Raw genomic sequence first — 48,018 nt, 5'->3', positions numbered from 1 at the left:
CCCCACCACCGGGCGCATCGGCCCCGAGCAACCTCCGCACACCTAGCAGGAACCGGGCCCCACCCACCCCGCCAACCAATACAGTCACGTTCACGTTCCAGACCTCCGCCTACGACACGGGCTCATACCTCAGCCGGGGTGCTCGACGGTGTTGTGGTGTGGTCCTTCTCGGCCTTGATCGCCGCCAGCGCAAAGCAGCACAGCAGAGCGGCGAAGATCCCTATTCCCGAGAGCACCGAGAACATGACGATCGACGGTCGGCCGGCAATCAACCCGCCCAGGATCGGTCCGCAGACGCCTCCGATCCGGCCCACTCCTGCAACGAATCCGATAACGCTGGCACGGATGTCGGAGGGGAAGTAGGTGGCCACGTAGCCGAAGACGATCGGTTGCGTTCCGCCCGTCCCCGCCCCGGCGAGGAACAGAAAGACGTAGAGAACGGGCGACGGCAGGTGTACCGCAAGGGTCATGACGGCGATCGCGCCGACTGTGAAGGCGGCAAGAACTGCGCGACGTTCTCCGAACTTGTCCGCAATCCAGGAACCTCCGGACGCACCGGTGGCGGCTCCGAGGCTGAAGATCACCAGAAAGACCAATGCCGATCCGAGGGAGTAACCGCTGGCCTTCATGATCTGCGGCAACCAGGTGAGCAGTCCGTACCACTGGATCTGGCCACAGAAGGTCAGCGCGGTGAACACTGCCAGCGCTCCCCATCCGGTGGGTCCGAGATTCTTGAAGACGACGCGCAAGGTGGGGCGGTCGGCCGCGCCGTCCGAACGCAGAGCGTTCGGCGTGGGTACCCACCGCGCGAGCTTCACCGCGGCGATCGGTACCACGGTCAGCAGGGGAAAAGCGCCCCCGACGAAGAAGACGCCGCGCCAGCCCAGCACGTCGAGGAAGGCGAGGGCGGTGAGAGCGGCCAGGACGCCACCAATGGGTATGCCGGCCAGGATCACGCCGTTGAGGAAGTTCTTCCGGTCTGCCGGTGCGACGCTCATCGTCACCGCGACAGCGGTGGGCACGACCCCGCCGAGGCCGAACCCTGCGAAGAACCGGGCGGCACCCAGCAGTTCGGCGGTGGGTGCCACGGCGCACAGCATCATGCCGACGGAGAACCAGCTGACGCAGACCAGGAACAACCGCCGCACACCGTATCGGTCGGCGAGCACTCCGGCGGCGATGGATCCGATGCCCATCCCCAGGATCGCCGCACTGGCGATCACTCCGACCTGCGCGGTCGTCAGACCCCAATCTGCGTAGTGGAGTAGGTTCGGCGTCGCGGCACCGAAGATGGCGAGGTCGTAGCCGTCAGCGGCTATCGCGAGAAATGCCAGGGCGGCGACGCCCACATATGCAGGAAAGCTGAGCCGATTGTTCATGTGTCTCCTCGAAGAAAGTAAGGGAGCCGCTCTGAATACTGTTGGAGATGAAGAGAATCGACCATCGAGCACATTCCCACTCAGGCCGACCGAGAACACAGCGAGACACGCGATCGATGCTCGCGAGGTCACCGACAGGTCACCTCATCGAGCCGATCACCGCTGAATATGGATGAAAATCAGTGCGCCGAACCGAAAGTCAGGGCGCCACCGAGGACGAGTCGAACCGCTGTCGCGCCGACATCCGATCGAACGGGTGACCCAGACTGCGCAGCACGGCGCCCAGCGCAGCACCGGGATGTCCCAGTGCGGCGTCCAGTAGGTCGTCGAGATCGTCGACGTCCCGCCGCAGGGACTCGATGTTCGGGTCGAGCGTCTCCACCGCTCCGGAGCCCAGGTGCGCCAGGCGTGAGCGCTCCCCGAATTTCGGATCGAGGTGCACGCCCTCGGCGGCCGTCAGAAGACTTGTTCCCTCGCGTCTTCGGTCCGCCACGAATGTGCGCTCGTGCCGCCCGGCTACCTTCAGCGCGACGTCCAGGTCCTCGCTGCGAAGGCTCGGAAGATCGGCGGGCAGTCCCGCCAGCCGGCAGCGCGGCCACCACTCGCGGGCCCGGCGCCCACCTTCGCGCAGGGCGGCGTTCATGCCCGGCGTGCCCGGTAATACGAGTGGGACGACACCCGGCGACCGCACGTGGGCCGCGTCCTGAATCCGGTCGACGACAACGAGCACCGCCTCCACCTGCGAGGCAGCCCGAACCTCAGAGACGGTGTCTCGGAACATTGCGCGAACCACCGCCTGCCGGGCTTCCGGCCGGAGCAGAAGTCGCGACTTCGCCGACGTGATGTCCCGCTGGGGAATCACGGCCACCCACGGCCCGCGGGGACCTCGACTGCGGGTTCCATCACTCTCGGGAGCTGGATGTGCGTTCACTGGCCGACCATCCCCACGGCGAGCGGCAGCACGGACCGCGCCCGGTCGTCGAATCGTCCTGCTGCAGCTGAGCGTTCGGCATCAACGTCTTCGTACGTGGTAGTGCGCTGCCGGACAGGTCGACCTGCCGCGCCGGCCATGTGGGTGATGTCGGCGATGGTCTTCATCGACCCGTTGGTCGAACCGGCCATCCTGCTGATGGTCTCCTCCATCAGGGTGCCTCCGAGGTCGTTGACCCCGCCGCGAAGTAGCTCCACACATTCGTCCGGACCGAGCTTGACCCATGAGCACTGGATGTTGTCGACCTGACCGTGCAACATCAGCCGGGCCAACGCGTGAACTGCGCGGTTGTCCCGTCGGGTCGGGCCCGGCCTTGCCAGACCTGCGAGGTAGATGGGTGAACTCTGGTGCACGAACGGCAATGGAACGAACTCCGTGAAGCCGCCCGTCTCCCTCTGGATGTCGAGCAGGACGCGAAGGTGACCGACCCAGTGCCGAGGCTCGTCCACGTGCCCGTACATCATCGTCGCGGTGGTGCGGATCCCGAGTTCGTGCGCGGTCTTGACCACCCGAATCCACTCGGCTGCAGGAAGTTTGCCCTTGGTCAGTACCCACCGAACCTCGTCGTCCAGGATCTCGGCGGCGGTGCCTGGCACGGAGTCGAGCCCAGCTCTGCGTGCCTCGGTCAGCCACTCGGCCACCGAAATGCCCATGCGCGAGGCCCCGCTCACGATCTCCATCGGCGAGAACGCATGTAGGTGGATCTGCGGGCTCCGGCGTTTCGTCTCGGCCGCCAGGTCGAGATGGATGGTGCTGGGGAGGCCGGGGTCGATCCCGCCCTGCATGCAGATCTCGGTGGCGCCGACATCCCAGGCCTGAGCGACCCGCTCCCCCACCTCGGAGACGGAGAGCCGGTACGAATCGGCATCGCTGGCGCGTTGCGCGAACGCACAGAAACGACAGCCGGTGTAGCAGACGTTGCTGAAGTTCAGGTTCCGGTTGACGACATAGGTCACCGCGTCGCCCACTGTCGACTGCCGGACCTGATCTGCCAAAGCGCACAAGGCATCCAGATCCGCGCCGTCGCAGTGAATGAGTGCCAGAGCCTCGGCGTCGCTGAGACCGGCGGGGTCCCGCTCGGCCGCGCGCAAGGCGGCGAGTACCTCACTGCCCAGACGAGGATGGATGCCTGCCCCCGCACGTGCGGTCATCTCCTCGCCGAGCACGGTCCAGTCACCGAAGGCGTTGGCGAAGTCACTGCGGGTATCCGTACGCCGCCCTTCTGTGTCGATCTCGAGGTGCAGATCGGTTCTGCCACTGGACTCGCCCGGCGCAGCGTCCTGCCACGGTCGGCCCTCCGGGAGCACGTCGGCGGCCAGCCCGGTCTCCAGGTCGGCGAGCGCGAGCAGGTGGGGCCGGACTCGGGCGTCGATCCACCGCTCTCCCGCGAGAACGTACTGCGGCTGGACGGCGAGGCGCTCACGTAGCTCGAAACCGGCTGCAGCACTCAGTTCACTCAGTCGCTCGATCTCCGGCCAAGGCCGCTCGGGGTTCACGTGGTCGGGGGTCAGAGGCGATACCCCGCCCCAGTCGTCGACCCCCGCGGCCAGCAGCCGTCGCAGTTCACCTGGCTCCGACAGGTTGGGCGGGGCCTGAAGACGCATCGAGGGTCCGAGCAGGATACGGGCCACTGCGATCGTAGCGAGGTACTCGTCGAGGTCTGCGTCGTCGGCCGACCGCATCGCGGTATCAGGCTTGGCACGGAAGTTCTGGACGATCACTTCTTGGACGGCGCCGTACTGCCGTGCGATCCGGCGGATCTGGAGGATGGACTCCACGCGGTCGGCGTAGGACTCGCCGATCCCGACCAGGATTCCGGTCGTGAAGGGAATGTTGGTGCGGGACGCATCCTCGATGCAGGCCAGACGAACAGCGGGATCTTTGTCAGGGGAACCGTAGTGGCACCCCCCGGGTTCCGCCCACAGCGAGCGCGCGGTGGTCTCGAGCATCAGACCCATCGAGCCTGCCACCGGCTTGAGGCGCTGGAGTTCAGCCCAGGACATTATCCCCGGGTTCAGGTGCGGCACCAGACCGGTCTCCTCGAGCACCAGCACCGCCATGGCCCGCACGTAGGACAGTGTGTCGGCGTAGCCCCGCGACTCGAGCCAGTCGCGGGCGGCGTCCCACCTGTCCTCGGGCCGGTCGCCCAGCGTGAAAAGCGCTTCCTTGCAGCCCATCCGGGCGCCCGCACGTGCGATCTCGAGCACTTGGTCGGGAGAGAGGAACGGGTCGTCGACCCGCCCGGGGGTCGTCGCGAAGGTGCAGTAGTGGCAGCGATCGCGACACAGACGGGTGAGCGGGATGAACACCTTCCGGCTGTAGGTCACCACTCCTGGCCGACCGGCATCGAACAGGCCGGCCGACCGAACGCCCGCGGCGACCTCGCAGAGTCGGTCGAGATCGGCGCCGCGGGCACCGAGGAGGGCCTCGGCTTCCCCGGCGTCGATGGTCTTGCCGGCGCTCGCCCGCGCGAGCGCGCGTCTCAGACCCGTCACCTGCTCGCTCCTGTCCCCAAGCCCATGGACCGGGCGATGAAGTCGAGCTGGACCGAGGGAGGCCCAGCCACGACGCGCGCGATGATCCCGTCGGAGTGGTGCATCGGCAGGGCATGGTCGCGCACATAGCCGTAGGCGCCCTGGATCTGCATCGCCAGCGCAGAGGCCTCTGCGTAGAGCTGACCGGAGAGGAACTTCGCCATGGTGCTCTCCACCTCGCACGGGAGGCCCGCGTCGAAGAGGTCGGCCGAACGGCGTACGGCGCACCGGGCCGCGTCGAGCCTGACGAACATTTCGGCGAGGGGCAAAGTCACGCCCTGGTAGCCCGAGAGTGCCTTGCCGAACTGCTCGCGGTCGTTGGCGTAGTGGACCGTCAGGTCGAGCACCGCGGCCACGCTGCCGAGGAAACCGGAGCTGATCATGATCCGCTCGAGCACCAGACGTTCCTTGAGGATCTGCCATCCTTCACCGGGCTCACCCAGCACCGCCGTCGACGGGAGGGCGACGTCCCGCAGGAAGACCTCGTAGATACCGCTGATGTTCCGGCCGAGTGCAGGCATCCGGCGGACCTCGACACCCGGATGGTCGACCGGCACGAGGAATACTGCGAGTTGGTCGCGCTTGCGGCCACCCCCGCCCACTCTGGCGACGAGTTCCATCACTGCGCCGGGCAGTCCCGCGCCCTCGCAATAAGTCTTCTGGCCGTTGAGGACCCACCCGTCCCCGACCTTCTCGGCGCGCGTCGCCACGCTTGCAGCGTCCGAGCCCACGTCGGGTTCACTGACGGCAATCGACAGGCGCGCGTCGCCGGCCAGCACCGGTGCACCGTACGTTTCCTGCTGTTCGGGCGTGCCCCAGCGGTGGATGTCGCGCAGCCCGCTGAGGTTCAGGTTGAACAGGGCCACGAGGTCGGAGCTTGCCTTGCCGATCTCCTCGCAGAGCGTGATCAGCAGGCCGGCCGTCCCCTCGACGATCTCGGCGCCGGCGACCACGTCGTACCATCCGAGGCGGGCGATCTCGCGGTACAGGTGCTCGGGATACTTCCCCTCCTCGTCCCAGATTCGCACGTCGTGTGCGGGAGCGTGTCTGGCCAGGAACGCCCGGGCGGTGGTGCGGAGGTGCTCCTGCTCGTCGGTCTGGATGTGGATGCTAGTGCTCATGGCTGCCTTTCGAGGGTGGTCGGTCGATGGAGTGGGGCCGCTTCCAGGCGGAGAGGCCTGTTTTGAGATCGCGCAACAGCTCGGGAGGAAGGGCCGCGAGTCGGGCGGCCATCTCGCGTGCCTTCCCGTCGAGCGAAGCCTCGGGAACTACGTCCACCAGGCCGAGCCTGGCGAGATCGTCGGCGACAAAGCGCTCGTCCAGCGCAAGGAGCCGCAGCGCCCGCGCCGGGCCGACGGCGGCTTCGAGTCTGCGCACCGTGCTGTCGGGTGGCAGGAACCCGAGTGGGAGCTCGGGAAATCGGAACGAAGCGGCAGGCGAGGCCAGGGTGATGTCCGCTGCCGTGGCGATGGCCCACCCGGCGCCGACCGCGGCGCCCTGGACCGCGACCACTGCGGCCGGGTAGTCGCCCATGAGGTCGAGGCTCTCCTCGATCAGGCGACGCCGGAGGCCCGGCCGGCCGGTCGCCGTGCCGTCGTCCGAACGCACGTCTGCTCCTGCGCAGAACGCCGACCCTTCCGCGCGCACAAGAACGACACCGGCGCCCGCGCGTCGCCCCTCGGCAAGTCCGGCGACGAACGCCTGTAGCAGGGGGACGTCGAGGGCGTTGCGTGCCTCGGGACGATTGAGCGTCAGGACGACCAGACCGTCGAGTTGTTCGGCCGGGCACAGGTCCCGGGTTGCCTGCGTGCTGGCGCTCATGCGAGCTCCGGCAGGACCTGGGAGGTGAGGAGCTCGACCGCCTCGCGGGGGTCGGGGCCGACCGGGGCGCCGATGTAGGCCTCGGTGAATCCGGCGTCCTCCGCATACTCGAGCAACTCGGCCAGCGCCTCGATGCAGTCGCCGGGTGTGCCCGAGACGACGAGCTGGTCGGCGACTTCCTGCGGGAGGAGGTCGGCAGCTGCGTCTACGCCGTCACCGGCTTTGAGAGCCGCTCGGGTGGCGGCGTAGTCGGAGGGCTCGAAGCCGACCTGGTGCAGGTTCTCTGGAGGCTGTTGGCTCACAATGAGTGTCGCCTGTCGCCGTGCGGCCGCGCAGGCTTGGTCCCGGTCGGCCGACACGGACAGGTTCACGCCGTAGATCCGGGTGAATTCCCCCCGCCGACTGCGCTTTCGTCCCCGGTCGAGCGAATCGAGGTTGCTCACCGCGTCGAACTGGCCGCTGCGGAAGGCCGCGAGGCTATGGGCCGGGAAGTTGCTGGCGCAGATGACACCGTCGGCAAGCTCGCCGGCCATCTCCAGCACTTTTGGCCCGGCGCCGGCGACCACCACGCGCACGTCGGGCTTGCTTGTCCAGGAGAACGACGCCCGGGCATCCTCGCGCAATCCGAGGGCTGTGCAGATCTGTGGGTAGTCACCCATTCGGATCGCCTCGCCCTGCCAGAGAAGCCGGCACATCGCGATGAACTCGGCCACGCGCTCGATCGGATTCTGCAGCGACATGAGCGCACTCACCAGCCCACCCCCGGTGCCGATTCCCATGCTGACCCGGCGCCCTTCGGGCATGAACTCCGCAAGCGTGGCCATGCTGGACGCCATCTCGAGCGGGTTGCGCCCGAAGGGGAAGGTCACCGCCGTGCCTACCCCCACACCGGTGCGCGCAGCGATAGCGCCGAGGAGAACGGCAACGCCTCGCGACTGGAGCTGGTCACTGAGCCACACGGTCTCGAAACTCCGAGCAGCGATCTCGGCCACTTCCACCATCTGCGGCCCGTCAGCCCAACCATGGAGCTGAATGCCTTTGATCATCGGACTTCTCTTCATGATATTGAACTCGAATCACTATATGGAACAGGCTAAGGGCAGAGTACGGCGACGGTCAAGAGTCGGCACAATCTTTCTGGGCGCCGTTCAGGGGCGGGCGTACGCCGGCGTGACCAGGAACGTGCTCCGGATCTCCGAGATGAGCGGCCCGTCGCTCTCCGTGCGCGCCTTCAGCGCACGCCACCGGGGGTCGGCTTGGAATCGGGCCCAATGGGCGTCCGCCGCCTCGGGGTCGGGGAACGCCAACAGGTAGACGATCCGGGCACGGTTGCCTGCCTCGTGCCAGAAGCCCTCGACCTGTAGCCCGAATTCCGCGAACAGCGCCAGGGTTTCGTCGGCGAATCTGCGGTGCAGGTCCTCGGCACGGCCCGGTAGGGCAACGTACTCACGCAGCTCGTGGATCATGAACAACCCCGTTCACAGCGAGACCGGAACGCGTCTTGTAGCGCCGGTTGACGTTGATGAGAACGGCGGTCAACGGTTCGAGCTGCCGCGCCACTCGCAGTGCCCCTCCGTCGATGCCCGGACGGCCGGTGATCGCGACTGCGAGCCGAGCCACCTCGTCCTTGGCGGGCCGATCGTCGCCGCACACGAGCACATCCTCGGGAAGAGGGCCCTCATGCTCCCAGAGGTTGATCGCCGACAGGTGGTGGAACGCAGCGACTACCGTGGCATCGGGCACAAGGTCGCGCAGTTGCTCGGCAGCACTGCCTTCCTCGACGTCCAAACCGTAGGCCCCGGACTTGTCGAAGCCGAGCGGGTTCACGCAGCTGACGACGAGCTTGCCCGCGAAGGCGGGTGCCAGTTCCGAGACCAGCTCACGGTGGCCGTTGTACGGGACGACCAGCAGGATGATGCGACAGTCGGCGGCTGCCGACGCATTGTCGGCGGCGCTGACCAGGGCGCCGTCACCGGCGCGTCTGCGCACCTCGACTGCCGCCTCCTCCGCGCGTTCGACCGAACGCGATCCGATCACGACGGGCCAACCGGCCGCCGCGAACCGGTAGGCCAGCCCCTTTCCCTGGGGTCCGGTGCCGCCGACGACGGCGATCTTGCTGCTCTTCATCTATGTCTCCTACACACGTTGGACGGGACACCTCTGGCGCGTTGCACCGGAGGCGGGCAGCCGACCGTTGAGGGTCGACTCGGAGCGGCGGGCCCCGGTGGGGCCGCCGCATGAAGAAAATGGGGGTTGGTCAGCCGCGCCCGGCGCCGAGGTCGGGTGCCCCGACCGGAGTCGGGTAGTCCTGGGGGATGCTGCCGCCGATATGCGAGCTGATCTCCCGCGAAGCGGTTACGAGGTAGTCGGCGATCCCGGCCACACCCTCGACCGTGAGGTCGTCACCTATACCGAGCAGGGCAATAAACAGGCACGGCTCGCCGTCTCGGTCGAACACCGGGACCCCCACGACGTTGAGTTCCGGTCGATATTCGCCGTAGACCGCGCCGTAGCCCTGCACCCGGAGCTCCTCGAGCTCGTCGGCGGGATGCGCCACAAGCTCTGGGCGACCCCGGCTCGGCCATGCTGCCGCGAGTCGGCTGATCAACGGAGTATCTCGGTCGAAGCGCGCGCCCACCTCGATGGTGACCTTGACGGCCTTGCGGCTCTCGATCTTCGCGATCGCCGTGAAGTGCCCGTCCGGCATCGGCTGGATGGCGAGACATGCCAGCTCGGTCCGCTCGGCCAACCACTCCATGTACGTCCGCGACGCTGCGACCGCCGACGTTCGCGCGATCGCAGCGACCCCGAACTCCACGAGCAGCGGGCCGAGGTTGTACCGACGCGTCTCCTGGTCGTACACGACGAGGCCCTCGACGACCATGGTCCGTAGCAGGACCGACGCGGTGCTCTTCGCAAGAGCGCAGCGCTTGGCCAACTCGGTGAGCGTGGCTCCGGCGGACTGCTGGACCAGCGTCTCGAGCACGCGGGTGGCGCGCGAGACGGCGGGCACCAGTTGCTCGCTGGATTGCTCGCCCCGCTCGTCAGTCGCGCTGCTTCCCGGGACTTCTGCCTTGGTCAAGGGTTCCTACCTTCGTCGTGCGGATGCTGTCAGCTGACCGTAGCGGCCTGCCCCACCAGTTCGGCGAAGTGGAACAGCGTGCCGTCGGGATCGCGCGCGAAGAGCAGCCGCCAGCCCTTGACTCCGTCCGGACCCATGATCGTCTGCGGCGAGTGCAGGAATTCGACACCGTCGTCCACGAGCCGTGCATACTCGGCGTCGATGTCGTCGGTGAGAATCGAGAATCGGCAGAGGCCCGGGTGCACGAGGTCGCTCTGCGCTCGACCCTCGGAACGTGCGTCCCTCCACTCGATGAGGTCCAGCATGGCCTCGTCCGGGGAGTCGTTCAGGCGCAGGTGCGCGAAGCGGAGCTTGCTGGCACCCTCGACCATGAACGCCCGCGCAAGGTTGCTGTCCTCCACCTCCCGATCCTGCACTACCTCGAAACCGATCCGCCGATAGAAATCGATCGATTTGTCCATGTCGGTCACATTGATGCCGACGTGCCAGAACTTTCGCATTGCTTCGTCCTTCTTCTTGTACTTCTCTGTTCGGGTGGGTGGATGGCGCTCCGCCGGGGGCGCGGCAGTCGCCGAGCGCTCAAGTCGGAGGCGGCACCAGTTCCCGGCGCCGGACCTTTCCGGTCTCCGTGCGCGGCAGCGCGGCGACTGCCTCTATCTCGCGGGGGCGTGCGTGTGGACCGACCGCGGCCGCGACGAGTTCACGGAGCTCTTTCGAAATCTCCTCGGTGAGCTCTCCGGCAGCGAGGTGCACGAACGCCTTGACCTGCTGCCCCATCTCCGGGTCGGGCAGACCCACCGCCGCCGCGTCCAGGACCTGTGGGTGACGCTTCAGGGCCTCTTCGATCTCGGCCGGGCCGATGCGGTAGCCACGACTCTTGATCACGTCGTCGGCGCGGCCGAGATACTCCAGCCGGCGCCCATGTGCGAGCCGCGCCAGATCGCCTGTCCGGTGCCAACCCCCGGCAGGGGGTACCACACGAGCTGACGACGAGTCCCAATAGCCGAGGAGCGCAACCGGATCCGGAAGTTCCAACGCGATCTCCCCGACCTCACCGGGCGCGACGCGGGCGCCCTCCTCGTCCAGGAGCGCGATGCGGTGCCCGGGATACGGGGCGCCCATGGTTGCGTCGTCGACGGATCCGAGAGCCGCGGAGTCGCCGATGAGGGCGTTGGCCTCCGTCTGGCCGTAGGCCTTGTTGACGCAGTCACTGAGGTGGCTGCGGGCCCAGCCGAGTTCCGCAGCACCGGCGGGCTCTCCCCCGGTCACGACCGCGCGGAGGCGTTGCCGGGCCGATTCCCCGTGCTCGGCGAACATCCGCAGCACCGACGCGGGAAGGAAGGCGGTTGTCACGCCGAAGCGGGCCATCATGTCCAGGGTGGCGGCGGCGTCGAAACGCTGTGGCCGGTGAGCCACGACGGGGACGCCGAACGACCACGGGACCAGCAACCCGAGCATCAGGCCGCCGATCCAACCCCAGTCCGCGGTGCCGAAATACACGTCACCCGGCCTGAACAGCTCGAAGGCGTAATCGACCCCCGCGTGCCCGAGCAGGACACGGTGACCGTGCACGATGCCCTTGGCCGGACCGCTGGTGCCCGACGTGTACATCAGCACGGCAGGATCCGAGGACCGCCCCGGCACCGGGGCCAACGGGTCGACCCGGCGGGCCAGGTCGCCGAGCGGTGTGCCGCGGGCGCCGTCCACCGTGAGCACGTCGACGTCGCGCAGTGAGCACCCGGTCGACTCGAGCCGGTCGACGCCCGGACCGTCCGTGACCAGCACGGTCGCACCCGAGTCGGCGAGCCTGTGCGCCACCGAGTTACCGGTGAGCAGTCGCGGGACGGGCACGAGCACGGCCCCGGCGACGAGCACCCCGAACACGACCTCGGCGGCCTCCACCGAGGGGTCGAGGTACAGGACCACGCGGTCACCGGGCTCGACCCCGCGGGCGCGGAGGACACCCGCGATGCACACAGCGGCGTGCTGCACCTGACCGAACGTCACCGCCTCGGGCGCGTGGGTCCCCTCGCGCAGCACGGCCACGGCGTCGGGGTCGCGTGAGAAGAGGGCGTCCTCGGTGATCGTGTAGTCCGCCGCCGGCTCCCAGTCCTGAACGTGGCGGGCGTCGATCAGCCGTCCCACGATCTGTGGCCGGGACGGCCCGGAGGTCAATCCAGGCGTGCCCATATGCTCTTCTCCTTGGTGAAGCTCTCGATGGCCGCCTGGCCGAGGTCGCTGCCGTAGCCGCTCTGTCCGAAGCCGCGGTACGGCGACGCGGGGTTGAGCACTCCCCAGGTGTTGATCCACACGTTGCCGGCGTCGAGGGTCTGCGCGAACCTCAGTGCGCGGCCCACGTCGCGGGTGAAGACGCCCGCGGCCAGCCCGTAGATGGTGTCGTTGGCGAGGGTGATCGCCTCGTCCTCGCCCTCGAACGGCAGCACCGACAGCACGGGTCCGAAGATCTCCTCCCGGGCGATGCGCATGTCCGCGGTGACTCCGGCGAACAGCGTCGGGCGGTAGTAGAAGCCCTGCTCCGCAGCTCCGGTCGGCGACTGGCCGCCGCCGCTGATCAGCTTGGCGCCCTCGTCTGTTCCGGCGACGACGTACGAGTGGACCGATTCCCGTTGCGCGGCACTGACCAACGGCCCGATCTCCGTTTCGGGGTCGAGGGGGTCGCCCACCCGGGCAGCCTCGACCCGCTTCTGGACGAGTTCGACCACCTCGTCGTAGATGGGCCGCTCGACGAGCAGCCGGCTCGCAGCCGTGCACGTCTCGCCCTGGTTGCCGTACATCGCCTGGAAGACCACGGCGGCGACCGCCTTCGGGGACGAGTCGCCGAAGGCCACGAGCGCCGACTTTCCGCCGAGCTCGAGCGAGGTCGTGATGAGGCGGTCGGCCGCCATCCGGCCGATCTGCTGGCCGACCTCGGTCGATCCGGTGAACGTCACCTTGCCGACCAGTGGGTGCTGCACCAAGGCGTTACCCGCCACCGAGCCCCGACCGGGCAGGACGTTGACCAGCCCGGGCGGCAGCCCGGCCTGGAGGGCGAGCTCGCCGAGTGCGACGGGCACGAGCGGTGCGAGCTGCGCAGGCTTCAGCACGATGGCGTTGCCCATCGCGAGAGCCGGCGCGATCTTCCAGACCGCCTGCACTGCAGGGAAATTCCACGGGGTGATGGCACCCACCACGCCGATCGGCTCACGCAAGGTGTAGTTCAGGAAGCGGCCGGGAGCCGGCGTCGTGCGGCCCTCGATCTTGGTCACGAGGCCCGCGAAGTACTCGAGGGTCTCGATCATGATCGGCAGGTCGACGCCCAACGACTCGCGGATGGGCTTGCCCATGTCCCGGCTCTGCAGCTGGGCGAGCTCGGTCTTGTGTTCCTCGATCAGCGCGGCGTAGCGGAACATCAGACGGGTCCGCTGGGCCGGACGCATGCGCTGCCACGCCTTGGCCGCGACCTTCGCGGCCTCGACGGCACGCGCGACGTCGTCGGCCGTGGCCTCGGCCACGGTGGCCAGGTGCGACCCGTCGGCCGGGTTGATCGAGTCGAACGTCGCCCCCGTCGACGATGGGCTCAGTTGGTCGCCGATGACGAGGGGAACTGTCGAGGTGAGTGCCTGCACAATTCTCGTCCTTTCTTCCGCCGGGCCGTCAGGCCAGGTTGTGTGCGGTGGGGAGGACGGCGTCAGCGAGTTCGGCGAGCTCGTCCATGGTTGCTTCGAGGGTGTCGTGCTCGAACGACGTGTCGCAGATGAAGTGGGTGACACCGAGGTCGCCGTACGCTTCGATCGTCTCGGCGTTGTAGGGTGCCGTCCGCAAAGGCCGTGCGGTGAGCGTGATTTCACTCATGTCGCGGCCCGCCTCCTCCACGTACTGCCGCAGGGTGGCCAGGTAGCCGGCGTACTCCTCCGGCGCGATCGCCAGTGGGTGCCAGCCGTCACCGATGGCGGCGATGCGGCGCAGCGAGGCGGTGCTGTACCCGGCGAACCAGACGGGGATCGTGCCCCGCACCGGCTTCGGATACATCTTGAAGTCGTGGAGATCGTAGAACTCGCCGGAGAAGTCGACCTCGTCTTCCTTCCACATGTGCCGCATCGCGTTGACCATCTCGGTGGTCCGCTTCCCGCGGTCCTTGAAGGGCGCTCCCAGCAGCTCGAACTGCTCCTTCATCCAGCCCACGCCGATGGCGACCGACAGCCGGCCGCGCGACATCACGTCGATGCTCACCAGCGTCTTGGCGGTCTGGACGAGCGGACGCCACGGCAGGATCAGGCACGACGTGCCGAGCTCGATCCGCTCGGTCGCGGCCGCCGCCCACGTCAACGATGTGAGACAGTCGAGGTACGGCGTGGCCGGATCCCACAAGAACTTGCCGTCCTCGGTGTACGGGTACGGCGTCTCGACTCGGGTCGGCAAGGCCACATGATCGGTCATCCAGAGGGAGTCGAAGCCGATCTTCTCAGCGAACCGCGACACCTCCGTGATCGCTTCGGGCCCTGCCCACGGTCCCGCTCCCGGGATCCTGATTCCGACCTTCATTGATGGTTCCTTTCGCCATGTTCTGTGGTCATCGGACGACCCCTTCGGCCCGGAGGGCCTCGATACGGTCGTCCTCGTAACCGAGATCGTTGAGAATCTCGGTGGTGTGCTCGCCCAACGACGTCGGTGGACGATGCACGTGTCCCGGGGTGCCCGAGAGCTTGACCGGGAGACCCGGGACCCGCAGCGGTCCGAGCTCGTCGTGGGTGATGTCGACGACGAGGTCCAGCGCCTGGATCTGGGGATGCCTGACGGCCTCGTCGTAAGCGAGAATCGGGGCACAGATGATGTCGTGTGCCGAGAGCAGTGCGACTACGTCGTCACGATCGCGGGCAGCGAACCACGGTGCAACGGCGGCGTCGAGAGCCTCACGGTTCTCCAGTCGGGATGCGGCCTCCGTGAAGCGCGGATCGTCGACGAGAGCCTCGGCACCCATCGCCTTGGCCAGCTTGACGAAGTGGCGGTCGTTGAAGGCAACGACGTGTACCGCACCGCCGTCACGGGTCGTATAGGCGTTGTACGGCGCGTAGAAATTGCTGCCGTTGCCTACCTTGCCCTGAATGTAGTCGGCGAGGAGGTACTGCCCCAGCCACGGCGTCTGTAGATGGAACAGCGCCCCCACCAAGGACACCGAGCCGCTTTGCCCCTCCCCCGTGCGCTGTTTCGCGAAGAGCGCGACGAGGGCGGCGATCGCGACCAGATAGCCGGCCGCGCTGTCGGCGACGGGCGGCCCAGCCTTGAGCGGCGTCCCGGAGCGCTCACCGGTCGCCTCCATGAAACCGGTGAGGGCCTGAGCGACCGGGTCCATTGCGGGACGACCCGCGAGGGGGCCGCTCTCGCCGTACCCGCTGACATTGAGGCAGATCAGGTGAGGGTGCCGTTCGCGAAGCTCGGCGGCAGTCAGCCCGAATCGCTCACGTACCGCCGGCAGCATGTTCTCGATGAGCACGTCCGCTGTCGCGCAGAGCTCGTGGAACAGCTCACGACCCGCCGCCGTACGAAGGTCGAGCGCGAGGGCGCGCTTGTTTCGGTTCACGCCGGAATAGACACCACTCATGCCGTCTCGTCCGGGCCCGAACGTCCGTGACTCGTCGCCACCGATCGGCTCGACCTTGATGACGTCGGCACCGAAGTCGGCGAGCAGCGACGCACCCAAGGGGCCGGCGACCATCGTCGCGGCGTCGACTACCCGGATGCCCGACAGCGCCTCGGTCTTTTGGGTGAACCCCATCACAAGCTCCGTTCATCATTCTGAACTGACATCATTATTTGGAACACCACGGACGTTACGAGCACGGTTGCTCGCTGTCAAGAGGGGAGGACGTCTTTGGATGTCGGGGGATGGCGAGCGACTCGGTCAGGCCTCTTGGCCGATACCCGAGACTCAGCACCGTGGACCACGAATCTCGCGGTTACGGGACCAGGACATTCCGTGAAATCGTCACGAAGCGACAGCACATTGGGGCACAACCTCTTTCGCTTCGAAGCGTCAGGCCATCCAATCCACTGCGTCCATCACCGGAGCCCAGCGCCACCGGCGCGGCCCGCCTACGCCACAGTCCCGAACCGCTGCACGGGGCGAAGCCTCACAGCACCGCGGGCAGTAACGCCCGGGTGCCCGGCGTGGTCGCGTTCGTCGCCGACTATCGCGTTCAACTCGAGCGGATGTGTTTCATTCAGTCGTCGGTCCGCTCCACGACCCAGGCCGCGACCTGCGCCCGGGAGGTGAAACCCAGCTTGGCCAGGATGTGCTCCACGTGCCCTTGCGCGGTGCGCGGTGAGATCACCAGGCGGTCGGCGATGGCCTGGTTGGTCAGGCCTTCCGCGATGAGGTCGGCGACCTGACGTTCCCGCTTGGTCAGTCGCGTCGACCCGCCGGTGGCGGGTGCGGGGGTGCTCGGCGGTTGCTCTCGAAGGGCGTAGGCGATGGCCGCGTCGAAGCCGAGTCCCTGCCCCTTGCGGTGGGCCGCCGCGAATCCTTTGTCCCCGAGTCTCTGTCGAGACTTCTGTTCGCATTCCTGATGGTAGACAAGAAGATCGGAATATATCACCACGGCGCTTCCCACCGACCGCGCCAGCTCTTCTGCGGCTCCCAGCAGAACCGCAGCCCTCGGTTCGTCACGCAGGCCGCAGGCGATCCAGGCCAGCGCCTCGAGACATGAGGCGGCGACACGTGGGCCGTGTACTTGCCGGGTCACCTCCAGCGACTGCTCGATCACTCGGACCGCGCGATCGCCGTCCCCATGCCGCCACAGGGCAATACCCAGGGCCCACAACGAGTGCGACCGATACATTCTCTCGCCGTGCTGCTCCGTGATCGCGAGAACGCGCTCGAGACGTTCGATCGCCCGGTCCGTCGAGCCGCGTAGTCCGTACGCCAACCCCAACGGATACAAGACGGCCACTTCGAGCGTTCGGTCACCACGCTCGCCGAACTCCGCGAGAGCGGTTTCGAGGTGCGAAGACGCACGCGGCAGATCACCGCTGTAGAGGGCATGCATGCCGTCGGCGTAGGCAACGAGAGCGCGCATCATCGGATCGTTCGTGCGCGCGGTGAGAGCCCGCGCCTCAGCCAGGAGCGCGGCTCCGGCAGGGAGATCACCCTGCACGTTGGCCATCATGCCGGCGCGTTGAAGAGCCCTGACCCACTCGACGGTCGGTGGCCCGCTCTGGCGGGCGAGCAACTGGCCGAACCAGCGACGCCCCTCGTTGTAGAGGCCCTGGGAGCCCCAGAACAAGAACAGCGCAGCAGCGGTGCGCAGACCGGCGACGGGATCGTCGTCGACGCCGAATTCGAGGGACTCCCTCAGATTCGGCTGTTCCCGCTTCAGCCGGGCAATCCAGTCGAGTTGGCGGGCGCTGATCCATTCAGCCTCCGCGGCCAGCGCCAACTCCTCGTACCAGTCCCGGTGCCTGCGGCGCATGGGCAGGGATTCGCCGGTCTGCTCGAGTTTCTCGTAACCGTATTCGCGGAGAGTCTCGAGCATCCGAAAGAGCACCACCGACCCGGATTCCTCCCGGATGAGGATCGACTTCTCCACCAATGACGTCAGCGTGTCCAGCAACTCGCCCGCGGCTAGACCCTCGCCACACACCTGCTCCGCGGCATCGAGTTCGAAGCACCCCGCGAACACCGCCACCCGACCCCATATCAGTTGTTCGCTCGCGGTGCACAGCTCGAAGCTCCAGTCGATACACAACCGCAGCGTCTGCTGCCGCGTCGGCGCACCCCGGTTGCCGCGGGTCAGCAAGGTGAAGCGATCGGTCAGCCGCTCGAGGATCTGCTCGGGCGACATCGCCCGCAACCGCGCCGCCGCCAATTCGATCGGCAGCGGCAACCCGTCGAGCCGGAGACAGATCCCCGCCACCGCCGCCGCGTTCTCCTCGGTGAGCGCGAATCCCGGAACCGCGGCAGCGCCGCGTTCGACGAACAACGACACCGCATCGTATCGGGACAACCCCCGCAGGGAGGGCCGCCGCTCCGGATCCGGGACGGCCAGCGGGGGGACCCGCAGCACCGCCTCCCCGCCGATGACCAGGGGTTCACGGCTGGTGGCCAGAATCCGCAGACCCGGGCACACACGCAACAGGGCCTCCGCCAGTTCCGCCACGGCGTCCACCATGTGCTCACAGTTGTCGAGGACCAACAGCACCTCTCGCGGTGCGAGGAACTCGATCAGGACCTCACGCAACGGCCTCGCCGATTGGTCTCGCAACCCCAGTGCGCCGGCCACTGCGTCGACCAGCGACGACTCGTCGCGCAATTCACCCAATCCGACGAGCCGAACACCGTCGGCGTAGTCGCGCTGGACACTTGCCGCCACCCGCATCGCCAGCCGCGTCTTGCCCACACCCCCGATCCCGATCAACGTCACCAGCCGGGACCCGGCCAGCAGGTTCTTCGCCTCGGTGAGCTCATGTCGGCGGCCGACGAAACTGGTCAGTTCCAGGGGAAGACGTCCCGTCGCGCCCAGCGTGGAGGAAACCGCCGACCGAGGTCGGCCGGACTCTGGTTGTGCGTGGTCGGTTGCCGTATCCGGGGCGGTGTGCAGGGCCATCTCATCGACTGGAAAGCCATGATCGAGTTGGAGCCGTCGCAGTTCCTCACCGAAGGCGGCGGCGGTGGCCGGGCGCTGATTCGGGGTCCGGGACATCGCCCGTGCGATCGTGTCGGACACATCGTCGGGGATTCCGTGCTCACGCAGATCGGGCACCTCTTGCGTGGTGATCCGCAGGAACTGCGCGACCACCTGCTCACCGCTGCGGCGTTCGAAGGCGGCGTGGCCGGTGAGGGCGCTGAACAGGGTGGCGCCGAGTCCGTAGACGTCAGCCGGCGGGGTGGGTGGATCACCCCCGAGCACCTCCGGCGCGGTGTAGGCCGGCGATCCCTGCACGGTGCCGGTGGCGGTCTCGAAGCCGCCGGTGATGTGCGCGATGCCGAAATCGGTCAACGCCGGTTCTCCGTAGTCGGTGAGCAGGATGTTCGCCGGTTTGACGTCGCGATGGAGGATGCCGAGCCGGTGCGCCGACTCCACCGCACCCGCGATCTTCACACCGAGGCGCAACGCCTCCTCTACCGGCAGCGGACCGCGGCGGCGGATCCGCACGTCGAGCGAACCCTGCGGGTGGTAGGGCATGACGATGTAGGGAAGGCCGCTTTCGGTGGCACCGACTTGCAGGACGCCCACGATGTTCGGGTGTCCGGTCAGCCGGCCCATCGCCCGCTGCTCCCGGAAGAACCGTGCCCGGTTCTCCTCGTCGAGCTCGACGGTGAGTACCTTCACCGCCACCGTGCGGTCCAGTTCCGCCTGGGTGCAGCGGTAGACGACACCGAAACCGCCGCGCCCGATCTCCTCGGCGTCATCGAAACCAGCCGCGCTCAGCTCCGAGGCCACAACAGGAACGACGTACCGCTGCGTATCGCGCGGATCACCTTCACCCATCGGAACGGTCTACTCACCCCGTCGGCTCGTGGTTCCCGCACACTGGTCCCGACGGCACGACCAGCGCAAAACCAACCGTGAACTCACCTCTCGATCGCGTGCATTCAAGGATATAGCCGCGGAACCTGTGCGTGGCAGCATGTGAGGATCCCCGATTCTGCCGAACCACACCTACCGAAGAACGGTTGTTCGCAGCTCACAGTCCGTCGACAAGCCCCTCGACAACGGTGGCACACGTCTCTGGTCGACCGCCCGATTTCACGAGCACGCTGAGACCGATGACGGAGGCCAGCAGTTGTCGAGCTGCAACGTCGGCGGGCCGGCTTCTGTCGAACTCCCCGGACTCCTGTCCATGCACGATTGCGCGCTTGAAGATGGCTTCGATCCCAGTGAACAGCTCGTTCGCTATGAGGTTCACCTCGTCGTCGACAGTGCCGAGTTCTGCCGCAGCATTGACCATGACGCAACCACGCCGGTGCTCGCCAATCCCGGCAAGAACAGCCATCGCCACCTCGAGGCGAGGCCCCAACGGGCCAGGTGCGGCGAACAGATCGGTGAGGTACTCGAGGCGCATCTCGCTGTAGCGCCGAAGCGCTCGCACGAACAAGGCGTGTTTGCTCCCGAATGTGTTGTACAGGCTGCCTTTGCCGATTCCCATCTCGGCGGCGAGCTCCTGCGGAGTCGTCGCGGCGTATCCCTGTAGCCAGAACAGGTCCATCGCCTTGTCAATCGCCACATCCGTCTCAAAGCGCATCGGTCTCGCCACGGAAATAGGTTAACTCGCGATCTTGGTTGACCTCAAGGTCAATAACTAATAGGGTGGCTCGCAATTGTCTTTGACCTCTAGGTCAAGAACTCACTCCATCGAAATCCGGGGGTCTACACCCCAGCCAGGAAGGCATTTCATTGTCTGCTCAACACTCGATCGCCGCCCTCGAGCCACGCGCGCGGACCCTTTTCCCGCTGAACACGCTCGCGATTCCCTTGGGCCTTGCCGGACTGGCCCAGGCCTGGTCGGTCGCCACGACCGCGCTCGGCACCCCATTCGCGCTCGTCCAGGCGTTCTGGCTGATCGCAGCGCTCGCCTGGATCTCGACAGCCACAGCGCACGCGCACCGCGCCAAGCGCGCCACCCAACGAATCTCGCATCAGCTCACACACTTCGCTCACGGTCCGCTTGCGGCGCTTCTTCCGCTCTCCGCGATGCTGCTGGGAGCACAGCTGCACAGCACGCTTCCACTTGCCGGTACAGCGCTGACCCTGGTCTCCATCACTGCCGCAGCCGCATTCGGCGCTTGGATGATGAGCTTCTGGATGCGCGGAGAGATGGCGCTCGAATCCGTGCACGGCGGCTACTACCTACCCATCAGCGCAGCCGGCCTCGTCGGGGCGTTCGCCACAGCCCGAATCGGTCTCGACTGGCTCGCTATCGGAAGCTTCGCGATCGGCCTGTTCTTCTGGGTGGTGATTTCCATGCTTCTGTTCCTCAGGCTCGCGTTGCGCCCCACCATGCCTGCGCCTCTCGTCCCGACGCTCGCAATCATGATCGCTCCGCCTGCAGTTGGCGCTGCAGCATGGCTCACCATCTCGAACGGGCAACCCGACGCCCTGTCCATTGCGCTCACAGCCATCACGGCATTCATGGTCATGGTCCAGGCACCCTTGCTGTCGCGCTACCGCGCTCTGCCGTTCTCGCACGGTTTCTGGTCGTTCACTTTCCCCGTGGCGAGTGTCGTTGCCCTCGCGATCACCTGGCTTCACATCGTTCAACCGCTCGCCTGGCAAGCGATCACAACCGGATTACTCGGTGCCGTGACGATCCTCGTGGCGCTGATCGCGACGAAATCCATCCGGTTCATCCACAAGAACTCGCGTCGCTCCACGCAGTGACTGCGTCGGTCATTTCTGGCGACCGAGTGAACGTAGTGCCGCCATCTCGGCGCTTGACAGGTTCTAAACCTCCTCACTATCGTCCTAATATTCCAAATATGGAATTGGGTTCATAGTAATGAACACATTGTCACGCTGAGCGAGCTCGCTGGGAAGGAACGGCAATGATTCTCCTGGGGTATCGCGATCACAACGTCCACGAATTGGTGTGCCACGAGATCGCAAATCGAGCGGGCTACTACGACCGTCTGGGCATCGAAGTGAAAGCGGTGCCCGGCTCGGACCATCCGGAAGCAGCGCTGTCCGCGGGGCTTGGTGGCTCGCTGGTCGAAGCAATTCGGGGACAACGCCGATGGAAAGTTGCGCTCGTCCACACCCTTCACCCGCTGTTCTGGATCTGGACACGAAAGGCGGGGACACGATCGGCTGGTCCGACCGTCCTGGCCAGCCATCCGGAAGGATCGATCGTGTGTGCATTTACTCAGAAGGTCCTGAGTGCCCGCTGGGCAGCGGACGAAGTCCCGTCGGTCCTGCACTTCCCCGCAGGAAGCACGGGCGATCACCAGCGACTGGAGGCACTGAGGTCCGGAGCAGCTGACGCAGCTGTACTCGGCTCCGCTTTCGCCCCCAGCGCCCTGTCACGGTTCGGGCTCACCGACTCGTTGTTCTTCGGCGACGCCCTGAGGTTCCCCACCGCAGGTGTCGCGGTCGACTGTGAGAGAACCAGCCTCGACCACCCGTCGGTAGGAAAGATCGTCGCCGCCCAGACGGCAGCAATCGCGAAGGTAAGGAGCCGAGACCCTGTGGCACTCGATGCCGTGGCGTCGCTGCTGCACTACAGCAGCCGGACAGATGCGCAGCGCTTGCTGGCGGACTACCTGTCCCCTCAGTACGGTCCCGATCCACGCGATGTCCGAGCAGTTGGTGCGAATGCGCTCGAATGGCTGGCGGGCGCACTGCAAACCGGTGCGCACACCGCCACAGACTTCTACGAGGCGGTTCGGTGACTTCTTCACGACGCGAGCAACTGGTCGTACACGCGCTACTCGGGAGCCACGGCACGACGGTCACCGCGCGCAGGCACGAACTGACGATCGACGAAGCCCCGCGATACGGCGGGCACGATTCCGGCGCAAACCCGGTCGAGCACATGCTCGCCGGTCTTGCCGCTGCCTCACTGGTGGTACTTCGGCTGCTCGGCGAGGTCGCGATAGCCGAGTCTGCCACGCTCACAGTGTCCGCGACCTTGAACGTCGACCGCGTGATGGGAACCGACAACGGCGCCGTCATCGAAGTGATTCGCCTGGACTGGCACGTGGCGAACGCCGAGCACGCCGAGCGCTTGCGTGCAGCACTTCCCCACCTTGCGAGTCGTCGACCGGGGCAAGCTCTGATCGATGCCGCATCCGTATCCGCGGAAGAGGTGTCCATCCGCGAATTGACGACTGCGGACGGGTAGCCAACGCGATCTCCCGGCTTTGTCAGAGATCGAGAACGAGGTCGGTTTCGGGTTGCGAGCAGCACAAGAGGGTCGTGCCTGGCATCGGGGGCTCCAGAGGGTCTGGGCGGTATCGGACGGTCCCGGCGAGGATCGGCGTCTGGCAGGTGTGGCACACGCCGGTGCGGCAGGACCAGCGGGTCTGAACGTCGCAGGCTTCGGCGAAATCGAGGACGGTGCTGTACCCATCGCTCCATGGCGCGGTGAGCCCGCTGCGGGTGAAGGTGATGCGAGGCCCGGTGCCGACGGGCCCTGGGGGCTGGTGCGGCGGGGTGTGGGTGGCGTCGGTGAGTCCAGGGTTGATAGCCGCGAGTGCGCCGAACAGCTCGGTGTGGATGTGGTCGGAGTCCACACCGATGTGCATGAGTGCCTCGCGCAACGCGGCCATGAACGTGTTGGGACCGCACAGGTAGGTGGTCGCGTTGGTGGGCAGGGCTAGAGCGGCCAAAGCTTCGCGGTTGAGGCGACCGGCTACGGCCGGTGGATCCAGGACCACCGTCGGGCTCTGGGCGGTGTAGTAGATGTGTTCATGACCTCGATCGAGGCTGGTCAACAACTGGTGCGCTTCGGCCGCGAAGGCGTCTTCGGCGGCTGAATGGGCGGTGTGCAGCCACCAGATGTCGCGCTTGCTGTGTGCCGCGGCGAGTGCATGCAGCATTGCCAGAACGGGGGTCACCCCGACTCCGGCCGAGAGCAGGAGCACGGGCGTGGTGTCGTTGCGGTCTTCGGGTAGGACGAAATCGCCGCGCGGGGAGGCGACGTCGACAGTGTCGCCGACGCGCAATCGCGTGTGGAGATAGGTACTGACGAGTCCGTGGGTCTCGCGTTTGACGCTGATGCGGTACTCGTTGCCCGACGGGGCGGCGGACAATGAATAGTTGCGCACCGGTGGTGGATCGGCGGCACCGGCGACGCGGAGGGTGAGGTACTGGCCGGGTTTCGGCCGGGTCAGCGGGGCGTCGTCGCGTGATGCCAGGTGGATCGACGCCACGGTTGCGCTCTCGGGAACGATCCGTGACACGCGCAGCGGTCGGAAGCCGGCCCAGCCGTCCGATTCGGCGCCGGCGGGCGGCTCGCCGGCGCGTGTCTGGTGCTCTGCAGCGTCGAGCAGATCGCGAAACGATCCGTGCCAGCCGGGGCTGAGCGCGGGGATGTCGAGCGCATTGCGGAGTTGATCGACGTCTCGGTCGGGCAGGTAGAGCAGTGCGTCGATCGTGGCGACGCTCATGCGGTGTCGGCCGATCCGGGTGCGGATGATTTCGTCGCCGGCCTGCACGTGGCCTTCGGTGATGACCCGGAAGTAGAACCCGGGGCGGTGGTGGGCCACGAGCAGCGCCGGCATCTCGGGTTCCCCCAGGCGCATGCCGACCCGGTAACAGGTGACGCGTGGCTGAGTGACCTCGAACTCGGCGTCACCGATGCGATAGCGGTCACCGATGTGCACCTCGTCGTCGGGTAGGCCGTCGACGGTGAAGTTCTCACCGAACTGGCCGTATTCGAGATCGTCGCGACCGAGATGACGCCGCCAGAAGTCGTAGGACTGACATTGGTAGACGAGCACGGCACGAATTTCTCCGCCGTGACCGTCGAGGTCGCCTTGACCGTCGCCGTCGATGTCGAGCGTGCGGACCATGCGTGGACCGTCGACGGGGTATTTGAAGATGCCCGTGTGGACGGTCCGGCCTTGCCAGGGCACGCCCTTCGGCATACCGACGTTGAGTGACTGTAGGCGTGCCATTGTGCTTGCCCCTTACTGTTTCGCGCGGAACGGGTCGCCGGAGGTGTCCCTCGTTCGCGTCCCGCTCATCGCGATGAGCACCTTCGTCAACGACCACCGACCACCTCGTCCGCATCTGTCATCCGGTCGGCTCAGACGTGTCATGTCGCAGAACATCCTATATTCGACTATGATCTGCGCCACTCCACGGCCCGATGGGGTGTGCGTCGACAACATTGCGGATCGGTGTGCGCCGGGGAACGAGCACGGTCAGGATTGCACCGACGACGGCCGGAACCGCGAAAGCCGCCAGTTGCCAGTTGGTTCCGGTACCGATCGCGACGAGGACACCACCATAGGTGGGGCCTACGATCGCTCCGATCCGTCCCACACCCAATGCCATACCCAGTCCGGTGGCACGGCTCGTTGCGGGGTAGTGACTACCGATGAACGTGTTGAGAAGGATCTGGGTGCCCGTCGTGCCGACGCCGGCGAGCATCACCAACAAGTAGACGACGGCCAACGGCGGAGCGGTGGCAACGAGCAGTAATGCGATCGCGGCGCACAGAAAGAATGCCGCGGTGACGGGTTTCATCCCGTAGCGGTCAGCGAGCACGGCGCCGCCGAGGGCGCCGAGGGCGCCTCCGATGTTCAGGGTCAGGAGGAAGGACAGGGACGCGCCCAGTGGGTATCCGGCCGATTTCATCAGCGCGGGTAGCCAGGTCGCCACGCCGAACAACACCAGCAAACAGAGAAGCGTCATGCACCAGAACAGGAGGGTCGTGAAGGTGCGGTCGGTGCCGAAGAGCGCGCGTAATCCACGTTCTCGGCTGGGCGCGGTGGATATCGGGGCGGCAGTGTGCGCGAGGCGATACCGGTCGGCAACCGCAGCAGCGGCGGCATGCTCTCCACGGGAAGCCAGGTAGGCGGGTGATTCCGGGAGGAACGCGAGCATCAGGGGCAAGAACATCAGGGCCGGCACCATACCGGCGAGAAACATCGATCGGAAACCGTGTGTGGGCACCAGCCACAGGGAAAGCACTCCGGCGAGTATGCCGCCGATGCAGGTGCCGACGAACCCCATGGCCACGGAACGGGCCCGGGCACGAGGTTCGGCGAATTCGATCAGAGTGGCGGCGGCTGTGGGCATGAGGACACCGGCGCCGAGTCCGACGGCGAAGCGTCCCGCCCCGAACAACTCGGGCGTCGGTGCGATCGCGCACGCACCCATGGCCGTCGAGAACATGACGACGGCGGCGAGGAGGGTGCGGCGTCGTCCCCACCGATCGGCAACCGCCGCGGCAAGAAGGGCGCCGACCAGCATGCCGATGCCGGTGAGCGAGCCCAGCATCCCGACGTCGGTGGCGTCGAGGTCCCAGGGGGTGTATGCGAGCAGTGACGGAACCACTGTTCCGTACATGAGTAGGTCGTAACCCTCGAGGATGAGGGCCATCAGGCAGAGCCCGACAACGGGGGCGGTGGGTGAGATACGGGCACGCATCGGTTTCTCCGCTCGGAGGGTAGCCCAGACCAACGACCGCGGTGACCTGCGGAAGAAGTCAGGTCACTGCGGCGCGAGGTCCGGAATAGCGAGTTGTGGTCGTCTGACTAAGGGAATCTGATTGCCAGCCACGCGCCGATGTCGGCGGCGGCGAGGCTGGCACCGGTGGGTGCGCCGTCGCGGATCGGGCCGCCGAAGTGGGTGCCGGCAACGCGGATGTGGGTTTTGTCCGTCGCCCCGAGTGCATCGCACATCGTCTTGGCGTCGTCGGGGAAGCAGGCTTGGTCTCCGGTGAGTTCGACGAACAGTGTCGGTGTGGTCACCGTGGGGGCGCAGCGCAGGAAGTCGGCGTTGCTGCTGAGCCCGGACCAGGTCGACAACCAGGCATCCGATGTGGCGAGCCGTCCGAAGCCGACGAGTCCGTAGTTGGTCAGGTCCGGCCTTCGGCCGAACAGTGAGCCGTAGGGGCGTTCGTTCGGGTTCAGCGATAGATCGGTGAACCGTAGGTCCGCGTCGGTGCGGTAGACGGTGAGGACGCGGGGCGCGAGGGCGGCGCGGCGATCCGCTGGATCGGCGGTGCTCCTGTACCGGCGGCGCGCGTCGGAAGCTTCGTCGACGCGTCGCCGGGCGATGGCGTCGAGGCGGGCGACGCGGTCGCGCTGCGCTTGGCGGTAGCGGGTGATGAATTCCGGAGGGTAGGACGAACTGTGGGGCGGCTCGGCGAATCCGTTGGCGGGATCGAACGGGTTCAGGTCCGGATCTGTTGAGAGCGGGTCGGACTCGTCGACGACCGACGGGTCGATCAGCCGCAGCAGGAGTGCACCTTGACCGGGGTGCGGCGCCATGAATATCGCCGCGTCGGGCCGGGGCATCTCGGCCCCGGCCAGGTCGATGGCTCGGCCTGCGGGAGTATGAGTCAACCGCTCCCCCGATGGCAAACCGGCTTGCTGGTGGTAAAAGGCGTAGAGAGTCCCGCCTCCGGAGTGGCCGAGGGTGACGACGTGGTCGAAACCCTTCTCCCGCAGAAAGACTTGCCCGGCCGCGGCATCGAGCAGGGCCTGCTCGTGCACGAGGACGATGTCATTGTTGACCGATCGGGTGCCCTGCGTCCACACCGCGTACCCGCGGGCGAGCAGTTCGGGCACCAGCACGTGGTGGGTCAGATCCTGGCGCGGGTGCATCAGCGCGACGACGGTCTGCGCTCCGGGGACTACCCGCAGGACACCGGAGACCTTCGCTCCGTCGGCGGTGGCGAGTTCGTGTACCGATGTGACGGTGGTATCGGGGGCCTGGGTGGCGTCGATATAACGTCCGGCGCCCAGCCGCTGGGTGCTCTCGCTCATTTCGGCTCGACTCGCATGGCGTTCTTGTCCCACTGCGTGATTCGGGACTGCGCCAATCCGGCGACGCTGCTGTACCAGACCGCGTGACGGCAGCCGGTGGCGCGGCGATCGATGACGATGTCGGAGTCCGACCGGATCCGGAAGTAGGGTCCGACGTGGTCGACGGAGACCGCCGGGTCGCGACCGGCCACCTCGGCAACGGCCGTGTTCTCGGGGACGTCGAGGACGAATAGTGTGGTCATCGGGCCGCCATCTCCTTCGCTTCCTGCTGCTGTTCGTGCTGCCAGGCCGCTGCCCGTTCGGTGATCAGTTCGGCTTTGCGGGTGAGCAGCGCGGCCATGCTGGGGTCCGGGCCCGTCACGACGTCGACGAGGGCGTCGATGGTGAGGCTGGCGTCGAGGTCTTCCTGCGGGGTGACCGGGCGCAGCGCCCGGGTAATTTCGATCATGTAGCCGTTGGGGTCGTGGGTGTAGATCGACTCGATCGTCTCGTGCTGGATCTGCATCTCCACCGGCCACGTGCTGTGGTCCAAGCGTCGCCGGTATTCCATCAGGTCGTCTTCACTGTCTACGTGGATGGCCAGATGGCGGGAGCGGATGAAGAAGATGGGTACGTCCTCGGCGAAGCGGGAGTACGAGTCGCCCTGCGGGCCGCCGTCGAACGGTTCGAGGCCGAAATAGTAGAAGAAGGCCAATCGGTCGTCGTTGCCGATATCGAAGAAGAAGTGGATGAAGTCGGGGTGCTTTTCCGGGCCCCAGCCGGCCGCGCAGATCGAGTGCACGACCGGGAACCCGAGAACGTCGCGGTAGAACTTGACGGTGCCTGCGGGATCGAATGTCGGGTAGGCGACGTGGTCGACGCCCTTGACCGTGTGTTTCAGTTCAGACATGGTGGACTCCAATGGGTTCGGCGCTACTGAAGGGCGGCGGCCGGGGCGTCGGCGCGCAGCAGGCCACCGGCTCCGGGGATGTGGACCGGAAGGTCGAGCGCGCGCAGCAGGCTGTAGGTGCCGGCGGTGGCGGCCGAGAGGACGGGTAGCCCGAACTCGTCTTCGGCCACTTGGACGAGGTCGAGTGAGGGCATCTGCACGCACGCGGAGATCACCAGCGCGTCGGCTCCGGTGCGGTCGAGCGATCGGGCGGCGTCCATGACCCGGTGGCCGGGGATGCAGCCGACCTCCGCGTTGTCTGCAACCTCGAGGGCTCGCCAGTCCGATACCTGAATTCCTTCGGCCTCGATGTAGGCGACGACCTGCTCGGCGAGGGGACGCATGTAGGGGGTGACCAGGACGATCCGTTCGGCATGGATGGCGTGGAGGGCTTCGACGAGTGCGCCCGCGCTCGAACGGATCGCCGCTTCCGAACCGCCGGTGGCCAGTTGCTCCGCAATCAGCCCCTCCACCCGCTGATGTTCTCCGGGCCCCACCGACATCAGGGCGACAAGACACGCGTAGAGGATGGCGTCGACCCCGGCATCACCGAGTTCGAGGATGCAACGCTCCCGTTGTGCGTTCATCGCCCGTAGCTGTTCCGGGGACACGGACTGCATCCGCATCCGACTCGCGTGAAACGAGAACTGTGCGTCCGCATGCCGGTTGAGCAGTGCCGGCATTTCCGTCTCGACCGTCACATTCGAACTCGGTACGACGAGCCCGATGCGATGAATGCCCATGATGTGGCCCTTCTGATGTGGAGTCGGACGTAGATTTACGCCTACGACGAGTATTCGACGCCGATGATGATTCGTCAAGACCCCCGGTGCCGAACCATGAGTTCGCCGCGATTCCCTTGCGTTCGTGACGGCGCTCACAGTCGCCCCTTGACATGTCATCATTCACGTCGAATACTCGACACAGACGTAAGGAGTGTTCGAGGATGACCTCACACCGCCCTCAGAATTCCCCCCAGGCACAAAGGAGCGCAGCACCAATGGCATATGTGATCGGAGTGGACGTCGGTGGCACGTTCACAGACGCGGTTTTGGACGACGATGCCGGCACTGTTCTCGCTGCGAAGGCCCCCTCGACGCCGCCGGACTACTCCCGCGGCGTGATCGATGTCCTCGAGGCACTCGCCGAGCAATTGGGCTGCCCCCTCGAGCAAATGCTGGCGAACACCCACCACATCGCGCACGGCACCACGTCGTCGCTCAACGCGCTCGTCATGGGCAACGTGCCCCCGGTCGGATTCCTGACCACCAAAGGCCACCGCGACTCCATCTACATCATGAACGTCGAGGGTCGATACCTGGGTGGCTCGCCGGAACAACTGCAAAATGTCATGGGGCAGAGCAAATCACACGGACTGATACCGAAGAAGCATGCTCTGGAAGTGACCGAACGACTCGACCGCGACGGCAACGTCGTCGTCGCACTCGACGAAGAATCCGCCCGTGCGGCCATTTGCACACTCCTCGCCGACGGAATCACCGCGATCGCGGTCTCGCTGCTGTGGTCGTTCCGCAACCCGGCGCACGAACAGCGCATCCGCGACATCGTCCACGAGATCGACCCGACGGTGTTCGTCTCACTGTCGAGTGAGGTGAGCCCACGCATCCGCGAGTTCGCCCGCAACGCGACAACCATCATGAGCACTCAGATCGGGCCCGGGCTGCGCGACTACCTCGGGTCGCTGGAGTCGAAGCTGCGGGAACGCAAACTCGCCGGACCCCTGTTGGTGATGCAGAGCAACGGCGGCGCCGTCGCCGCCGCCGAGGCACCGAAGAACGCGATCAGCACCGTCGGATCGGTGCTGACAGGTGGCGTAGTGGGTGCGGTGTCCCTCGGCAGGCAACTCGGCCACGGCAACATCATTGCCACCGACGTGGGTGGCACCACCTTCCTCGTCGGTCTCGTCGTCGACGGCGAGCCCGTCCGGGCGTCCAGCACGATCATCAACCACCACCCGATCAATGTCCCCACCCTCGAGGTGCACGCCATCGGATCCGGTGGCGGAGCCATCGCCTGGGTCGATCCCGGCGGCAATCTGCAGATCGGCCCCCACAGCGCCCAGGCCGTACCCGGTCCGGCCTGCTACGGACAGGGCGGAACCGAACCAACCAACGCCGACGCGAACCTGGTTCTCGGGATCCTGCCCGAACGCGGGCTCCTCGGCGGGCGTAAGCCGCTGGACAGGGACCTCGCGCGGGAAGCGATCCGCACCAAGATCGCCGAACCCCTCGGGCTGTCGATCGAAGACGCGGCCGCGGCCATCTACGCGGTACAGAACGCCCAGACCGGTGACCTACTGCGCAAGACCGTAGTCGAGGCGGGACACGACCCCCGCGAGTTCGTGCTCTACGCGTTCGGCGGTGCCGGCCCAGCCCACTGCGCCGCCTACGCCCGAGAGGTCGGCGTCAAGGAAGTCATCGTCCCGCTCGGCCAGGTGGCCTCGGCGTTCTCCGCTTACGGATTGGCCTCGTCCAACATCGTCCTCGCCGCTGAACTGTCCGACCCGGCCGCCATGCCGCTCGATCCTGCCCGGGCCGAGCGCAACTTCGCCCAACTCGAGTCCCAGGTTCTCGAGCAACTCAACCGGCAGGGGTTGACATTCACCGGAGTGGAGATCGAACGTGAGATCGACATGCGCTACACCATGCAACTCGCGGAGGTAGCGACGGCGGTGCCTGCCGGCAGCCTCGACGCCGCCGGTATCCACGCCGCGTCGGACCTCTTCGAGCAGCGGTACGCCGAACTCTACGGAAAAGACAGCGGCTTCCGTGAGGCCGGAATCCAGGCCATCACCTACCGCGTACGGGCCACCGGCCTTCTGCCGTTCTCCCCTACGCTGCCAGAGGTCAAGTCCGCGGATTCCGCCGATCCCTCACCGGCACATGTCGGAACCCGAAAAGTGTGCCTGGACGGCAGGATCGGCTACGTCGACACCGACGTCTACGACTACAGCAAACTGCTCGCCGGACACGTCCTGCACGGGCCGGCAATCATCGAAGTACCCACGACCACTGTCGTCGTTCCCCACGACACCACCGGCACCGTCGACCGCCTCGGCAATCTCACCATCGTCGCCCAGTAGGAGCACCGAAGATGACCATGCAAATCCCCGGCTCCGAAATCTTCTCGAGCCGACCGATCGTCCCCGACGCACTCGCTCGATCGCTGCCACCGACGCTGGAAGTCCACACCGTCACCCAGGAGCAGATCGACAACCTCGACCCACTGACCTACGAAGTCATCCGACACCGGCTGTGGTCGGTCACCGACGAAATGGGGGAAGCGCTCAAACGGATGTCCGGCTCCCCCATCGTCACCGACGCCAACGACTTCGACTTCGCGATCAGCGACGAAATCGGCCAGGAAGTGCAGGTCGGCCTGTACAACACCATGCTCGTCGGTGCCGTCGACCTCGCCATCTACTGGACCCTCCAGCACCGCGCGACGAACCCGGGCATCACCGAGGGCGACATGTTCCTGTGCAACGACCCCTGGGTCGGCGGCGGACTGCACCAGAGCGACGTGATCGTGTACCAACCAATCTTCCACGAGGGCAAGCTCTTCGCCTGGACGAGCGCCATCTGCCACGAACCCGACCTCGGCGGATCCGGGCTCGGTTCGTTCGACCCCGCCGCCCAGGACGTGTTCTCCGAGTCGCTGCCGACGCCCCCCATCAAGGTGGTCCGCGACTACGAACTGCAACGCGATGTCTCCGACGCCTGGGTGCGGCGCTCGCGGGTGCCGATGCTTGTCGGACTCGATCTGCGCGCGAAGATCGGCGCCAACACCGTCGGCCGCAACCGACTGCTCGCAGTGATCGAGCAGTACGGCGCCGACACCGTCAAAGCCGTGATGAAGCGGATGATGGCCGACGCCGAAGGACGCCTGCGGGGCAAGCTCACCTCGCTGCCCGACGGCACCTGGAAGGCCACCGGCTACCAGGATCAGTCACACACCGGCGATCGGGGAATCCACAAGATCACCGTGGCCATGACCAAGACCGCCGATCACCTCACCTTCGACTTCACCGGCACCGACCCACAGACCGGCGTCATCAACTGCACCTACGCCGGGATGCGCGGCGGCGTCATGCTCGCCCTGCTTCCGATCCTCGCCGGGGATATCCCCTGGTCTGCCGGTGGACTGATGCGCTGCTTCGATCTGGTCTCCGAAGAAGGCACGATCAACAATGCCACCTTCCCCGCAGCGGTCAGCCGCGGGCCGATCGGACCCGCCTGGCTCACGGGCACCCTGATTGCCGAATGCCTGTCGCAGATGCTCGACCGGTCGGTCGATCTCGGCACGAGTGTGCAGGCCGCATGCTGCGGCACGTGGGATACCGCCGTGATCGCCGGCCTCGACGAGCGCCCCGAACAGTCGGTGCCGTTCCTCAACATCATGATGGAGCCGATGGCCGGCGGCTACGGGGCACGCCCCACCGCCGACGGCATGGACACCGGTGGCCTCTTCTGCATCCCGATGGGGCGCATCCCGGACACCGAGATGACCGAATTCCTCTACCCGCTGCTCACGCTGTGGCGCCGCGAGGAACCCGACTCCGGCGGACCCGGACGCCAGCGCGGTGGTGTCAGCGCCTCCATCGCCATCACCCCTTACGGCACCAGCCTGCCGATGGGCCTGGTACTCGCGTCGGCGGGCAAGGCCATCGCCCAGAACAACGGTCTCGCAGGCGGATACCCCGGTAACACCGGCGTCGAGGTCCTCGCCCGCGGCACCGACATCGTCGAACAGTTCGCTGCCGGCCGTATCCCCGACGCCCTGAACGATCTCGGCGGCGAGCGTGAGCTCGGAGCCTGCTACGCCGAGAGCTACGTGGCACCCGGTGAGGTGCTGTACATGCACTGGCAGGGCGGCGGCGGCTACGGTGATCCGTTGCTGCGCGACCCGGCCGCCGTGGCAGCCGACTTCCGCGAAGGCAAGGTCACCGAAAACGGTGCCGAGACCGTCTACGGAGTCGTCCTCTCCGGCGGAGACGCCGATGAGATCCGGACGTCGGATCGGCGGGACGAGATGCGCACGGAGCGCCGAGACCGCTCCGGGGCTACGCGATCCGACGCCCCTGTGCTCGACCTGACCGGCGCTCGCAGACTCGACGACAACCTGGCAGAAGTCACGATCGGAGGCACCCGCGCGATCGCCTGCGCCCAATGCGGACGTCTTCTCGGAGACGACAAGAACAACGCCACACTCGACCTCGCCCGGTTCGAAGGTCCCTCCTCGACCGCTGGACCACAGGTGACCTCAGATCCACGCGAGTACGTCGACGCCCCCGTCGTGTTCCGGCAGCTGTGCTGCCCCGGCTGCTGGACCGCCATCTACTCCGGCATCGTCCCCGCCGATCACCCCGATCACGCCCTCGACATGGCGCGTCTCCTTCCCGCGGTAGCGGAGCGATGATGTCCGCAGAACCCGTGACGACACTGGAACCAGGGGGACGGCGGTGACCTTCTCGGATTGGGGCGGACGCCTCGTCACGTTCCCCGAGGACCGGGCCAGGCACTACCGCGAAAGCTTGATGTGGAGCGACGATCCTACCGGGCGGCGACTACACCACATCGCTACCCGGTTCCCGGATCGAATTGCGGTGATCAGCGCGGAGGGCTCGGTGACCTTCGCCGAACTGGATCGTCGGACCGACCAGATCGCGGCCGGGCTGGTCCGACTCGGGCTCAGCCGACTCGATCCGGTCATCTTCCAGCTGACCAATCGCCTGGAGACCGTCCTTGCCTGGTACGGCTGCCTCAAAGCCGGGCTGGTCCCCATCGCTACCCTGGCCGCGCACCGCATGCACGAGATCGGGCACGTCAGCCGGAAAGTCGGTGCGGTGGTGCACATCGTCGAGGCCCACACCGCGGGATTCGATCTCGTCGAGTTTGCACGCGAACACGCCGCCGGGCATCCCAGTGTCCGGCACATCATCAGTGTCGGCGACGAGGCGGGCAACAACCGGCCAGGCGTGAGCCGGCTGGAAGACCTCGGTCTCGAGACCGATCCCGGTGCAGCGCGTGCGATGGTCGAACAGATCGAGGCGCAGACCGATCCACTCGACGTCGTCGCGTTCCAGCTTTCCGGTGGTACCACCGGTGTTCCCAAGGTCATTCCGCGCATCCATGCCGAATACTGGAACAACGCCCTGTTCTACGCACAGCGGCTCGGCTGGGACGAACACAGTCGCGTGGCACACCTGATACCGATCATTCACAACGCCGGAATCTCGTGCGGGCTGCACGCGGCGCACTCCGTCGGCGCCTGCCTGGTCCTGGCCACCGCTGACGCTCCCAGGGCGTTCGAGTTGATGGCACGGACGGAGGCGACCGAAGTCCTCATCGGGCACGGCCACTATCAGGCAGTTCTGACCCCGGACTTCGACAAGGCCCGCGCATTTCTCAGGCGTGTCGTGCTGTCGGGCGCCAAGGTTCCACCCGAACTGTTCGAACGCGTCGATGACGGTGCGGGGCATTGGGCCGGCCAGCTGTTCGGCATGTCCGAAGGACTGCTCACGGTGACCCCGCTCGATTCCCCCACGCACGCTCGCCTGACGACCGTCGGAACCCCGATCGTGTCCGACGACGAAATTCGCATCCTCGAGCCGGGGACCGAGAACGAACTCCCGGACGGCGGCGTCGGAGAACTGTGCTGCCGCGGCCCGTACACGATCCCCGGCTACTTCGATGCCCCAGAGCACAACGTGGATGCCTTCACCTCCGACGGCTTCTACCGCACCGGTGACCTTGCCGCATTCACCGTCATCGACGGCACGCGGTACCTGTCGATCGAGGGCCGAATCAAGGACCTCATCAACAGGGGCGGGGAGAAGATCAACGCGGAGGAACTCGAACTACTCCTGCTCGAGCACCCTCACATCGCCAACGCGGCGGTAGTCGCCATGCCCGATCCCCGACTCGGGGAGAAGACCTGCGCATATCTGGTGGCCACCGACGAAGAGCCGGTGTCGATGGAGGCCATTCAAGAGCATCTAGCTCTGCTCGGCGTCGCCAAGTTCAAGTGGCCCGAACGGCTCGAATGGGTGGCGTCCTTGCCACACACCACTGTGAACAAGATCGACAAGAAGCGGTTGCGTGCCGAGATAGCGGCGAAGCTGCTCGCCGAAGGCGACGCACGCGGCGTGGTCGTGTAGAACCACCCGTCAACCGGTTCCGTTCTATATCAACACCTTCGGGGCAGGTCCACACGGGCATGCCCCGAAGAGGATACCTGGATTCCACAGATGCGAATCAGCATCACATTGACTGTTCGACATGAACGTAGAATACTCGACTTAAACGTCACACAGACTGGAGTTTTGCCATGAATCTCGCGCGAGTCACAGTTCTCGGAGGTGGACCCGGCGGTCTCTATGCCGCAAGACTGCTCAAACTCAGCCATCCGGACGCCGAGGTGACGGTGTACGAACAGAGCGCCCCGGACAAAACATTCGGATTCGGCGTCGGCCTCGCGTCCCGCACACAACGCAATCTTCGCGAGGCCGATTCGGCGTCGCTCGACGCCATCGTTGCCGCGGCACACCCGCACGACATGTCGATGCAGGTCGGCGAGCACATCGCCCGCCTACCGAACGGCGACGTCCTCGCGATCGCGCGCACATCCCTGCTCGAAGTACTGCAACAGGAAGCCCGACAGGCCGGCGTCCGACTGCATTTCGGCGAACGCCGAGACATCGCCGACCTCGACGCGGACCTGATCATCGCGGCCGACGGCATCAACAGCGGGACACGCACACAGTTCGCAGACCGCTTCGATCCACATATCGATACCGGCACCGGCCTGTACCTCTGGTGCGGAACCGATTTCGCTCTTCCGAGTGCAATTTTCGTACCGGTCACCACCGAGCACGGCACGTTCGTCGCGCACGCTTACCCGTACGCGCCGGACCGCAGCACCTTCCTCATCGAAACCGACGAGGAGACCTGGCGGCGGGCAGGATTCGACGTATCCACCGAGCAGACAGCGCCGCTCGACAGCGACGAAACGTCACTGAGGTACCTGCAAGAAGCGTTCGCCGACACGCTTCAGCACCACCCGCTGATCGGCAACCGCACCCGCTGGATGCGCTTTCGAACCATCTCGTGTGGGCACTGGCACAGCGGCAATGTCGTACTACTCGGCGACGCCGCCCACACCGCGCACTACTCCATCGGCTCGGGCACCAAGCTCGCCATGGAAGACGCCATCGCGCTCGACCACGCACTCACCACCTCCCCGAACATCGAGGAAGCGCTCGCGCACTACGAACGAACTCGCCGCCCCGCCGTCGAATACCTCCAGCACATCGCGCACCGCAGCGAACTCTGGTGGGAGTCCTTCCCACAGAGGATGAACCTACCGGTCGAACAGCTGCTGATCGCCTACATGACCCGCGCCGGAAAGGTCAGTCTCAGCCGATTCCACGACACCGCGCCCACGCTCGTGCGGAAGGGCCTGGCGAGCTACGCGGACCTTCCGGCCGACGCGATCCCCGACACAGACATCACGGACTGGACAATCGGGCAACCACTCGACCACGGTGAGTGCCGATTCGAGCACCGGGTCGCACCGGCGGACCTGCGTGACGCCACCACCACAACAGTGCTCGGCATCGACTTCGACTCCGCCTGGGGCCCGGAGGCCACCGCACTCATCGAGACCGCACCAACCGCGCAAACTCTCTGGCTCACCGGCCCATCCACCCGCTCTTCGCTGCTCAGCCGACTCGATTTCGCCGAACGTCTCGGGCACCACACAGACGCAGTCGTCGTCGTCGAGGCCCCCACTTCCTGCCGCGCGGATGTTGCGGCAGGTTTGGCCAGCGTGCGCATGCACCTCGCGTTCTTCAGTGATCCGGCGACATCGGACGCTGATCCGACGCTTTCGGGGTCACGGGTCTCGGCATGAGTACGCGACCCGTGACCAGCGCCCGTTATCCTTCGGACATGACAAGCGAGGAGGCCGCGAACGAGCGCCGACCCCGAGGCCGGGGCAAATCCCGTTCCACCGATCAGGCTGCGACCGAGAGCGCGGGCATCCGCAGCAACCCTCGCCGTGAGCTGGTGGAAAAGCAGATCATCGAGCAAGCCACTCGACTGTTTGCCGAACGAGGGTTCGCGAGCACCACGCTGCAGGACATCGCCGACGCAACCGGTCTGACACGGCCGGCCCTCTATCACTACGTGGCCAACAAGGACGAGCTCCTCTCCCGCCTGGTCAGCGAGAGCACCGAGACACCGGCCGCGTTGCTACATACCATCAACGAGCGCACCGATCTGGGTCCGACAGAAAAGCTCCGCGAGATGGCCACCGCCATCGCACTACATCAGGCGCAGGCTCCAGATCGATTCCGGTTGATCATCCGATCGGAAGCCGAACTACCCGAAGACATCTCACGCAACTACGAGCAGAGCCGACGACACGTGCTCAAGGAATTCATCCACGCCATCGAAGACGGTATCCGCACCGGCGAGATGCGACCGGTCGACCCGCGAACCGCAGCTCTGGCCGTCATCGGCATGCTCAACTGGATCGCCTGGTGGCATCAGCCGGGAAACGCCGACGACGACCGAGTGATCGCCACTCAACTCGCGGACATGGCAGTGCGCTCGTTGGTCCATCAGGACCCACAGTCGGCAACCCCGGAAGGTCCCGCACGAGCGATCGCCATGATCCGCCAGGACCTGAACTACCTCGAACGGCTGCTCGACGAATCACCACACCCCGACTGACCGCGCTCGGCAGCAACGGCCCTGATCTCGACGGATCTCACCCGCGGCGCAGCGCCAGCACAGGGATCGTCCGGATGCCTGCAGTCTTCTCCGCGTACTCGGCAAAGCCGGGATACCGGCTCCCCTGCTCGGCGTAGATCCGATCCCGATGGTCACCGGTCACCTCGACGACGGTCACCGCGTACTGCTCGGTGCCACGTTCGATCTCTGCTTCGCCTGCGGTGACGAGGTTGTAGTACCAGTCGGGATTGGTCGGGGCACCGGCCTTGGAAGCGAAGACGTAGATCGTGTCCGGATCTTGCTCATCGAGTAGATACATCATCGGGCTCACGCGATCGCGTCCGGTCTTACGGCCCCGGTGGTGAACCAGCACCACCGGGGCGCCCTCGAATGGGCCACCCACTCGGCCCTGATTTGCCCGGAATTCGGCAATGATGTTCGCGTTCCAGTCGTTGGGGGTGCTCATCCTGGGAATTCTCCTAGCCCGGCGCGGAAACGGGCGGCATTTCCGGTCGACGTTGTCGTCTCGTGTCGCACTATCTCCCGTGCTGACTACGACGGCGACCATTGCGGCACCTACAATCCAAGGCCATGCAATGCAGGCGTCAGTCGCCCACCAGGCCCCGATGGGTTTCTGTTGACCCCTCGATCGGCCGTATCCAGACCGACAGAATCAATCCTGCTTGGGCACCCAGTGGTCGGTTACGAGCTCGAAACTCTGTTTGAGCTCCCCATACGCCGCTCGTTGGGCCTCCTCGCCCTCGCCGTACCGCCGAACAGCCATCTCATGGGCCGTCGCGAAGGCCTCCTGCACCTCCTTCGACGATCGCCGCAGTGTCTGTGGGAGCTCGGTTCGGTTCACCGCTCCACTCCTTCTCGGTCGTGGCCGTGATGTCGTACCACTCGATTGTCCGCCCGGTACCACCGCGGCGGTACCGGGTTGACCGGGTTTTCCTATGCCGGCCACGGGACGGCCCGGGCTCGGCACCGCCGGCACCTATGCGCCCGCGGGCAACGACTACGCAGCGAACCCGCTACCCACAATCACACGCATCGAAGCAGTCTCCACGGTGGCCTGCGACGGCGCAGACCCGGGAAACACCTGGCACCGGGCACCGGTATGGGTCACAATGACCTCGAGAAACATGCAGCAACGCCAAATTCATTCTCGCCGAAGGGAAGTCCGCACCGGAGGAGACTCGATGCCCGTTTCGCCACACACATTGTTACAGCACGTCCAGGATCGCACCACCGACCTACGCCGATGGTTGGATACCGGCGACAACACTGCCGCCCTGACGGCGTATCTACGCGACGAACCCGTCGACCACCGGTGGCTCACCACCTACAAACGACTCACGCACGACCTGCTGAGGGCGGTCGACCACGCCTGTCCGCCCAGGGCCCCGCACGAAACACCGACGCCGAGCGTCGGCCATCAGCCGGACCGTCGATGAACAACGACCAACGCCAGGCGCTCGAGCACGTACGCGACACCTGCGCCATGCTGCACAGCTTCCTGACCACCCACCCGAGCGACCGACCCCCCGAACGGGTCCGATCCGCCACCTTCGAGCAGCTCACCGACGATCTCCTCGACGCCGTTACCGCAGCACAGAACGCCGGCGTCCCCGAACAACGCATCTTCGACAGCATGTGACAGCCGTCTGCTGACCAGTCCGTGGCCGAAGCCCTTCCCTGGATCGGCTCTTCGCTGATCGGAGTTCGGCGCTCTAGCTGGTGCCGGGCGCGGAATATGCATCGCCGGGCGCGATTCCGGCTCGTATTCCGATTGCGCCCGCCTCCCCCCGGTTGGCGACGTCGAGTTTCTTGAGAACGCCGGCGACGTGAAACTTGATCGTGCTCTGACTGATACCGAGTTCCTCGGCGATGGCGCGGTTGCGTTTGCCGACCGCGAGGTGCGCGAGGACTTCGAGCTCGCGGGGATTCAGCGTGGACAGAAGATGCTCGTCGGGACGGGCGGCGGGCGGGTCCAACGGGATGGTCAGCGTCACCCGACTCCCCCATCCGGCGATGGACTCGACGTCGATCCGGCCGCGCAAGGTGTGCAGGCGTCCGGCCAGTTGCCGGGTCAGCGCGTTGCGGTCGATGGCGCCGGGCCCCTGGTCGCGAACCTCGATCAGCACGTTGTCACCGTCGCAGTCCCACGCGATCCGCATTCGGGTCAGCACCGGTTGTGCGCCGAAGGCCAGCACGATGGCGCGGACCATCGCTCGCGCCGCGTGCGCAACCTCGCCGGGGAGCGGACGGCCGTCGGCCGGCGGGTCGACATAGTCGACTTCGACCTCCCGAGGCCGCAAGAGAGGTCTTAGTTCGCCCTGCAGCCTGGCGAATGCCGTGGTGACCGCTTCCTCGGACAGGGCACGATCGGCGGCACCCGCCGACCGCAGCGCGATCAGTGCGGCCGATGCCGTCTCGCTCGCCGTGATGCGCGACCGCCGATCGTCGAGGTCGTTCGAGCGCAGGGTTCCGAGGATCGACGACAGGGTCGCCTCGTGCACCTCCGTCAGTTCGGCGATGGTGCGGGCGCGTTCACTCGACGCGGCCCGTGACTCGGCGAGGTAGTCGGGGCTGGCCTGTGCCACCTGTTGCTGGATGGAGGTCGCGACGATCCCGAACATCGCCGCGACCTCATCGGAGTCGGGTGCGCCCGTCTGAGATGGTCGCGGGACCAGGACGAGCAGGGTGTCGCCGGAGTCGCGGACCGCCCAGACTCGGCGGCGTCCACCTCCCAGTGAACGGATTCCGGCGAAGACGCCACCGGGTTCGATGGATTGTTTGATCTCGTCGAGTTCGTCGATGGTCACCCGGTCGACGATCTCACGGTTTCCGGCAACTTTTCGGGGGCGTCCGGTGCATTCACGGGTGAAGATCACCAGGGCATCGTGCGACCACCATTGGCCCAGGAACCGGGAGAAGCGGGTTGCGATGTCCGGGAGCGGTCCCGTGATCACCTTCCGCATCTCCACCCAGGCGTCGACCTGCAACCGAACAGAGTCCTCCGCGCTTACCACGCATCCACAGTATGGCCGGTAGCCGCGAGAAGGCACTGGCCAACCGGCCAGCCCGAACTCCCCGACCGGCCGGGTGCCGCAGCGCACCGGGGTCGGCAGCCTTGGGATCAGACCAGAACGGCTATCACCGAGGAGGACCATGACCGTCACCGTCGAACAGACACGCACACGGTTCAGTGACGGGCGCCGCATCGTGCTCGACGAGAACGAGCGTCTACTCAATTCCGTTGCCGCCGAGACGTGGGACCGCGCCGGCGCCCTGATCACGTCCGCTCGCGCGGTGTTCGTGATCGGCAACGGGCGCAGTGGCCTGGCCGTTCAGATGGCCGCGATGCGACTGATGCACCTCGGCCTGCGCGTGCACGTGGCGGGCGAGGTCACCGCCCCCGCCATCGGCGGCGGCGATCTGCTGATCGCCGTCTCCGGGTCCGGCACCACCGCCTCGGTGGTCGGCGCCGCCGACACCGCGAACAAGGTGGGCGCCTCGGTGCTGGCGGTCACCACTGCCTCGGACTCGCCGCTCGCCCGGCGCGCCGACGAGGTCCTGGTCCTGCCGGCGGCCGACAAGCAGGACCACAGCGCAGCCATCACCCGCCAGTACGCGGGCAGCCTGTTCGAACAGTCCGTGCTCCTCGCCTTCGACGCACTGTTCCAGGCGTTGTGGCACAGCGTCGATCAGACCGCCGAGCGGCTGTGGGAACGCCACGCCAACATCGGCTGACCCGACACACCCGCTAAACCCCCGAAGATAAATAACCAGGAGAAACACATGACGAAGCTGCAGGTTGCAGTCGACCTTCTCACCACCGCCGACGCGCTGGCCCTGACCAACAAGGTGGCCCCGTACGTCGACATCATCGAACTCGGCACCCCGCTGATCAAGAGCGCCGGCCTCAGCGCCATCAGCGCGATCAAGGCCGCGCACCCGGACAAGGAGGTCTTCGCCGACCTCAAGACCGCCGACGCCGGCTTCCTCGAGGCCGACCTGGCCTTCTCTGCCGGCGCGGACCTGGTCACCGTCCTCGGCGCCGCCGGCGATGCCACCATCAAGGGTGCCGTCGAGGCAGGCAAGAAGCACGGCAAGAAGGTCGTCGCCGACCTGATCGGCGTCGAGAACCGCGTCGAGCGCGCCCGCGAGATCGCCAAGCTCGGTGTCGCGTTCGTCGAGATCCACGCCGGCCTCGACGAGCAGGCCCAGCCCGGCTACTCCATCCAGACCCTCCTCGACGACGGCAAGATCGCCGGTGTCCCGTTCTCGATCGCCGGCGGCGTGAAGGTCGACACCATCGCCGCAGTCCGTGACGCCGGTGCCGACGTCGCCGTCGCCGGTGGCGCCATCTACAGCGCCGAGGACCCCGCCGCGGCCGCGAAGGCGCTCAAGGAAGCTCTCACCAAGTAGCACACCATCGCTGACAGTGAAGGCCCTGAACACCACCAGTTCAGGGCCTTCCGTTTTGCACCCCCGCAGTTCGGCTGAGTGGCGTCCCACTGACCAGTCGATTTCACTTGCGGCGAAGAAGGGCCCGCAAACACGGGATGCGCCCACATTCCGGTCCCGGTGCAGACAATCGAATGGGGTTCTCCGCCGGCAATAGATGGCGGAGAACCCCGTGAATGGTTGTGGCTGGTTACGTGGCGGTTGGTTCGAAGTGAAGGATCTGCACTCCCCCGGTGGCGAAGTTGGGTACATCACCCTTAGCGGCCGCACCCTCAGGGGACGCGAGAGCCGCAAACATCTCGTCTGCGGAATCGAAATCCGCCTCGAAGATCGCGACGAACGGTGTGGCTCCCTCGGCTGCCGCAATGTCTACCGTGTGGCGGATCGCGCGGACGCCGGGGAGCTTGCGCGCAATCGGCAGGTGGGTGTCCTGGTAATACGTGCGGAAGGCGTCGGGGTTGGCAGGTCGGCCGTAGAGGACCATCAGGGTGTGCATTGTGCTCCCTTTCTCGTGACAGTGGTCAGGGTTGGACAGGATCGAGGGCGAAGTCGTGGTGCGCCGTCGCGCATCCCGTCCGGGTTGGTTCGAACATCGAGGAGGAGTTCGGGTTTGGTTGCGGTGGCGACATCGTCGTCCGCCCGCGAAATGCCGGGCGGTGTCCGCCTGGTCTGCGGCCAGGATTTTCACCGTGAACAGGGCCCCAGAGGGACACATCCTGCTCGGTCACGGTCGATCCTCGGGCACCGGGTTCCGAGCAGGATCCCACTGGACCAGCAGGCGCTCAGGACCGCGGAAGGACGTGTTCGGCGAGTATGTCCACTCCTGACCCTCCACCAGATTCAGGTGCGGAAGCCGCTTCGTAGCCTCCTCGAGCATCACTCGCATCTCCATCCGGGCCAGAGCCTGCCCCAGGCAGAGGTGGATACCCCATCCGAACGCCACATGCTCGTCGGCGTTCTCGCGGGTGATATCGAAACGGTCGCCGTCGTCGAACCTGGCGTCGTCGTGATTGGCGGATCCGGTGAGCACGAGGATACGTTCACCGGCGGCGATGTCGAAGCCACCGATCGTCACCGGGCAGGTGGTCACTCGCCGCCAGGCCGGAACCGAGGACGCAAAGCGCAGGATCTCCTCGACGGCGTTCGGAATGAGCGAGGGATTGTTGCAGAGCAACTCCCACTGATCACGGTGCTCGAGCAGCACCTTGAAACCGTTCGCGGTCGCGTTCGTCGTGGTCTCATGGGAGGCGTAGAGGTGGCTCTGCATGATCGAGGCAAGGTACGTCTTGTCCCAAACCTCGTCGTTACCGGCCTTCTGCCATGCCTTGATCGCATTGCTCATGTAGTCGTCGCCGGGATTCTCGATCAACCGCTCGACGTGTTCGCGGGCGTACTCGAGGTAGGCGGCGAACTCGCCCGCCAACTCCACCTGCTGCTCGTCGGTCGGGCGCCCCCAGATCCACAGCGCGAAGCGGGACGCGTAGCCGCGGGCGCGTTCGACCTCTGCCTCCGGCACCCCCATCAGCACGAACGCCGTCAGGGCCGGTACCTGGAATGTCATGTCCGCGACCATGTCTGCATTGCCGGTCTTGACCATCGCGTCGAGGCAGTCGCCGACGAAGCGGCGGGTTATCGGTTCGATCTCGGCAACCCTGTCATCGGTGACGCCCTTGCGCAGCACGCGGCGCCGCTTCGTGTGCAGCGGCGCGTCCTCGTCGACGAGCATCGTCGAGGGCACGAAATCGACGGCTGCGAGTTTCTCCATCGCGGCCGGGCAGGGCGGTTTGATCAGCTCACCGGCGGCGGTGGCACTGTACGACCCGGTGTCCCTGAAGATGGCGACGACATCTTCATATCGGCTCACCACCCAGTACCCGATCTCGGGGCTGTAGAAGACCGGTTCCTCGTTGCGGGCGCGGGTGAATACGGCGTACGGATCCTGCAGGTATTTCTCGTCGAACGGATTGAACTCCGCCGCGAACCGGCTCACCGGGCACTTGCCCGGCGACGTTGCCGAACCATGCGGCGCGGAGGTGGTTTCAGTCATGTCGATTCTCCTATGAGTGGACGGGTGTGGTGGCACGCCGGGCTGCGACGAACCAACGAACGTTTGGGGTCGTGTGTGCCTCGTCAGAGATCGAGGACGAGGCGTCCGGAACGGGCGCGTGAGCAGCAGATCATCATTACGTCGTTTTCGGCCTGCTCGTCCTCGTCGAGGATGTGATCGCGATGGTCGACTTCGCCCTCGAAGACCGTTGTCTCACAGGAGCCGCAGACACCTTCGGCGCAACTGTTCGGCGCCTTGATGCCACAGGCGAGGACGGCGTCGAGGATGGTCTGGTCGGGTGCGACGGTCAGAGTCTTGCCCGACCTCGTGAGTTCGACTTCGAAAGCCACTTCGGCGTCGGGGTCGAGCACGACAACGGTTCCGGAGAAGTGTTCGACATGAAGCTGTTTCGCCATGCCGAGCTCAGCACAGCGGGCAGTGACCGCGTCGAGGAGGTGGTGCGGTCCGCAGCTGTAGATGTGCACTCCGGGACCGAGGTGCGCTCCGAGAAGGTCGTCGACGTTCATGCGGGCGCCTTCGCCGGACACGCACAACTGAACATTGTCCTGATCGCCGAGTTGGTCGGCGAAGGCCATATTCGTGCGGGACCGGCCGGCGTAGATCAGCCGATGTGGGCGTTGCTGTGAAGTGGCGGCTCCCATCATCGGAAGTATCGGCGTGATACCGATACCGCCGGCGATGAACAGATACTCCTCGGCGGATTCGAGTGGAAAATTGTTCCGCGGATGCGATGTGGTGAGCGCTGCACCCTTGTTGATCTCGTCGTGGATGTATTGCGATCCACCCCGGCTGTTCGGATCGCGCAGAATTGCGACCTCGTAACGAGATCGATCACCGGGGTCGCTGTGCAGCGAATACTGCCTGACCATGTCGCCGGGCAGGTGAATGTCGATGTGCGCGCCTGCTTCCCATTCGGGAAGGTCGTCTCCAGCGCTATCGATCAAACTCAGCGTGAGCACGTCGTCACATTCACGGCGGACCTCGTCCACGATCAAGTGCAGAACTGGCGTCGAATCGGATGCGACGGTGGACATAAGAGCCTCCATGGCTTGGGAAGCGGGAAAAGCCTCTAACAGAGCGACTTTCAGTTCAGGGACGGAGGCGGTCACTACCGATACCAGTTGTGTTCGGCCTCACTTACGAAGGTACGAAGTTGCGTGTGCCATATCTATCCCCTCAGCGCCGCGGACTGTCCACGCAGCGACAGCGATGCGCGCCGGAGTTGATGGCGCGGTGGCGGTCTCGTCCAATGTGATGACCATCTACGCAGATCGACGCGGGCCGGAACCCCGATGTCCGCTGCCCTCGAGGGCAGCGGACATCGGGGTGGGATTTCGATTGCGTTCAGGTAGTCAGCGGAACGGCCCCGCACGACGCCTGGCGGTGGCCAAATTCGTCAGTCTTCGCGGGAGCCGTCAGTTCACGCGGCGGCGGTAGCCGGGAGCCAGTCGACTTCGACCGATTGAGCACCGGAGAGTTCGAGCAACGCGCGGATGGGTCCACCTTCGCGGAGCTCGCGGCCGACCTCCCACCGCCGCGGCGCAGGGTTATCCGTGATCGCGAGTGCGGAATCGCCGATCAACAGCTGAGGGGTGTGGGCATAGCGGCTACCCTCGATGAGCAGCGCTTCCTCGTCGACAACGCGCACCGGAACGTCGTGCGCGCCGACGGTCTCTCCGAGCATCAATACCACCTGCTCCGTGCCCGTCGCCGGGTCATGGGATGCAACGATCCTGGCACGGCCGGCTCCGACGGTCAATCGAGCATCGAGTGTCAGAGCGGGGTGATCTCGGAAGGGGGTGCGCTCGTGTTCGCCGAAAGCCACACGAGTCCGGGTGCTGGTGGATGCGGTCGTTGTTCTCGTCATTTCGATCATCTCTTGCCGTGTCGATGCGGTGAGGCGTGGAGGTGATCGGTCGGTCAGCGCCGTTCGATGGGTGCTGGTCGGGCCGGTCTCCCACTGCCCTTATTGACGAATCTAGGCACCCCGACCGGACGTATCTATCCCGAGAGCGCACGACACTATCCATCCAGCGCCCATTCTCGATGCCCTCCACATCAGCATTGTGGCGGCGCCGGACGAGAACCCGGGTGCGGCCTGTCAGCCGTACCGCAAGGTGTGTGAAGGACTGACCCCGTACATTTGCCGGTAGTCCCGCGAGAATCGCCCGTAGTGATAGAAGCCCCACCGTGCCGCGATGCCGGCGACCGTCTCGGCGTCATGTTGCGCACAGACCAGGTCCTCATGCGCCTTTTTCATTCGGACGCCGCGAAGATACTCCATCGGAGTCGCATCAATGAACTCGCGGAATCCGCGCTGGAGTGCGCGCACGCTCAGCCCGACCTCCCGGGCGATGTCGGCCGGCGTCAGCGGCAACGCCGCGTGTGCGTTGATGAACTCGACGGCATGACGAATCGTAGCCGGTGCGGCCAATGCCGCCGGCGTCGCCAGATCATCCGCATACTGATGCTCGGTCAAAGACAGCAGCCCCACGACGATCGAGTACGCCAACGGCTCGGCCAGTATCGGGTTCATCATCATCGACCCGACGATCTGACTCTGATACGTGTTCAGAACAAGTGTGCGCCAGGCACTTCCATCGATTCCGGTCAGATCGAGTCCACCATGGATCCGGACCGATTCGGTGACGGGCCGACCCAGCAGATCCTGCAGTACAGCATGCACTGCCACATGGTCGAGCTTCATCGCGAACATGTTCAGCCGACTGTTCGGCGGAGTCAGGATCCGAGCATTGGAGCCGGTCTGATAGACCACCGCGCTGTTCTCTTCGACAATGGTCTGCTCACCGTTCGACTCCGACAGAAGTCGACCCGACAACGGGATGTTCACGTGGTAACCCTCGATGGAGGGGCAGAAGAGGTCGCTGTTGCTGTTGTAGCGGATTTGGCCCGCAACCAACGGACCGGTCGCTACCGCTTGCAGATCTGCTTCGAACCGGGACACCGGCGCAACCCGCGTGAGCTCGTGAGGATGAAACACCTGGCCCACACCTGCGGTCGCCTCCTCGACGTCTCCGCTGTGCAAGAGAATCGGCACGGATGGGCGGCCACTGCCCCGACAGCTGTACGACGCGGTCATTCTTCCGATCGCCTTTCCATGGTCAGCAACGGTCTCCCGACGATCACTCGAGCAAAAAGCGCTCCTCCCACTCCACCGTTCGACATACGCACACCTGACCGAATAGCGCCCAGGGAGTATGGCCTGCGTCACTATTTTATGTCAACGATCTCCCCCGCTCCGCCGGTCGTCGCGGCCACTCGGACGACCGTTACCGGCCGAGCGTACGAGCGGACAATCGGGAGGTGACCGGGCGTCCGCCCACGCGGAGACACCTGCACATGCGATGCCGGAAGCGCCCACACAGGTCGTGCGGGCGCTTCCGACTGCATTCGTCAATGCCGAATCTCCCCAATTCAGGCGGGCCGGTACCCGACCAGGGTGCCGTAGTTGTTGAGTAGCGGGCGTTCTGCCTGGGGTTTCCGATCTTCGGAGGTGTCTCGGGGGGCGGCGGAGCGGGCATAGGGACAG

42 protein-coding genes are annotated in these 48,018 nt (G+C 66.0%); 12 read left to right on the top strand and 30 right to left on the bottom strand.

Going from position 1 to position 48,018, the window contains the following annotated elements; all coding sequences use genetic code 11:
* Positions 1-122 precede the first annotated feature (122 nt).
* The 16 genes from ACFVJ3_RS41075 to ACFVJ3_RS41000 form a co-directional block, all read right to left on the bottom strand.
* On the bottom strand, positions 123-1,379 hold the full coding sequence (locus ACFVJ3_RS41075) for an MFS transporter (protein ID WP_378457524.1): 1,257 nt from the start codon (positions 1,377-1,379) through the stop codon (positions 123-125).
* 199 nt (positions 1,380-1,578) lie between these two features.
* The gene (gene cofC / locus ACFVJ3_RS41070; RefSeq protein WP_378457523.1) at positions 1,579-2,310 is read right to left on the bottom strand and encodes a 2-phospho-L-lactate guanylyltransferase; all 732 of its coding nucleotides are present in this window, start codon (positions 2,308-2,310) and stop codon (positions 1,579-1,581) included.
* The gene (locus ACFVJ3_RS41065) at positions 2,307-4,865 is read right to left on the bottom strand and encodes a bifunctional FO biosynthesis protein CofGH (protein ID WP_378457522.1); all 2,559 of its coding nucleotides are present in this window, start codon (positions 4,863-4,865) and stop codon (positions 2,307-2,309) included. The genes cofC and ACFVJ3_RS41065 overlap by 4 nt, the downstream gene beginning before the upstream one ends.
* Positions 4,862-6,025 (bottom strand): acyl-CoA dehydrogenase family protein, encoded by a 1,164-nt coding sequence (locus ACFVJ3_RS41060; protein ID WP_378457521.1) that lies wholly within the window; start codon positions 6,023-6,025, stop codon positions 4,862-4,864. Before ACFVJ3_RS41060 ends, ACFVJ3_RS41065 begins: the two co-directional genes overlap by 4 nt.
* On the bottom strand, positions 6,015-6,725 hold the full coding sequence (locus ACFVJ3_RS41055; protein ID WP_378457520.1) for an enoyl-CoA hydratase/isomerase family protein: 711 nt from the start codon (positions 6,723-6,725) through the stop codon (positions 6,015-6,017). Before ACFVJ3_RS41055 ends, ACFVJ3_RS41060 begins: the two co-directional genes overlap by 11 nt.
* Entirely contained in the window at positions 6,722-7,771 is a 1,050-nt protein-coding gene (locus ACFVJ3_RS41050) for an LLM class flavin-dependent oxidoreductase (RefSeq protein WP_378457519.1), read from the bottom strand. Before ACFVJ3_RS41050 ends, ACFVJ3_RS41055 begins: the two co-directional genes overlap by 4 nt.
* Before the next feature lie 102 nt (positions 7,772-7,873).
* Positions 7,874-8,191: an NIPSNAP family protein gene (locus ACFVJ3_RS41045; RefSeq protein ID WP_378457518.1), complete on the bottom strand. Its 318-nt coding sequence runs from the start codon at positions 8,189-8,191 to the stop codon at positions 7,874-7,876.
* Positions 8,172-8,852, bottom strand: a complete 681-nt coding sequence (gene npdG / locus ACFVJ3_RS41040; protein ID WP_378457517.1) for an NADPH-dependent F420 reductase — start codon at positions 8,850-8,852, stop codon at positions 8,172-8,174. Before npdG ends, ACFVJ3_RS41045 begins: the two co-directional genes overlap by 20 nt.
* Positions 8,853-8,982: 130 nt before the next feature.
* Complete coding sequence (locus ACFVJ3_RS41035; protein WP_378457516.1) at positions 8,983-9,807, bottom strand: IclR family transcriptional regulator; 825 nt, start codon at positions 9,805-9,807, stop codon at positions 8,983-8,985.
* Positions 9,808-9,836: 29 nt separating this feature from the next.
* Positions 9,837-10,307, bottom strand: a complete 471-nt coding sequence (locus ACFVJ3_RS41030) for a VOC family protein (RefSeq protein ID WP_378457515.1) — start codon at positions 10,305-10,307, stop codon at positions 9,837-9,839.
* A gap of 79 nt (positions 10,308-10,386) precedes the next feature.
* Complete coding sequence (locus tag ACFVJ3_RS41025; RefSeq protein WP_378457514.1) at positions 10,387-11,997, bottom strand: AMP-binding protein; 1,611 nt, start codon at positions 11,995-11,997, stop codon at positions 10,387-10,389.
* On the bottom strand, positions 11,979-13,433 hold the full coding sequence (locus tag ACFVJ3_RS41020) for an aldehyde dehydrogenase family protein (protein WP_378457513.1): 1,455 nt from the start codon (positions 13,431-13,433) through the stop codon (positions 11,979-11,981). The genes ACFVJ3_RS41025 and ACFVJ3_RS41020 overlap by 19 nt, the downstream gene beginning before the upstream one ends.
* 28 nt (positions 13,434-13,461) lie before the next feature.
* The gene (locus ACFVJ3_RS41015) at positions 13,462-14,349 is read right to left on the bottom strand and encodes an LLM class F420-dependent oxidoreductase (protein WP_378457512.1); all 888 of its coding nucleotides are present in this window, start codon (positions 14,347-14,349) and stop codon (positions 13,462-13,464) included.
* A 28-nt stretch (positions 14,350-14,377) separates the two neighbouring features.
* A complete protein-coding gene (locus ACFVJ3_RS41010) occupies positions 14,378-15,580 on the bottom strand; it encodes a CaiB/BaiF CoA transferase family protein (RefSeq protein WP_378457511.1) in 1,203 nt (400 codons plus the stop codon).
* A gap of 445 nt (positions 15,581-16,025) precedes the next feature.
* Positions 16,026-19,292, bottom strand: coding sequence for a protein kinase (locus ACFVJ3_RS41005; RefSeq protein ID WP_378457510.1), 3,267 nt, complete (start codon positions 19,290-19,292; stop codon positions 16,026-16,028).
* Between the two features lie 196 nt (positions 19,293-19,488).
* Positions 19,489-20,058, bottom strand: coding sequence for a TetR/AcrR family transcriptional regulator (locus ACFVJ3_RS41000; protein WP_378457509.1), 570 nt, complete (start codon positions 20,056-20,058; stop codon positions 19,489-19,491).
* A gap of 140 nt (positions 20,059-20,198) precedes the next feature.
* On the opposite strand from ACFVJ3_RS41000, the gene ACFVJ3_RS40995 reads away from it, so the two are divergent.
* From ACFVJ3_RS40995 to ACFVJ3_RS40985, 3 genes are all read left to right on the top strand, one after another.
* Positions 20,199-21,182, top strand: a complete 984-nt coding sequence (locus ACFVJ3_RS40995; protein ID WP_378457508.1) for a potassium-tellurite ethidium and proflavin transporter — start codon at positions 20,199-20,201, stop codon at positions 21,180-21,182.
* A gap of 164 nt (positions 21,183-21,346) precedes the next feature.
* Complete coding sequence (locus ACFVJ3_RS40990) at positions 21,347-22,189, top strand: hypothetical protein (protein ID WP_378457507.1); 843 nt, start codon at positions 21,347-21,349, stop codon at positions 22,187-22,189.
* Positions 22,186-22,641: an OsmC family protein gene (locus tag ACFVJ3_RS40985; RefSeq protein ID WP_378457506.1), complete on the top strand. Its 456-nt coding sequence runs from the start codon at positions 22,186-22,188 to the stop codon at positions 22,639-22,641. The genes ACFVJ3_RS40990 and ACFVJ3_RS40985 overlap by 4 nt, the downstream gene beginning before the upstream one ends.
* A gap of 22 nt (positions 22,642-22,663) precedes the next feature.
* On the opposite strand, the gene ACFVJ3_RS40980 is transcribed toward ACFVJ3_RS40985, so the two are convergent.
* The 6 genes from ACFVJ3_RS40980 to ACFVJ3_RS40955 all read right to left on the bottom strand — a co-directional run bounded on the left by ACFVJ3_RS40980 (position 22,664) and on the right by ACFVJ3_RS40955 (position 28,912).
* Positions 22,664-24,418: an MOSC domain-containing protein gene (locus tag ACFVJ3_RS40980; protein ID WP_378457505.1), complete on the bottom strand. Its 1,755-nt coding sequence runs from the start codon at positions 24,416-24,418 to the stop codon at positions 22,664-22,666.
* Between the two features lie 157 nt (positions 24,419-24,575).
* The gene (locus ACFVJ3_RS40975; protein WP_378457504.1) at positions 24,576-25,898 is read right to left on the bottom strand and encodes an MFS transporter; all 1,323 of its coding nucleotides are present in this window, start codon (positions 25,896-25,898) and stop codon (positions 24,576-24,578) included.
* A 107-nt stretch (positions 25,899-26,005) separates the two neighbouring features.
* A complete protein-coding gene (locus ACFVJ3_RS40970; protein WP_378457503.1) occupies positions 26,006-27,241 on the bottom strand; it encodes an alpha/beta hydrolase in 1,236 nt (411 codons plus the stop codon).
* On the bottom strand, positions 27,238-27,483 hold the full coding sequence (locus ACFVJ3_RS40965; RefSeq protein WP_378457502.1) for a hypothetical protein: 246 nt from the start codon (positions 27,481-27,483) through the stop codon (positions 27,238-27,240). Before ACFVJ3_RS40965 ends, ACFVJ3_RS40970 begins: the two co-directional genes overlap by 4 nt.
* Positions 27,480-28,130: a VOC family protein gene (locus ACFVJ3_RS40960; protein ID WP_378457501.1), complete on the bottom strand. Its 651-nt coding sequence runs from the start codon at positions 28,128-28,130 to the stop codon at positions 27,480-27,482. Before ACFVJ3_RS40960 ends, ACFVJ3_RS40965 begins: the two co-directional genes overlap by 4 nt.
* Before the next feature lie 23 nt (positions 28,131-28,153).
* The gene (locus ACFVJ3_RS40955; protein ID WP_378457500.1) at positions 28,154-28,912 is read right to left on the bottom strand and encodes a maleate cis-trans isomerase; all 759 of its coding nucleotides are present in this window, start codon (positions 28,910-28,912) and stop codon (positions 28,154-28,156) included.
* A gap of 257 nt (positions 28,913-29,169) precedes the next feature.
* Between ACFVJ3_RS40955 and ACFVJ3_RS40950 the strand changes: the two genes are divergently transcribed.
* From ACFVJ3_RS40950 to ACFVJ3_RS40930, 5 genes are all read left to right on the top strand, one after another.
* A complete protein-coding gene (locus tag ACFVJ3_RS40950; RefSeq protein WP_378457499.1) occupies positions 29,170-31,272 on the top strand; it encodes a hydantoinase/oxoprolinase family protein in 2,103 nt (700 codons plus the stop codon).
* Between the two features lie 11 nt (positions 31,273-31,283).
* Positions 31,284-33,608 (top strand): hydantoinase B/oxoprolinase family protein, encoded by a 2,325-nt coding sequence (locus tag ACFVJ3_RS40945; RefSeq protein WP_378457498.1) that lies wholly within the window; start codon positions 31,284-31,286, stop codon positions 33,606-33,608.
* Positions 33,609-33,651: 43 nt separating this feature from the next.
* Positions 33,652-35,349 (top strand): (2,3-dihydroxybenzoyl)adenylate synthase, encoded by a 1,698-nt coding sequence (locus tag ACFVJ3_RS40940; RefSeq protein WP_378457497.1) that lies wholly within the window; start codon positions 33,652-33,654, stop codon positions 35,347-35,349.
* A gap of 170 nt (positions 35,350-35,519) precedes the next feature.
* On the top strand, positions 35,520-37,103 hold the full coding sequence (locus tag ACFVJ3_RS40935; protein ID WP_378457496.1) for an FAD-dependent monooxygenase: 1,584 nt from the start codon (positions 35,520-35,522) through the stop codon (positions 37,101-37,103).
* Between the two features lie 38 nt (positions 37,104-37,141).
* Entirely contained in the window at positions 37,142-37,927 is a 786-nt protein-coding gene (locus ACFVJ3_RS40930) for a TetR/AcrR family transcriptional regulator (RefSeq protein WP_378457495.1), read from the top strand.
* 37 nt (positions 37,928-37,964) lie between these two features.
* Here the strand turns inward: ACFVJ3_RS40930 and ACFVJ3_RS40925 are convergent, their stop codons facing one another.
* Both ACFVJ3_RS40925 and ACFVJ3_RS40920 read right to left on the bottom strand, forming a co-directional pair.
* Complete coding sequence (locus tag ACFVJ3_RS40925; protein ID WP_378457494.1) at positions 37,965-38,393, bottom strand: nitroreductase/quinone reductase family protein; 429 nt, start codon at positions 38,391-38,393, stop codon at positions 37,965-37,967.
* Between the two features lie 207 nt (positions 38,394-38,600).
* Positions 38,601-38,789, bottom strand: coding sequence for a ChaB family protein (locus ACFVJ3_RS40920; protein ID WP_378457493.1), 189 nt, complete (start codon positions 38,787-38,789; stop codon positions 38,601-38,603).
* A 340-nt stretch (positions 38,790-39,129) separates the two neighbouring features.
* Between ACFVJ3_RS40920 and ACFVJ3_RS40915 the strand changes: the two genes are divergently transcribed.
* Positions 39,130-39,384: a hypothetical protein gene (locus tag ACFVJ3_RS40915; protein ID WP_378457492.1), complete on the top strand. Its 255-nt coding sequence runs from the start codon at positions 39,130-39,132 to the stop codon at positions 39,382-39,384.
* Positions 39,381-39,587 carry a hypothetical protein gene (locus ACFVJ3_RS40910; RefSeq protein WP_378457491.1) on the top strand — a complete coding sequence of 69 codons (207 nt, stop codon included), beginning with the start codon at positions 39,381-39,383 and terminating at the stop codon, positions 39,585-39,587. Before ACFVJ3_RS40915 ends, ACFVJ3_RS40910 begins: the two co-directional genes overlap by 4 nt.
* A 73-nt stretch (positions 39,588-39,660) precedes the next feature.
* Here ACFVJ3_RS40910 and ACFVJ3_RS40905 read toward each other — a convergent pair whose 3' ends face one another.
* A complete protein-coding gene (locus ACFVJ3_RS40905) occupies positions 39,661-40,911 on the bottom strand; it encodes a LuxR C-terminal-related transcriptional regulator (RefSeq protein ID WP_378457525.1) in 1,251 nt (416 codons plus the stop codon).
* Positions 40,912-41,101: 190 nt separating this feature from the next.
* On the opposite strand from ACFVJ3_RS40905, the gene hxlB reads away from it, so the two are divergent.
* Together hxlB and hxlA are read left to right on the top strand one after the other, a co-directional pair.
* A complete protein-coding gene (gene hxlB / locus ACFVJ3_RS40900) occupies positions 41,102-41,683 on the top strand; it encodes a 6-phospho-3-hexuloisomerase (RefSeq protein ID WP_378457490.1) in 582 nt (193 codons plus the stop codon).
* A gap of 48 nt (positions 41,684-41,731) precedes the next feature.
* Complete coding sequence (gene hxlA, locus ACFVJ3_RS40895) at positions 41,732-42,361, top strand: 3-hexulose-6-phosphate synthase (protein WP_378457489.1); 630 nt, start codon at positions 41,732-41,734, stop codon at positions 42,359-42,361.
* 229 nt (positions 42,362-42,590) lie between these two features.
* Here hxlA and ACFVJ3_RS40890 read toward each other — a convergent pair whose 3' ends face one another.
* From ACFVJ3_RS40890 to ACFVJ3_RS40870, 5 genes are all read right to left on the bottom strand, one after another.
* Positions 42,591-42,896 carry an EthD family reductase gene (locus ACFVJ3_RS40890; RefSeq protein ID WP_378457488.1) on the bottom strand — a complete coding sequence of 102 codons (306 nt, stop codon included), beginning with the start codon at positions 42,894-42,896 and terminating at the stop codon, positions 42,591-42,593.
* Between the two features lie 228 nt (positions 42,897-43,124).
* Entirely contained in the window at positions 43,125-44,447 is a 1,323-nt protein-coding gene (locus ACFVJ3_RS40885) for a cytochrome P450 (RefSeq protein ID WP_378457487.1), read from the bottom strand.
* Positions 44,448-44,530: 83 nt separating this feature from the next.
* Positions 44,531-45,502, bottom strand: coding sequence for a PDR/VanB family oxidoreductase (locus tag ACFVJ3_RS40880; RefSeq protein ID WP_378457486.1), 972 nt, complete (start codon positions 45,500-45,502; stop codon positions 44,531-44,533).
* 386 nt (positions 45,503-45,888) lie between these two features.
* Complete coding sequence (locus ACFVJ3_RS40875) at positions 45,889-46,152, bottom strand: hypothetical protein (protein ID WP_378457485.1); 264 nt, start codon at positions 46,150-46,152, stop codon at positions 45,889-45,891.
* Positions 46,153-46,569: 417 nt separating this feature from the next.
* Positions 46,570-47,526, bottom strand: coding sequence for an AraC family transcriptional regulator (locus ACFVJ3_RS40870; protein WP_378457484.1), 957 nt, complete (start codon positions 47,524-47,526; stop codon positions 46,570-46,572).
* Positions 47,527-48,018: the final 492 nt, after the last annotated feature.

The sequence above is a fragment of the Rhodococcus sp. NPDC127593 genome, assembly GCF_042671975.1.
GTDB lineage: Bacteria > Actinomycetota > Actinomycetes > Mycobacteriales > Mycobacteriaceae > Rhodococcus_F.
Note: the sequence above shows the minus strand (reverse complement) of the source record. Positions and strands in the feature narration are given on the sequence as shown.

Excerpts from the sequence above, each read along its gene's own strand:
- ACFVJ3_RS41075 (WP_378457524.1), bottom strand. The coding sequence starts at position 1,379 with ATGAACAATCGGCTCAGCTTTCCTGCATATGTGGGCGTCGCCGCCCTG.
- ACFVJ3_RS41060 (WP_378457521.1), bottom strand. The coding sequence starts at position 6,025 with ATGAGCACTAGCATCCACATCCAGACCGACGAGCAGGAGCACCTCCGC.
- ACFVJ3_RS41055 (WP_378457520.1), bottom strand. The coding sequence starts at position 6,725 with ATGAGCGCCAGCACGCAGGCAACCCGGGACCTGTGCCCGGCCGAACAA.
- ACFVJ3_RS41050 (WP_378457519.1), bottom strand. The coding sequence starts at position 7,771 with ATGATCAAAGGCATTCAGCTCCATGGTTGGGCTGACGGGCCGCAGATG.
- ACFVJ3_RS41045 (WP_378457518.1), bottom strand. The coding sequence starts at position 8,191 with ATGATCCACGAGCTGCGTGAGTACGTTGCCCTACCGGGCCGTGCCGAG.
- npdG (WP_378457517.1), bottom strand. The coding sequence starts at position 8,852 with ATGAAGAGCAGCAAGATCGCCGTCGTCGGCGGCACCGGACCCCAGGGA.
- ACFVJ3_RS41030 (WP_378457515.1), bottom strand. The coding sequence starts at position 10,307 with ATGCGAAAGTTCTGGCACGTCGGCATCAATGTGACCGACATGGACAAA.
- ACFVJ3_RS41025 (WP_378457514.1), bottom strand. The coding sequence starts at position 11,997 with ATGGGCACGCCTGGATTGACCTCCGGGCCGTCCCGGCCACAGATCGTG.
- ACFVJ3_RS41015 (WP_378457512.1), bottom strand. The coding sequence starts at position 14,349 with ATGAAGGTCGGAATCAGGATCCCGGGAGCGGGACCGTGGGCAGGGCCC.
- ACFVJ3_RS41010 (WP_378457511.1), bottom strand. The coding sequence starts at position 15,580 with ATGGGGTTCACCCAAAAGACCGAGGCGCTGTCGGGCATCCGGGTAGTC.
- ACFVJ3_RS41005 (WP_378457510.1), bottom strand. The coding sequence starts at position 19,292 with ATGGGTGAAGGTGATCCGCGCGATACGCAGCGGTACGTCGTTCCTGTT.
- ACFVJ3_RS40990 (WP_378457507.1), top strand. The coding sequence starts at position 21,347 with ATGATTCTCCTGGGGTATCGCGATCACAACGTCCACGAATTGGTGTGC.
- ACFVJ3_RS40980 (WP_378457505.1), bottom strand. The coding sequence starts at position 24,418 with ATGGCACGCCTACAGTCACTCAACGTCGGTATGCCGAAGGGCGTGCCC.
- ACFVJ3_RS40975 (WP_378457504.1), bottom strand. The coding sequence starts at position 25,898 with ATGCGTGCCCGTATCTCACCCACCGCCCCCGTTGTCGGGCTCTGCCTG.
- ACFVJ3_RS40970 (WP_378457503.1), bottom strand. The coding sequence starts at position 27,241 with ATGAGCGAGAGCACCCAGCGGCTGGGCGCCGGACGTTATATCGACGCC.
- ACFVJ3_RS40965 (WP_378457502.1), bottom strand. The coding sequence starts at position 27,483 with ATGACCACACTATTCGTCCTCGACGTCCCCGAGAACACGGCCGTTGCC.
- ACFVJ3_RS40960 (WP_378457501.1), bottom strand. The coding sequence starts at position 28,130 with ATGTCTGAACTGAAACACACGGTCAAGGGCGTCGACCACGTCGCCTAC.
- ACFVJ3_RS40955 (WP_378457500.1), bottom strand. The coding sequence starts at position 28,912 with ATGGGCATTCATCGCATCGGGCTCGTCGTACCGAGTTCGAATGTGACG.
- ACFVJ3_RS40950 (WP_378457499.1), top strand. The coding sequence starts at position 29,170 with ATGGCATATGTGATCGGAGTGGACGTCGGTGGCACGTTCACAGACGCG.
- ACFVJ3_RS40945 (WP_378457498.1), top strand. The coding sequence starts at position 31,284 with ATGACCATGCAAATCCCCGGCTCCGAAATCTTCTCGAGCCGACCGATC.
- ACFVJ3_RS40935 (WP_378457496.1), top strand. The coding sequence starts at position 35,520 with ATGAATCTCGCGCGAGTCACAGTTCTCGGAGGTGGACCCGGCGGTCTC.
- ACFVJ3_RS40930 (WP_378457495.1), top strand. The coding sequence starts at position 37,142 with ATGACAAGCGAGGAGGCCGCGAACGAGCGCCGACCCCGAGGCCGGGGC.
- ACFVJ3_RS40925 (WP_378457494.1), bottom strand. The coding sequence starts at position 38,393 with ATGAGCACCCCCAACGACTGGAACGCGAACATCATTGCCGAATTCCGG.
- ACFVJ3_RS40915 (WP_378457492.1), top strand. The coding sequence starts at position 39,130 with ATGCCCGTTTCGCCACACACATTGTTACAGCACGTCCAGGATCGCACC.
- ACFVJ3_RS40910 (WP_378457491.1), top strand. The coding sequence starts at position 39,381 with ATGAACAACGACCAACGCCAGGCGCTCGAGCACGTACGCGACACCTGC.
- ACFVJ3_RS40905 (WP_378457525.1), bottom strand. The coding sequence starts at position 40,911 with ATGCGGAAGGTGATCACGGGACCGCTCCCGGACATCGCAACCCGCTTC.
- hxlB (WP_378457490.1), top strand. The coding sequence starts at position 41,102 with ATGACCGTCACCGTCGAACAGACACGCACACGGTTCAGTGACGGGCGC.
- hxlA (WP_378457489.1), top strand. The coding sequence starts at position 41,732 with ATGACGAAGCTGCAGGTTGCAGTCGACCTTCTCACCACCGCCGACGCG.
- ACFVJ3_RS40890 (WP_378457488.1), bottom strand. The coding sequence starts at position 42,896 with ATGCACACCCTGATGGTCCTCTACGGCCGACCTGCCAACCCCGACGCC.
- ACFVJ3_RS40885 (WP_378457487.1), bottom strand. The coding sequence starts at position 44,447 with ATGACTGAAACCACCTCCGCGCCGCATGGTTCGGCAACGTCGCCGGGC.
- ACFVJ3_RS40880 (WP_378457486.1), bottom strand. The coding sequence starts at position 45,502 with ATGTCCACCGTCGCATCCGATTCGACGCCAGTTCTGCACTTGATCGTG.
- ACFVJ3_RS40875 (WP_378457485.1), bottom strand. The coding sequence starts at position 46,152 with ATGCTCGGAGAGACCGTCGGCGCGCACGACGTTCCGGTGCGCGTTGTC.